The organism is Flavobacterium difficile, assembly GCF_011392115.1.
Taxonomy (GTDB): Bacteria; Bacteroidota; Bacteroidia; order Flavobacteriales; family Flavobacteriaceae; genus Flavobacterium; species Flavobacterium difficile.
In genome coordinates this window covers 230,686-287,395 of the sequence record NZ_JAAJBT010000003.1, presented here as the reverse complement: position 1 = coordinate 287,395, position 56,710 = coordinate 230,686, and the positions used below count along the sequence as shown (strand labels likewise).

Here is a 56,710-nt window from a genome sequence, read left to right as displayed (position 1 = left end):
CAATACCAAGGATACATACCGTCGATGTCAAATGAAATGGTAACTTTTTGAGGCAATTGCGCGATTATTTCCTCACATTGTTGTTTCCAAGTTTGACCTTCAAAAGCCTTTGCTTTCATGTCAGTATCTGTATGAACAATAACTCTTCCTTTTGCATCTTTAACCACTTCTACTTCTTGTTCACAGAAATCTCTAATTCCCACTTGAACAATTTTTGAAACTTGTGGAATTTGTAACGTATTGTACATAATTGAAGCATGAGAATAAGTAAAGCCTTCATAGGCAATTCGTAAATCCATGTGTGCATCTAAATGTAAAATTCCAAAACTTTCATGTTGTGTGGCTAATGCTTCATAATAACCAAGTGGCGTACTATGATCGCCACCTAAAAGCGCTACTTTTTTCCCTTTATTTTGCCAATATAAAACTTTCTCTTTTACTTCAGTGTGTAACGTTCTACAGGCTTTATTGATTTTATGTAAATCTTCTTGTAAGGATGGAAAAGTTTCTAAATCCTCACCATTTTCTAAAGCTTCAATAATTGGTTGTGCTAAATCTTTATACTTATCTGAATTTTTAGCCCATTGTTCTGGAGCTTCCTCCATATAAATACCTAATTTCCATAATTCTGGAAAATCTTGATGTAACAAATCTACTTGAAATGAGGCATCAAAAACAGCATCTGGACCTTCTGAAGCTCCAGCGCCATAACTCACCGTAACTTCCCAAGGCACAGGAATAATAATGATTTCTGATTCTTCTGCTGTAAAAGGCAATCCAAAAACGGTAGCATCTGCTAAACCAGGTTGTGAAGGATCGAAGTTTTCTATTTTTTGTTGTTTTGTCATAATTTTATTTATTTTACCAAGAATAGTTTAAGACACTAAGTTGTTTGTATTAACTTATTGGAATTTTACTTTTTGGCACATTCTTTAATTCCTTGTTTTAAAATTTGTCCGAAATTATAGATATCTTCAAAAGACGTGTAAAAAGGAACTGGCGCTAAACGAATTACATTTGGCTCACGCCAATCAGTTACTACACCATTTTGCATTAAGTAGGTAAACAATTCTTTTCCTTGTCCGTGTAAATAAACTGAAAGTTGACAACCTCGTTCTGATTGGTTTGATGGGGTAATTACCTCAAATTCTGCTTCTTCAATTTCTTTATCTATTTCATGTAGAATGAATTCTAAATAAGAAGTGATTACATTTCTTTTGGCGATTAACTTTTCCATTCCGACCGCTGCAAACATTTCTACAGTTGCTAAATAAGGCGCTAAAGATAAAATTGGTAAATTACTTACTTGCCAACCGTTTGCACCTTCCACAGCATCAAAATTAGGTTCCATTAAAAAACGGCGTTCTTTGTTATGACCGTACCAACCTGCAAAACGATTTAAGTCTTTATTCGAGTGGTGTTTTTCGTGAACGAAATATCCAGAAGCATTTCCTGGTCCTGAATTCATATATTTATAACTACACCAAGCAGCAAAATCAACTTGCCAATCGTGTAAATTTAATTCGATATTTCCTGCAGCATGAGCTAAATCCCAACCTACGATAGCACCTACTTTATGTCCGGCAGCAGTAATGGTTTTCATATCAAAAACCTGGCCTGTGTAATAATTCACTCCGCCAATAAAAACAAGCGCTAACTCGTCACCTAATTCTTCAATTTTAGCTAGGATGTCTTCTTGTCTTGTAGTTAATTCGCCCTCTCTTCTTTTTATTTCAACAATAGCTTCTTCTGGAGCAAAACCGTGAAATTTGACTTGACTTTGTAGCATGTATTGATCTGAAGGAAAGGCTTTTTCTTCACATAAAATTTTAATTCTTTTTCCTTTTGGTTGATAGAAAGAAACTAATAACAAATGCAAATTAATAGTAAGAGTATTCATTACTCCAACTTCAGAAGGTTTTGCCCCAACAATTTTCGCTAATGGATTACAAAATCTTTCGTGATAATCCCACCAAGGTTTTTCGGAATAAAAATGACCTTCAACAGCCATATTTGCCCAATCGTTCATTACTTCGTTAACATAGTTTTTTGTTACTTTAGGTTGTAATCCTAAAGAATTACCAGTAAAATAGATAACATTTTTATTATTATGTTGTGGAAAATAAAACTCATTTTTATAGTGTGCCAATTCATCTTGAGCATCTAAACTTTTGGCGAAATCTTTGTTATTTAAAAAATCCATTATAGTTATTTTAGTAGCGTAAAAGTAGCAAAAAAATAAGACATAAAAAAACCCAACATTGATGCTGGGCTTAGTTTATAAACAAATTTAAAACAAGTTTAAATTGGAATTATTATTTACTTTTTAAAGAATTAACATTGCGTCTCCGTAAGAGTAAAATTTATATTTTTCTTTGATAGCTATTTCGTATGCTTTTTTCATTAAATCGTGACCACAAAAAGCAGAAACCATCATTAATAAAGTAGATTTTGGAGTATGAAAGTTTGAAACCATAGCATCTGCCAAACTAAAATCGTAAGGCGGATAAATGAATTTATTTGTCCAACCTGAATAAGGATTTAAAGTTCTCATTGAAGAAACCGTACTTTCCATGGCACGCATAGAAGTTGTTCCGATACAACATACTTTCTTTTTCTTAGCTTTTGCACCGTTAATAATGTCGCAAGCTTCTTGAGTAACTACCATTTCTTCAGAATCCATTTTGTGCTTCGACAAATCTTCCACTTCAACTGGATTAAAAGTTCCTAAACCAACGTGTAAAGTTACTTCTGCAAAATCAACACCTTTTATTTCTAAACGTTTCATTAAGTGTTTAGAAAAGTGTAAACCAGCAGTTGGTGCTGCTACTGCACCTTCTTCTTTTGCATAAATAGTTTGGTAACGCTCAGCATCTTCAGGAGTTACTTCACGATTGATATATTTAGGTATTGGTGTTTCTCCTAACTCGATTAATTTTTCTCTAAACTCTTCGTAAGACCCATCATATAAAAAACGTAAAGTTCTACCACGAGAAGTTGTATTATCAATTACTTCCGCTACTAACGAATCGTCATCACCGAAGTATAGTTTATTACCAATTCTGATTTTACGAGCTGGATCTACTAAAACATCCCATAAACGCTGTTCTGCATTTAATTCTCTTAATAAGAAAACTTCAATTCTTGCGCCTGTTTTTTCTTTATTACCATATAATCGAGCTGGAAAAACTTTAGTATTATTTAATACCATTACATCTCCATCGTCGAAATAATCGATAATATCTTTAAACATTTTATGTTCTATTTCACCTGTTTTTCTGTGTACCACCATCAAACGAGATTCGTCTCTGTTTTCTGAAGGAAATTCTGCTAATAATTCTTCTGGCAAGTTAAACTGGAAGTGAGATAATTTCATATATATATTTTAAGATTAAAGAATTAAGTATAAAAAAAAGATTTACCTAAATCGAGTGCAAATATACGATTGTGAGATAGGCGTTGTCAAGAAAAAACGCATTTATTTTTGACAATGCCATAAAGACACTAATTCGCAAAGATTTTTTTTACAATTTAATTAAGAGATTTCAACAAAAAGAGAGATTTCGATAATTTTGAGATAAAAAAAAGTCAACCTCGTTCTGATTAAAATTCTGAGGAGTATTTTACTTTCTGAAATCACTAGAAATAAAAAATCCCGATAAATCGGGATTTTAAAATTTATTTTCTGTCTTCAAATTTTACAAAGTCTCTTAATGGGTGACCTGTATAAATTTGTCTTGGACGACCGATTGGTTCTTTATTTACACGCATTTCTTTCCATTGAGCAATCCAACCCGGTAAACGACCGATTGCGAACAATACAGTAAACATATCTGTTGGTATTCCTAAAGCACGGTAAATAATACCAGAATAGAAATCTACGTTTGGATATAATTTTCTTTCTACAAAATAAGGATCCACTAGAGCTGATTCTTCTAATTTCTTAGCAATAGCTAATATTGGATCGTTTACACCTAATTCTGCTAAAACTTCATCTGCTGCTTTTTTGATGATTTTTGCTCTAGGATCGAAATTTTTGTAAACTCTATGTCCGAATCCCATTAAACGGAATTCATCATTTTTATCTTTTGCTTTTGCTAAATATTTATCGGCATCCCCACCATCTTTTTGGATCGCTTCTAACATTTCTAAAACCGCTTGATTGGCACCACCGTGTAATGGTCCCCAAAGTGCAGAAACTCCAGCAGAAATTGACGCGAATAAACCAGCATGAGAAGAACCTACCATACGTACAGTAGAAGTAGAACAGTTTTGTTCATGATCTGCGTGTAAGATAAATAATTTATCTAAAGCTGCTACTACTGTTGGATTTATAGCATATGGTCCAGTAGGCAATTTAAACATTAACTGCATAAAATTATCTACATAACCAATAGTGTTATCATAGTAATTTAATGGGAATCCCATACTTTTTCTGTATGTCCAAGTAGCTAAAACTAAGAATTTACCCATAGTTTTACAGATGGCTTCATACATTTCTTTTTCGTTTTCTACATTGACCACTTTTGGATTAAAAGCTGTAAGTGCACTTGTTAACGCAGATAAAACGCCCATTGGGTGAGCTGTTTTAGGAAAACCATCAATGATGTTTTTCATCTCTTCGTTTACAAGGGTATATTTACGAATATTAGTTTCGAAATCTGCTAATTGTTCTTTTGTTGGTAATTCTCCGAAAATTACTAAATAAGAAACTTCTAAAAAGTCTGCTTTATCTGCTAAATCTTCGATAGAGTACCCGCGGTATCTTAAGATTCCTTCTTCACCATCAAGGAAAGTGATATCACTCTTACAAACTCCTGAATTTTTGTATCCTGGATCGTAAGTTATCGCTCCTGTTAAATCTCTTAATTTACTAATATCAATGGCAGTTTCGTTTTCACTTCCGACCATAACCGGTAGTTCGAATTTAGTGCCATCAATTTCTATAATTGCATTTTTCGACATGATAATATGTATATTTTATATGTATAATTATGTTTGTTGCGAATTTAATAATTAATTCTTGAATTTTAAAATTAATGCATAGATAAATTGCACAATAGGTATATATAAAATCTATACTTTTAAACAAATTCAAAAGTTACAAAAAAACAAAAAACCAACAAGCATAGCTTATTGGTTTATAAAACTTTATTTATAGCAAACTTATTTCACTTTAAAGGCATTTGCACCTGGAAAGTAAGCTACTTCATTTAATTCTTCTTCAATACGTAATAATTGGTTGTATTTTGCCATACGATCTGAACGAGAAGCCGAACCGGTTTTAATTTGCCCACAGTTTAATGCTACAGCTAAATCGGCAATTGTATTGTCTTCTGTTTCTCCAGAACGATGACTCATAACCGAAGTATAACCAGCATTATGTGCCATATTCACAGCTGCAATTGTTTCAGATAATGTTCCGATTTGGTTTACTTTAATTAAAATTGAATTGGCAATTCCTTCGCTAATTCCACGAGACAATCTCTCTACGTTAGTTACGAATAAATCGTCACCTACTAATTGTACTTTATTTCCGATTTTTTCTGTTAAATATTTCCAACCTTTCCAATCGTCTTCATACATACCATCTTCAATAGATATAATTGGATATTTAGTAGCTAATTCTACTAAATAATCAGCTTGCTCTTCTGAAGTTCTAACTTTACCGCCTGCGCCTTCAAATTTAGTATAATCGTATTTTCCATCTACATAAAATTCTGATGCTGCACAATCTAAAGCAATCATAATTTCATCGCCAAAAGAATAACCCGCATTAGTTACGGCAAGTTTAATCGTATCTAAAGCGTCTTCTGTTCCGCCTGCTAAATTTGGAGCAAAACCACCTTCATCGCCAACAGCTGTAGATAAATTACGATCGTGTAATACTTTTTTTAGGTTGTGAAAAATTTCAGTTCCCATTTGCATAGCGTGTGTAAAAGAAGTTGCTTTTACAGGCATAATCATAAATTCTTGAAAAGCAATTGGCGCATCCGAATGTGAACCACCATTAATAATATTCATCATCGGAACTGGTAATGTGTTGGCAGAAACACCACCAACATAACGATACAAAGGCATTCCTAATTCGTTAGCAGCTGCTTTTGCTACCGCTAATGAAACTCCTAAAATTGCATTTGCACCTAAATTAGATTTATTTGGCGTACCATCTAATTCAATCATCATTTTATCGATGGCGTTTTGTTCGAAAACAGACATTCCTACTAACTCAGAAGCTATGGTAGAATTTACATTTTCAACAGCTTTTAAAACTCCTTTTCCCATAAAAGCTTTGCCACCATCACGTAATTCAACAGCTTCATGTTCTCCAGTTGAAGCTCCAGATGGAACGGCTGCTCTACCTAAAATTCCATTTTCGGTAACCACATCAACTTCTATAGTTGGATTTCCTCTTGAATCTAATATTTGTCTTGCGTGAACTTTAATTATTATGCTCATATTTCTATTTTTTTAATTGCTTTATTACTATTTTAACAAAGTTAATTATATTTTATTTTGAAATTCGTAATTAAATTAAAACTTATAAACGATAACGTTTTAGTTTTTTGAAGTTTTAATATTTTCGATAAACTCATCGAATAAATAACTTGAATCATGTGGTCCAGGACTCGCTTCTGGATGGTATTGTACGGAAAAACAATTTTTAGATTTCATTCTCATTCCAGCTACCGTTCCGTCATTTAAATGCACATGAGTCAATTCGAAGTCAGGATGGTTTTCTAATTCTTCTTTATTCACAGCAAATCCATGGTTTTGAGAAGTAATTTCACCTTTACCAGTTACTATATTTTTCACTGGATGATTAATGCCTCTGTGTCCGTTAAACATTTTATATGTTGAAATTCCGTTAGCTAAAGCAATTACTTGGTGACCTAAACAAATTCCAAATAATGGTTTATTTTCAGCTAAAATATTTCTTGCTACTTCTTGAGCAGATGCCAATGGGTCTGGATCACCAGGTCCGTTAGACAAGAAATACCCATCAGGACTAAAAGCTTTCATCTCATCAAAAGTAGTATTGAAAGGAAATACTTTAATATAACAATCACGTTTTGCCAAGTTTCTTAAAATATTAGTTTTGATACCTAAATCTAGTGCTGCAATTTTATAAGTTGCCTTCTCATTTCCAAAGAAATATGATTCTTTGGTAGAAACTACTGAAGCTAAATCTAAACCTTCCATATTAGGAGCCTGATTTAACATTACTTTTAATTCTTCAATAGAAGTTCCATCGGTTGAAATTATCGCGTTCATAGCGCCATTGTCTCTAATATAACTTACTAAAGCACGTGTATCCACATCTGAAATCACAATTAATTTTTGTTTTTCAAAATAGTCATATAAACTTTCAGAAGCATCTGGACGAGAATAATTCATGCTGAAATTTTTACATACTAATCCAGATATTTTCACATTATCAGATTCTACTTCATTGACATTGACACCATAATTCCCAATATGTGCGTTGGTAGTTACCATAATTTGGCCATAATAGGAAGGATCCGTAAAAATTTCTTGATAACCTGTTGTTCCGGTATTGAATGCAATTTCGCCAAAAGTTGTTCCTGAAATTCCAATTGATTTTCCGTGGAAAATAGTTCCATCTTTTAATAGAAGAATAGCTTGTTGTTTGTCGTTGTATTTCATTAGTTGTAGTTGTTTATTTTGCAAAATTACATTTTAGTGCTAACAAAAAAAAAGGATAAACAAAAATTTGTTTATCCTTTTTTATATTTAAATCAATAGATTCATAATTATTCAGAAGCTTCTGTTGTATCAGTTGTTTCAGCAGCTGGAGCTTCTCCAGTTGTTTCTTCAGCTTTTTTAGATTTACCTCTACGAGTAGATGCTTTTTTAACTTCTTTTTTTGCAGTTGAATAAATTTCATTGAAATCTACTAGTTCAATCATAGCCATATCTGCATTATCCCCTAAACGGTTTCCTAACTTAATGATACGAGTATAACCTCCTGGACGATCTCCAACTTTATCAGCAACTGCTCTGAACAATTCAGTTACAGCATACTTGTTTCTTAAATAAGAAAAACAAATACGTCTGTTGTGAGTTGTATCTTCTTTAGATTTTGTTACAAGCGGCTCAATAAATTGTTTTAAAGCTTTAGCTTTAGCTACAGTTGTATTAATACGTTTGTGTTCAATAAGTGAACATGCCATGTTAGCAAGCATTGCTTTTCTATGACCTGTTTGTCTACTTAAATGATTGAATTTTTTTCCGTGTCTCATGACATTTTATTTTAGACTTCATCTTGCATCAATCCACTATGGAGAGCAAAATATGAAGCAATTACTCTTTATCTAACTTGTATTTTGCTAAATCCATTCCGAAGGTAAGGTTTTTATTAGCCACTAACTCATCTAATTCAGTTAATGATTTTTTACCGAAGTTACGGAACTTCATTAAATCGTTTTTATTGAAAGAAACTAGGTCTCCTAATGTATCAACTTCAGCCGCTTTTAGGCAATTTAACGCTCTTACTGATAAGTCCATGTCAACTAATTTAGTTTTCAATAGTTGTCTCATGTGTAATGATTCCTCATCATAAGACTCAGTTTGAGCAATTTCATCCGCCTCAAGTGTGATTCTTTCGTCAGAAAACAACATAAAATGGTGAATCAACGTTTTAGCAGCTTCTGTCAAAGCATCTTTTGGATTAATTGAACCGTCAGTTTTAATTTCGAAAACTAGTTTTTCGTAATCAGTTTTTTGTTCAACACGGAAGTTTTCAATAGAATACTTCACATTTTTTACAGGAGTATAAATAGAGTCTGTAAAAATAGTTCCAATAGGAGCATTTGGTTTTTTATTTTCTTCAGCAGGAACATAACCTCTACCTTTTTCAATAGAAAGTTCCATGTTGATAGTTGTTTTGCTATCTAAGTTACAAATTACTAAATCTGGGTTTAAAACTTGAAAACCAGAAATGAATTTTTGGAAATCACCAGCTGTAATTTGATCTTTACCAGAAAGTGAGATAGAAACTGATTCATTATCAATATCTTCAATTTGACGTTTGAAACGTACTTGCTTAAGATTTAAAATAATTTCAGTTACATCCTCTACTACACCAGAAATTGTTGAAAATTCATGTTCAACACCTTCAATTCTAACAGATGTAATAGCAAAACCTTCCAAAGCAGAAAGAAGAACTCTTCTTAAAGCGTTTCCAACTGTTAAACCATAACCAGGTTCTAAAGGTCTAAATTCGAATTTACCTTCAAAATCGGTAGAATCGATCATTATAACTTTATCGGGCTTTTGAAAATTAAATATTGCCATATCTTCGACTAATGTCAATTATTATTTGTTATACAACTCTACGATTAGTTGCTCTTTAATATTTTCTGGTATCTGAAGTCTTTGAGGAACAGTTACAAACGTACCTTCTTTAGTATCGTTGTTAAAAGTAATCCATTCATAAACAGAAGAATTATTAGCTAAAGAACGTTCAATAGCTTCAAGGGATTTTGATTTTTCACGAACTGCAACAACATCACCTGATTTTAAGTGATAAGAAGGTACATTAACCAACTCACCATTTACAGTGATATGTCTGTGAGAAACGATTTGACGTGCACCTCTACGAGTAGGAGCAATTCCCATTCTGTAAACTACATTATCTAATCGAGCTTCACAAAGTTGTAACAAGATTTCACCTGTTACACCTGAAGAGGCCGATGCTTTTTCAAATAAATTTCTGAATTGACGCTCTAAAATACCATAAGTATATTTAGCTTTTTGCTTTTCCATTAATTGAACAGCATATTCAGATTTTTTACCTCTTCTTTTTGCCAAACCATGTTGACCAGGAGGATAATTTCTTCTTTCGAAAGCTTTATCTTCTCCGAAAATTGCTTCACCAAACTTACGGGCGATTCTTGTTTTTGGACCAGTATATCTTGCCATTTTACAAATTTTAATTTAAGGTAGGGATTATGAATTAAGGTCTTTCCTTCGATAATCTAAATTCCTACCTTTGTTTTATACTAATAATTATACTCTTCTTCTTTTCGGAGGACGACATCCATTGTGAGGCATAGGAGTAACATCGATAATCTCAGTTACTTCAATTCCACTATTATGGATAGATCTGATAGCAGATTCTCTACCGTTCCCTGGACCTTTTACGTAAACTTTTACTTTTTTTAGTCCAGCTTCAAGAGCTACTTTTCCACAATCTTCAGCAGCCATTTGGGCAGCATACGGAGTGTTCTTTTTAGAACCTCTGAAACCCATTTTACCAGCTGATGACCAAGAAATGACTTCACCTTTTTTGTTTGTTAACGAAATGATGATGTTATTGAAAGTAGCGCTAATATGTGCTTCTCCAGAAGACTCAACGATAACTTTACGTTTTTTTGCAGTTGCCTTAGCCATATTATTTACTATTTAGTTGCTTTTTTCTTGTTAGCAACAGTTTTTCTTTTACCTTTTCTTGTTCTCGAGTTGTTTTTGGTTCTTTGACCTCTTAAAGGTAATCCCGCTCTATGACGGATACCTCTTTGACATCCAATATCCATTAAACGTTTGATGTTTAATGTAATTTCTGAACGTAATTCACCTTCGATTTTAAATGATGAAACCGCTTCACGAATTGCTCCGATTTCGTCATCATTCCAATCAAGTACTTTTTTATCTTGGCTTACTTTGGCTTTTTCTAAAACCTCAATAGCTCTACTTCTACCCATACCAAAAATGTATGTTAAAGCGATAACTCCTCTTTTGTTTTTTGGGATATCAACCCCTGCTATTCTTGCCATAATTATCCTTGTCTTTGTTTAAATCTAGGATTCTTTTTGTTAATAACGTATAATCTACCTTTTCTACGCACGATAATACATTCTGCGCTTCTTTTTTTAACTGATGCTCTTACTTTCATTGTAAATTGCTTTATGCTATATGCCTTATGCTTTAAGCTTTATGCTTACTGCCTATTGCTTATTTAATATCTATAAGTAATTCTAGCTTTAGACAAATCGTAAGGACTCATTTCAAGTTTAACCTTGTCTCCGGGTAACAACTTAATATAATGCATACGCATTTTACCTGAGATATGAGCAATTACAACATGTCCGTTTTCTAATTCAACTCGAAACATTGCATTAGATAATGCTTCTACAATGCTTCCGTCTTGTTCTATTGCTGATTGTTTTGCCATAATTAATTAAGCGACAGCTTTTCTATTTTTACCACTTTTCATTAAACCATCATAATGTTTGTTTAACAAATATGAATTAATTTGTTGAATTGTATCGATTGCAACTCCGACCATAATAATCAACGATGTACCTCCATAAAAATAAGCCCATGCCCCTTGAACATCTAACATACTATGAATAATAGCAGGGAACACTGCGATTAAAGCTAAGAATAATGAACCTGGGAATGTAATTAAAGACATTAACTTATCTAAGAAATCACCTGTTTCAGCACCAGGTTTAATACCCGGAATGAAACCTCCACTTCTCTTTAAGTCATCTGCCATTTTATTTGTTGGTACCGTAATAGCGGTGTAAAAATACGTAAAAATAACAATTAATAAAGCAAAAACTACATTATAAACTAAACCGAATGGATCTTTAAACATATTTGAAATGCTTAAAGCCGTGTCAGACTTAGATAATCCAGCTAGTGCAGCAGGTATAAACATAATTGCTTGCGCAAAAATAATTGGCATAACACCTGCAGAATTTAACTTTAATGGGATAAATTGTCTATTATCATCCATTGAATCCGATTCAAAATCACCAGAAACTGATCTTCTAGCGTATTGAACCTGAACTTTTCTCAATGCCATTACTAATAATATAGTAGCTATAATTACTAATAACCATATAATTACTTCAATAATGATTTTCATTGGTCCACCATTAGTAATTGCTGAAGCAAATTCTTGCATGAATGCTTCAGGCATTCTTGCTAAAATTCCAACCATAATTAACAATGATATACCATTACCAATTCCTTTTTCAGTGATTCTCTCTCCTAACCACATTGCGAAAATAGTTCCCGAAACAATGATTAAAACTGACCCAAATAGAGGGAAGAAAGAAAAGAATTCAGAATTTACAAAAGCTTCAGCTGGTAAGGTTTGTCTTAAATTATAAATATAACCAGGAGCTTGAACTAATGTAATTGCAATAGTTAACCAACGTGTAATCTGGTTAATAGTTTTTCTACCACTTTCGCCATCTTTTTGTAATTTTTGTAAATAAGGAATAGCTATTCCCATTAACTGAACTACAATTGATGCAGAGATATAAGGCATGATTCCTAATGCAAAGATAGAAGCTTCCGAAAAAGCACCACCTGTGAAAACATTAATTAACCAACCTATTCCACCTTCAGTTTGGTTTGATAAACTTTGCAATTTAGTTGAATCAATACCTGGTAAAGTTACTTGTGAACCAAAACGGTACACAAGTAAAATTCCAAGAGTAACTAAAATTTTATTTTTTAGTTCTTCTATTTTCCAAACATTGATAAATGATTCAATAAATTTCTTCATAGTGATGAGAATTAAAGAATTACTACTTCTCCTCCAGCAGCCTCGATAGCAGCTTTTGCAGTAGCAGTAAATTTGTGAGCACTAACTTTTAATTTTGCCTTTAGCTCACCTCTTCCTAAAATCTTTACTAAGCTATTTTTTGTAGCCAAACGAGTATCTACAAAAACTGTAAAATCTACAGCTTCAGTGATTACACCATTTTCTACTAAACCTTGTAATGTATCAAGATTTATACCTTGATATTCTACTCTATTGATGTTTTTGAAACCAAATTTTGGTACTCTTCGTTGAAGAGGCATTTGACCTCCTTCAAAACCAATTTTCTTTGAATAACCAGAACGTGATTTGGCTCCTTTGTGACCTCTTGTCGAAGTACCACCTTTACCAGAACCTTCACCTCTACCTACTCTTTTGTTTTGGTTGTGAACAGAACCTTCTGCTGGTTGTAAGTTACTTAAATTCATAACATGTATATTGTTATTTAGTTTCTTCTACAGAAACTAAGTGTTTAACTTTATTTACCATTCCAAGGACAGCAGGATTTGCATCGTGCTCAACAACTTGACCCATTTTTTTAATACCAAGAGCAATTAATGTTCTTTTTTGGTCTAGTGGACAGTTGATTTTACTTCTAACTTGTTTTACTAAAATTTTCATATCTCCTTGATTTATCCTTTGAATACTTTATCTAAAGACACTCCTCTTTGTTTTGCAACAGTAAGAGCACTTCTCATTTGTAATAAAGCATCGAAAGTTGCTTTAACTACGTTGTGAGGATTTGATGACCCTTGAGATTTAGATAATACGTCGTGTACACCAACTGATTCTAATACCGCACGAACAGCACCACCAGCAATAACTCCAGTACCGTGAGAAGCTGGCATTAAGAATACTCTTGCACCACCAAATTTACCTTTTTGCTCATGAGGAACAGATTGTCCACTTAAAGGAATTTTAACTAAATTTTTCTTAGCATCTTCTACTGCTTTTGCAATTGCTTCAGAAACATCTTTAGATTTTCCTAAACCGTGACCAACTACTCCGTTTTCATCTCCAACTACAACAATAGCTGAAAAACCAAAGGCTCTACCTCCTTTAGTAACTTTAGTAACACGATTAACACTCACCAAACGATCTTTTAATTCAAGACCTGCTGGTTTAACTAATTCTACGTTTTTATAATTTTGATACATACCTTAGAATTTAAGTCCCGCTTCTCTAGCTCCTTCAGCTAACGATTTAACACGTCCATGGTATAAATTTCCACCTCTATCAAATGTGATAGTTGAAATACCAGCTTTAAGCGCTTTTTCAGCGATCAATTTACCAACTGCAGTTGCAGTTTCGATTTTAGTACCTGTAGTAACTCCTTTATCTCTCGATGAAGCAGAAACTAAAGTAACACCGTTTACGTCATCTATGATTTGCGCATAGATTTCTTTATTACTTCTAAAAACAGAAAGTCTAGGTTGAGCAGCAGTTCCGCTTACAGTCTTTCTGATTCTGAACTGTATTCTTTGTCTTCTTTCAGATTTTGTTAATGACATAACTTTATTTTTTAAGCTGATTTACCTGCTTTTCTTCTTACTTCCTCACCAACAAACTTAACACCTTTACCTTTGTACGGTTCAGGTTTACGGAAAGCTCTGATTTTAGCAGCAACTTGTCCTAATAATTGTTTGTCAAATGAAGTTAATTTCACTATCGGATTTTTACCTTTTTCTGAGATTGTTTCAACACTTACTTCAGACACTACTTCTAGTACGATATTGTGTGAAAAACCTAAAGCTAAATCTAATTTTTGCCCTTGGTTTGAAGCTCTATATCCTACTCCAACTAATTCTAATTCTTTTGTGAAACCTTCTGCTACTCCAGTAATCATGTTATTGATTAATGAACGATATAGTCCGTGTTTCGCTCTTTCATTCTTTTGATCTGATGCACGCTCAACGATAACATTGTTATCTTCAATTTTGATTGTTACATCTGAATATTCCTGAGAAAGCTCGCCTAATTTTCCTTTAACTGTAACTACAGCATCTTTCACTTCTACAGTTACTCCTGCTGGAATTGCAATTGGATTTTTACCTATTCTTGACATCTTATATGGTCTTTAAAATTAGTATACGTAACAAATTACCTCACCACCAACATTTAATTGCTTAGCCATTTTACCAGTCATAACTCCTTTAGAAGTAGACACGATAGCAATACCTAAACCATTTAAAATTCTTGGGATGTTTGTAGAACTTGCGTACTTACGTAAACCTGGTTTACTAATTCTTTGGATATCTTTAATTACAGACTCTTTAGTATCTTTATCATACTTCAAAGCGATTTTGATTGTACCTTGAACAGTAGAATCTTCAAATTTGTAACTTAAGATATATCCTTGATCGAATAAAATCTTTGTGATTTCTTTTTTCAAGTTAGAAGCTGGGATTTCAACCACTTTGTGATTTACTCTAGCCGCATTTCTAATTCTTGTAAGAAAATCTGCAATTGGATCTGTATACATATGTATAAATTTGCGATTACGGTTTTCAGGAAGCACTCGCTTCCTGAACCTTTAATCAATTAAAAATTATTTTTGGTTTGCAAAAGTAATAAACTTTTACGAGATTACCAAGAAGCTTTTTTAACTCCTGGTATTAACCCTTGATTTGCCATTTCACGGAATGTTACACGTGAAATACCAAATTGACGCATATACCCTCTTGGTCTACCTGTTAATTTACAACGGTTGTGTAAACGAATTGGAGAAGCATTTTTAGGTAATTTTTGTAATGCTTCATAATCTCCAGCTTTTTTTAAAGCTTTTCTTTTTTCAGCATACTTATCTACAACAGCTTGTCTTTTAACCTCACGGGCTTTCATTGATTCTTTAGCCATAACTTAGTTCTTTTTGAAAGGTAAACCTAATTCAGTTAATAATGATTTTGCTTCTTTATCTGTTTCAGCAGATGTAACAAAAGTAATATCCATCCCTGAAATTTTGTTTACTTTGTCAATATCAATTTCTGGGAAAATGATTTGCTCAAGTACACCTAAGTTATAATTACCTCTTCCATCAAATCCTGTTGATTTGATTCCGCTAAAATCTCTTACACGAGGTAAAGAAGAAGTAATTAGTCTATCTAAAAACTCATACATTCTTTCACCACGTAAAGTTACTTTAGCACCAATCGGCATACCTTTTCTTAGCTTGAATGATGCAACGTCTTTTTTAGAAATTGTAGCAACAGCTTTTTGACCAGTAATTTTAGTTAACTCTTCAACAGCATAATCTACTAATTTTTTGTCAGACACAGCAGCACCAACACCACGGCTAATAACAATTTTTTCCAACTTTGGAACTTGCATTACATTCTTGTAACCAAATTCTTCTTTCAAAGCAGCAATAATTCTGCTTTTATATTCCTCCTTTAGTCTTGGTATGTATCCCATAACTATATAACTTGATTAGATTTTTTTGAGAATCTTACTTTTGTTTCTCCATCCATTCTAAAACCAACTTTAGTAGTCTCTTTTGTTTTAGAGTCAACTAATGCTAAATTAGAAATATGAATAGGAGCTTCTTTCTTCACGATTCCACCTTGTGGGCTTTTTGCACTAGGTTTAGTGTGTTTAGAAACCATGTTTAATCCTTCCACAACAGCTTTGTTTTTATCGCGAATTACACGTAAAACTCTACCTTCTTGTCCTTTATGATCACCAGCATTAACTCTTACTAGGTCTCCTGATTTAATTTTAATTTTCATCATTTCTTTGAGAATTAAAGCACCTCAGGTGCTAATGATACAATTTTCATGAATTGTTTTTCACGAAGTTCTCTAGCTACTGGACCAAAAACACGAGTACCTCTCATTTCACCACCTGCATTTAATAACACACATGCGTTGTCATCAAATCTAATGTATGAACCATCGGCTCTTCTCACTTCTTTTTTGGTACGTATTACAACTGCAGTTGAAACAGATCCTTTTTTAACATTACTGTTAGGAGCTGCATCTTTAATTGAAACTACAATTTTATCACCTACAGATGCGTAACGACGTTTCGTTCCACCTAGAACACGGATAGTTAAAACTTCTTTTGCTCCCGTGTTATCTGCTACTTTTAATCTTGATTCTTGTTGTACCATAATTACTTAGCTCTTTCAATGATTTCAACTAATCTCCAACACTTAGTTTTACTTAAAGGACGCGTTTCGCTAATTCTTACCGTATCACCAACATTACAGTTGTTTGTTTCGTCGTGTGCAACATATTTCTTAGTTTTTAACACGAACTTACCATACATAGGGTGTTTTACTCTTTTAGTTTCAGAAACAACGATAGATTTCTCCATTTTGTTACTAGTAACAACACCAACTCTTTCTTTTCTTAAATTTCTTTTTTCCATCTTTCAGCAGAATACAATTATTGTAACTCTCTTTTAGTAATTTCAGTTGCAATTCTTGCTACTGATCTTCTTAATGTTCTCAATTGAAGCGGATTCTCGATTGGAGAAATAGCATGAGCCATTTTAAGGTCGTTATACGTTTTCTTCACCTGAACAAGTCTTGCTTGTAAGTCAGCTGTAGATAGATTATTTATTTCAGATTGTTTCATAATTAATTTTTATTATGCTTCGAAATCTCTAGCAACGATAAACTTAGTTTTTACAGGAAGTTTTTGTGCTGCAAGACGTAAAGCCTCTTTAGCTACTGAAATAGGCACTCCACCAACTTCAAACATAATTTTTCCTGGTTTTACAACAGCAGCCCAATATTCTACTGCTCCTTTTCCTTTACCCATACGTACCTCAAGTGGTTTCTTTGTAATAGGCTTGTCTGGAAAAATTTTAATCCATAATTGACCCTCTCTTTTCATGAAACGTGTTGCAGCAATACGAGATGCTTCAATTTGACGTGATGTGATAAAAGCCGAATCTAAAGATTTAATTCCAAACATACCGTTTGATAGGATGTGACCTCTCTGAGAGTTACCTTTCATTCTACCCTTTTGTACCTTACGATATTTTGTTCTTTTAGGTTGTAACATTTTGTCTTTTATTTAAAAAATTACTTTCTTTTGCGTGGAGCTGGTTTACCGCCTTTTCCTTTTGAATCAAAACCACCTCTTTCAGAAGATTTTGGACCTTTTTTGTCCATACCTACTAAAGGAGATAAATCTCTTTTACCATAAACTTCACCCTTCATTATCCATACTTTGATTCCCATTCTACCATAAGTAGTGTGAGCTTCAGATAATGCATAATCAATGTCTGCTCTGAAAGTTGATAATGGAATTCTTCCTTCTTTGAAGCCTTCTGAACGCGCCATCTCTGCACCATTTAAACGACCAGAAATAAGAACCTTAATTCCTTCTGCGTTCATTCTCATAGCAGCTGCGATAGCCATTTTGATTGCTCTTCTGTAAGAAATACGACTTTCGATTTGACGAGCAATAGAATTACCTACTAAGTAAGCATCTAATTCAGGTCTTTTGATTTCGAAAATGTTAATTTGAATTTCCTTATCTGTAATTTTCTTAAGTTCTTCTTTTAACTTGTCTACCTCTTGTCCACCTTTCCCGATAATGATACCAGGTCTAGCAGTAGTGATAGTAACGGTTACAAGCTTTAAAGTTCTCTCGATAATTATTTTTGATACACTAGCTTTCGTTAAACGCGCATGGATATACTTTCTGATTTTGTAATCTTCGGCGATTTTGTCACCGTAATCATTTCCACCATACCAGTTTGAGTCCCATCCTCTGATGATACCAAGTCTGTTTCCAATTGGATTTGTCTTTTGTCCCATACTGTTAATTAATTACTTTGTGTGTTATTGATAGCTCCTAAAACCACTGTTACGTGATTAGAACGTTTTCTAATTCTGTGTGCTCTACCTTGAGGTGCAGGACGTAATCTTTTTAACATCATACCACCGTCAACTCTAATCTCTTTAACAAATAAGCCAGCATCTTCCATACTAGATCCTTCATTTTTAGCTGACCAGTTTGCAATGGCAGATAAAACTAATTTCTCTAATTTTTTTGAAGCTTCTTTTGGACTGAATCTTAATATATTAAGAGCATTTTCTACCTTCTGACCTCTTACTTGATCCGCAACTAAGCGCATTTTTCTTGGTGATGAAGGGCAGTTATTTAATTTAGCAAACGCAATCTGCTTGTTAGCTTCTTTTCTAGCGTCAGCTGCTTCTCTTTTACGAACTCCCATGACTTCTTATTTTTTACCTTTATTTTTCGCACCTGCGTGACCTCTAAAAGATCTTGTAGGTGAGAATTCTCCTAATTTATGACCAACCATATTCTCAGTTACATAAACTGGAACAAATTGACGGCCATTGTGAACAGCGATAGTTTGTCCTACAAAATCTGGAATAATCATAGATGCTCTAGACCAAGTCTTCACAACATTTTTATTACCACCTTCTATATTCTCTTGTACTTTCTTTTCTAATTTAAAGTGTACAAATGGTCCTTTTTTTAATGAACGTGCCATATCTTATTATTTCTTTCTACGTTCTACAATATACTTGTTACTCGGGTTAACCTTAGAACGAGTTCTATAACCTTTAGCCGGTAAACCTTTTCTTGAACGTGGATGACCTCCTGAAGAGCGTCCTTCTCCACCTCCCATTGGGTGATCAACTGGGTTCATAGCTACTGGTCTTGTTCTAGGTCTTCTTCCTAACCATCTAGTTCTACCTGCTTTTCCAGATACAACTAATTGGTGGTCAGAGTTAGATACTGCTCCAATTGTTGCAGAGCAAGTTAACAAGATTAATCTTGTTTCACCTGAAGGCATTTTAATTGTAGCATATTTTCCATCTCTAGCCATTAACTGAGCAAATGTACCTGCCGAACGAGCGATAACCGCACCTTGACCAGGTCTTAATTCGATACAAGAAATAACTGTTCCTAATGGAATTTTACTTAAAGGTAAAGCATTACCAATTTCTGGAGAAGCATCTTCACCTGAAACTACAGTTTGCCCAACTTGTAAACCATTCTGTGCAATAACATAAGTTTTTGCTCCATCTGCATAGTATAATAATGAGATAAATGCTGAACGGTTTGGATCGTACTCGATTGTTTTTACATTAGCAGGAACTCCAGCTTTTGTTCTTTTAAAATCAATAATACGGTACTTTTGTTTATGACCACCACCTGTATAACGCATGGTCATTTTTCCTTGACTATTTCTACCTCCAGAGTTTTTTTTCGGTGCGATCAATGAACGCTCCGGCTTATCAGTCGTAATAGTGTCAAAGCTATTTACAACTCTAAAACGCTGACCTGGGGTAATAGGTTTTAATTTTCTAACTGACATTGTTGTATATTAGATATTAGTATAAAAATCTATCGATTCTCCTTCTTTAACTTGAACAACTGCTTTTTTGTAAGCATTTGTTTTTCCACTGATTAATCCGCTTTTAGTGTATTTTACACTTCTATCAGCTCTATAGTTCATTGTTCTTACAGCAACAACAGTAATTCCAAAAGCAGCTTCAACAGCTTTTTTGATTTGTACTTTATTGGCAGTTTTTTCAACTACAAAACCAAAACGGTTAAAAACTTCACCATCTTTAGTTAACTTTTCAGTTACAATTGGCTTAATAATAACACTCATGATCTGAATTATTTACTTAAATTAGCTTCTATAGTTTCAATTGAACCTTCTAAAAGAACTAAACTTTTTGCATTTAAAATAGCATAAGTACTTAATTCAGAACTAGTTACAACTGAAGTTGTTTTTAAATTACGTGACGACAAATATACATTTTTATTTGTATCACCTAATATAAATAGAGATTTTTTGTTTTCTAACCCTAAAGAATTCAATACGTTAATGAATTTTTTAGTGCTTGGTGTGTCAAATGTAAAATCTTCAACAACAACAATATTTGATTCTTGAGCCTTTAAAGAGAAAGCTGATTTACGAGCCAATCTTTTTAAGTTTTTATTCAATTTGAACGAATAACTTCTAGGTCTTGGACCAAAAACAGTACCACCACCTTTAAATAAAGGAGATTTTTTTGATCCTGCACGAGCAGTACCTGTACCTTTTTGTTTTTTAATTTTACGTGTACTACCTGCAACTTCTGCTCTTTCTTTAGCTTTATGCGTTCCTTGTCTTTGGTTAGCCAAGTATTGCTTTACATCTAAATAAACAGCATGTTTATTAGGCTCAATAGCGAAAACTGTATCGTCAAGATTTACTTTACGACCTGTTTCTTTTCCGTTGATATCTAAAACTTTTACTTCCATTACTTCTGAATGATTACATAAGAGTTTTTGCACCCTGGTACACACCCTTTAATTACTAAAAGATTTTTATCCGCAACAACTTTCAATACTTTTAAGTTTTGAACTGTTACATTATCTCCACCCATTCTTCCTGCCATTCTCATTCCTTTGAATACTCTTGAAGGATAAGATGATGCTCCAACAGATCCTGGCGCTCTTAAACGGTTATGTTGACCGTGAGTGGCTTGACCAACTCCACCGAAACCATGACGTTTTACAACACCTTGAAATCCTTTACCTTTTGAAGTTCCAACAACATCCACAAATTCACCTTCAGTGAATAAGTTTACGTCAATTGAATCTCCTAACTTAAACTCCTCCTCAAAACCGTGGAATTCAACAACTTTCTTCTTAGCAACAGTACCAGCTTTCTTGAAGTGACCTTCTTCAGCTTTTACCGTATGCTTTTCAGTTTTGTCATCGAAACCTAATTGAAGGGCTTCATACCCGTCAACTGCAATGGTTCTGACTTGGGTAACAACGCATGGTCCAGCTTCAATAACAGTACATGGAATGTTTTTTCCATTCTCGTCAAAGATGCTAGTCATACCGATTTTTCTTCCGATTAACCCAGACATAAATACATATTAATTAATTAAACATTGATTTTCAGCACACTTGCTGAATTTTTTCAAGGGTGCAAATATATAAATATTTTATTGTTCTCAAAAATAAATGTTAACTTATTTTCAAAAACAACAAAAAACACATATTTTTCCTTGAGGATATAAAAAAACCGAGTAGTATTTCAACTCGGTTTTTATTTATGATGAAATAAAGTTACACTTTAATTTCTACTTCAACACCACTTGGTAATTCTAACTTCATTAACGCATCAATCGTTTTTGAAGAAGAACTATAAATATCTAGAAGTCTTTTGTATGACATTAATTCAAACTGCTCTCTAGATTTTTTGTTTACGTGTGGAGAACGTAATACTGTAAAAATTCTTTTGTGAGTAGGTAATGGAATTGGACCAGTTACAACAGCACCTGTACTTTTTACAGTTTTTACAATCTTTTCAGCAGATTTATCTACTAACATATGATCGTAAGATTTCAATTTTATTCTGATTTTTTGACTCATTTTCTTAAGAATTAAGCGTTACCTTTTGCTTTTTTAATTACCGCTTCTGATATGTTAGAAGGTGTTTCAGCATAGTGCGAGAACTCCATAGTTGAAGTTGCTCTTCCTGAAGACAATGTTCTTAATGTAGTTACATAACCGAACATTTCTGATAATGGCACATCTGCTTTGATAGTTTTAGCACCATTTCTATCACCCATGTCATTTACCTGACCTCTACGACGGTTAATATCCCCAACGATATCTCCCATGTTTTCTTCTGGCGTAATAACTTCCATTTTCATGATAGGCTCTAAAACGATAGCACCAGCAGCTTTCGCTACTTCTCTATAACCCATTCTTGCAGCTAATTCAAAAGAAAGAGCATCAGAATCCACAGGGTGGAAAGATCCATCCAATAAAGTCACTTTTAAACTATCAACTTGATAACCAGCTAAAGGACCTGTTTTCATAGCTTCACGGAAACCTTTTTCAACAGATGGAATATATTCTTTAGGAACGTTACCACCTTTTACTTCATTAATAAATTGTAATCCTACAGGAACTTTACCATCCACTTCATCAGCAGGCTCTAATCTAAATACGATATCACCAAATTTACCACGACCTCCAGATTGTTTTTTGTAAGTTTCTCTGTGTGTAGCAGATTTTGTAAAAGCTTCTTTGTACTCAACTTGAGGCTCACCTTGGTTCACTTCAACTTTGAATTCACGTTTCATTCTATCTACAAGAATATCTAAGTGTAACTCACCCATTCCTGAAATAATAGTTTGTCCTGAAGCCTCATCAGTTCTTACTGTAAATGTAGGATCTTCTTCAGCTAACTTAGCTAAAGCCATACCCATTTTATCAACGTCTGCTTTTGTTTTTGGCTCAATAGCGATACCAATAACTGGCGCAGGGAATTTCATTGACTCAAGAATAATTGGGTGTTTTTCATCACACAATGTATCTCCAGTTTTGATATCTTTAAAACCAACTGCCGCTCCAATATCTCCAGCCTCAATATATTCGATTGGATTTTGTTTGTTTGCGTGCATTTGATAAATACGAGAAATTCTTTCTTTACTACCAGAACGTGTATTTAAAACATACGAACCTGCGTCTAAACGACCAGAATAAGCACGGAAGAAAGCTAAACGACCTACGAATGGATCAGTAGCAATTTTGAATGCTAAAGCAGCGAATGGCTCTTTAACATCTGGCTTACGTAATATTTTAGTTTGATCTTCTTCTAATAATTCAGCATCATCAGGATGAATACCCTGGATACCTTCTTTATCCAATGGAGATGGCAAATATTTACATACTGCATCTAACATGAATTGAACTCCTTTGTTTTTGAAAGACGAACCTGCAATCATAGGAATAATAGCCATATCCATAGTAGCAGCTCTCAACGCATTGTTGATTTCTTCTTCTGTAATAGAATCTGGATCTTCCATATACTTATCAAGTAAGTTATCATCATAATCAGCTACAGCCTCAATAAGGATATCTCTGTATTCCTTAACTTCAGCAACCATATCAGCTGGAATTTCAACGATATCAAAAGTAGCACCTTGAGTAGCATCATGCCATACAATAGCTTGATTTTTTACTAAATCAACAACACCTTTAAAATCATTTTCTTCTCCAATTGGTAAAGTAATAGCAACTGCATTAGATTTCAACATTTCTCTAACTTGCTGACAAACTGCCAAGAAATTAGAACCTTGACGGTCCATTTTGTTTACAAATCCCATTCTTGGAACTCTATATTGATCCGCTAATCTCCAGTTAGTTTCTGATTGTGGCTCTACACCATCAACTGCACTAAACAAGAAAACTAAACCATCCAATACACGTAAAGATCTATTTACTTCTACAGTAAAGTCAACGTGCCCTGGAGTATCAATAATATTAAAGTGGTAAGCTTGCGAATTTGGCAATAACTTACCTTGCTCAGTTGGGAAATTCCATTCACAAGTTGTAGCAGCTGAAGTAATTGTAATACCTCTTTCTTGCTCTTGTGCCATCCAGTCCATTGTTGCAGCACCATCGTGTACTTCACCAATTTTGTGTGATTTTCCTGTATAGAACAATATACGTTCTGTAGTTGTAGTTTTACCAGCATCAATATGAGCGGCAATACCAATATTTCTCGTGAATTTTAAATCTCTAGCCATTTCTGTACGAATTAAAATCTAAAGTGAGAGAATGCTTTGTTAGCATCTGCCATTTTGTGAGTATCCATTCTTTTCTTAACTGCAGCACCTTCTTCTTTGGCCGCTGCTAAAATCTCAGCCGCTAACTTACCAGCCATCGATTTTTCATTTCTTTTTCTAGTGTAAAGAATTAACCATTTAATTGCCATAGATACTTTTCTATCTGGGCGAATTTGCATTGGAATTTGGAATGTAGCTCCACCCACTCTACGCGAACGAACCTCTACGTGAGGCATAACATTTGTTAATGCATCTTTCCAAATTTCTAACGCTGATTTCTCTGCATCTTGTTTTTTTGTCTCAACTATATCTAAAGCATCATAAAATACTTTAAAAGCAACTGATTTTTTACCATCCCACATTAAGTTGTTTACGAAACGTGTTACCAACTGATCGTTGAATTTTGGATCTGGTAAAAGAGGTCTTTTTTTGGCCTGTCTTTTTCTCATGTCTTTTCTTTAAAAGTGTTTAATAATTACTTTTTAGCTGCATCTTTAGGGCGCTTAGTACCGTATTTAGATCTACGCTGTGTTCTGTCTTTAACACCTGCTGTGTCTAAAGCACCACGCACAATGTGGTATCTAACTCCTGGTAAATCTTTTACCCTTCCACCTCTAACTAATACTATCGAGTGCTCTTGTAAATTATGTCCCTCTCCAGGAATGTATGCATTTACTTCGTTTCCGTTTGTTAAACGAACCCTAGCAACCTTTCTCATCGCTGAGTTTGGTTTTTTTGGAGTCGTAGTGTAAACACGAGTACACACACCTCTTCTTTGAGGACATGAATCTAAAGCCGCCGATTTACTCTTCTTAGTTATTTTGGTTCTTCCTGTTCTAACTAACTGCTGAATTGTTGGCATAATTAAATTTTAATTAAACTTGTTTATTGTTACCTTATTTTAAGGGATGCAAAGGTAGAAAATATTTTTTATTATCCAAACCCTATTATATTTATTTTTTATTTTATAACTTTTTGATAACCAAAATATTGAAAATTTGTTTCACAAAAGATTACTTTCACTTCAAACAACAAAATAAAATCTTAAAAAATTACGTTATATTTACCCTATGAAATACCTTATATTCTTATTTTTATTTTCAACTTGTATATATGGTCAGCAGTTTTATTTAAAAATTGAAGGAAGCACTTCAACTGAAAATAAAATTATTGATAGTATTGGCTATATCAAAACGCATAAAGAAATTAAGAATTTATTAGAATTTCAAAATAATTTCAATAAAAGCTTACTAAAGATTGGCTATTTAGAAAACGAATTGAAAGAAACTAAAAAAAACAACGATAGTAGTTTTACCTTTATATATAAACTTGGAAATTTAACTCGAAATATTGAGATTAAAACCGACAGTATTCCTAACGAAATCAAAGAATTATTAAATCTAAAAACATCAGAAATTATTCTACTTTCAAACATAGAAAACTATGTAAATGAAAAACTGAACATTCTAGAAAAGAAAGGCTTTGCTCAAGCAAAAATAAAATTAGAGCATTTCAACACATTTAACAAACAACTTCAAGCCGAAATTATCATAGAATTAAATAAAGTTAGAAAAATTAACAACTTAGTTTTTCAAGGCTACAATCAATTTCCTAGCGGGATTAAAAAAGTTTTTTTAAGAAAATACCAATCAAAGCCTTTCAATAAAAGTACAATTAAAAAAATTCATTCAGATTTTAACGCTTTACCTTTTGTAAATCAAACCAAATATCCAGAAGTGTTACTTACAATTGATTCAACGAAAGTATATCTATATTTAGAAAAAAGAAAGAACAATAGCTTTGATGGTTATTTAGGCTTTGGAAACAATGAAGAAACACAAAAGTTACAATTTAACGGCTATTTAGATTTGAATTTATATAATAATTTGAATTCTGGCGAACGCTTCAATTTGTACTGGAAGAATGACGGAAACAAACAAAGTACTTTTAACGTTAACTTAGATTTGGCCTATATTTTCAAGAGCCCATTAGCCTTAAAAACGAATTTAAAAATTTTTAAACAAGATACCATTTTTCAAAACAGCAGTTTTGATTTCGATTTGGGTTACATGATAAACTACAACACCAAAGCATTTATTGGTTATAAAGACAATATTTCAGAAGCCATACAAAAAATCGCAAGTTCTGATTTAAAAGATTTGAAATCAACTTTCATAACTACTACTTTTGAACATAAAAAAATAGAATTTGACGACTCGATGTTTCCAGATAAATTCTCCATTTTTACAAAATTCGGAATTGGAAACAGAACAACAAGCACTTTAAAAACGAATCAATTTTTCGCACAATTCCAAATCCAACACTTACTCGAACTCAACAAAAAAAACTACATTCATCTGAAAAACGATACTTATTTCCTTCAAAGTAACGACTATTTTACCAATGAATTGTATCGTTTTGGTGGGATTCAATCGATTAGAGGTTTTAACGAAAATAGTTTACAAGGAAATATTTTCAGTGGAATTTTTGCAGAATATCGCTACATAGCATCTTCAAACCTATATTTTTATAGCGTTACAGATTTTGGTTATTATCAAGATAAAGCGAATAATAACAAAGGTCAACTTTATAGTTTAGGCATAGGAATTGGACTTTTCACAAATGGAGGCTTATTTAATTTAGTCTATGCAAACGGAAACTCTGGCAACCAAGACATAAAACTTGGCAACTCCATTCTTCAAATTAGTTTTAAAACCAATTTTTAATTATCTTTATAAAAATCAGAGAAATAGAAAATTTTTATTAAAAAAATAAACACTTTACTTGCAAGTCAATAATATTATGTCTTTTTTTGTGAAAATTATTTATAAAAAAACAAATGAAAAAAAAACTAAACCAACTAACTTTACTCCTTTTCTTGCTGATTAGTCAGTTTGTACTAGCTCAAGAAAAAAACATTTCCGGAAAAGTCACAGATCCAGCTGGACAACCACTTATCGGTGCAAGTATTGTCGTAAAAGAAAACGGTTCTGGCACACAAACAGACATTGACGGAAAATTCACCATTAAAGCAGATCCTACTCAAACACTAGTAATTAGCTATTTGGGCTCAAAAACTAAAGAGATTTCTGCAGGTTCTTCTAATTTAAATATTAAACTTGAAGACGATTCACAAACCATCGAAGGCGTGGTTATTACAGCACTTGGAATTAAAAGAAAACCCGATGAGATTACAAGTTCAACGCAATTGATTAAATCCTCTGAGTTAAACCAAGCTAAAGCATCTAATGCTGCCGTTGGATTGATTGGTAAAGTATCTGGACTTCAAATTAACACAGTTAATAACGGAGTAAATCCAGACACTAGAATCCAATTAAGAGGATTTAGGTCTATTACTGGAAATAACGAAGCGCTTATTGTAATTAACGGTGTGGTTTCTACAGCGGGCGCTTTCACAGAGTTAAACCCAGAAATCATTGAAAGTGTAAACGTAATGAAAGGCTCAAGTGGAGCTGCTTTGTACGGCTCGAGAGGTTCAAACGGGGTAATTATTGTAACTACTAAAAAGGGATCTAAAAACAATGAAAAATTTAAAGTAACCTTAAATTCTACATATACATTCGATGAGTTAGCATTTATACCTAAAGTACAAACAAGATTCGGACAAGGGTATCAAGGGGCGCAAGATTTTACTGAAAACACGAACTGGGGACCAGAATTAGACGGAAGTTTACAGCCAACGGGTTTAGGACAAAATTTATACACTTATGAAGCTAGAAAAAATAACATCAAAGATTTTTTTAATGTAGGGTCAACAGCATTGAATTCTATTGCTATATCTGCTGGTGATGAAAACGGTTATATGAATTTTTCCGTGGGAAATCAAATTACTGAAGGAATTGTACCTGGTGATATTTTCAAAAAAAATAACTTTAATTTAAGTGCAGGAAAAACCGCTGGAAAATTATCTGTGAATGGAAATATGAGATATACTTCTTCAAATACAGATGTAGCTGGAGGTGTTGAAAGTTCTGTTTACAATTCACTTTTACAAGTACCCGTAAATGTTCCTGTTAGCGAATTCAGTCAAGGTGATAACGCAGCGCATTGGACATACTGGGAATTAAGTCCATATTGGAGACTAAAAAACGAAAGACGAAACACAAAAACTCAAACATTTGAAGGTGTTGGAGAATTAAATTATAAATTTAACAAAAACATTAGCGCTATTTACAGAGGTAGTTTTAGAAGTACTTCATCAAATGGAAATAGATTTTTTAATGGATATACTCATCCTGTTGTATACTGGGATTCTCCATTGAATTATCCATCTATTTATTTTGTGAGTAATGATAATAGCAGAAGATTATATTCTGACTTAATGGTTAATTTTGATTACAATTTAACTGACGACATCACATTAAAAGCGAACATTGGAAACAATATCACAAACCTAGAAACAAATTTTATTTCTGCACAAGGACAAAATTTAGTAGTTCCAGGTTTATACAATATCTCTAACATTACAGGTAATGCTGATATAGATGATATTAAAACAAAAGAAAGAGGATATGCTTATTTTGCCAATTTAGACTTAGGTTACAAAGAGTATTTATTTTTAAATGTAACTGGAAGAAAAGAATGGACATCGGTTTTATCTGCTAAAAATAGATCTTTTCCTTATGGAAGTGTTGGTATGTCATTTATTCCTACAAAAGCTTTTGAAAATTTAGGTAGTTCATTTTTAGATTACATGAAAATTTCTGCAAGTATCGTAAGTGTTGGTAATGCCGTTGTTTCACCTTATGATATTAACGACCGTTTCCAACCTGCAACAGGAGCAGGATTCCCTTATGCAGATATCAATTCATTTGCTCAAAGCTTAGCTATAACTGATGGCAATCTTGTAAATGAAAAGAATTTATCTAAAGAAGTTAACTTAAATGTAGAATTTTTAAAACGAAGAATTACATTTGATGCCAGTTACTACTCTTCAGATAACACCGATCAGATTATAGAAATTTCACCATCTACTTCATCTGGAGCAAATACAGCTACAATTAATGTGGGTGAAACAAGGTCAACTGGATTAGAATTAGATTTAGGAATCACTCCAATTAAAACTAAAAACTTCAGTTGGGATTTTAAATTTAACTACAGTGCACCAAAAACAACTGTTACAAAAATTTCAGAAAACTCTAAAGAAGTTCCTGTAGGTCAGTTCGTTGGAACAGTAGGTATAAAAGCTATTGAAGGCCAACAGTTCCCAACAATTGTTGGAGTTGGTTACCAAAGAGATGAAAACGGAAATGTTGTTATTGATGCTGCTACAGGTGATCCTTTAAAACAAGCAAACAAAAACTTAGGAAAAACAACTCCAGATTATATTTTAGGTTTATCTACCAATGTAAAATATAAAAATTTAAAACTTTCAGCAGTTTTTGATTACAGAACAGGACACGTTTTTTACTCAGGAACAAAAGATGATTTAATTCAGAATGGATCTGATATTGTTACAGCAGAAAACGGAAGAGATCCTTTTATTTTTCCAAATTCTGTAATAGAAACTTCGCCTGGTGTATTTTCACCTAACACTAGTGTAACAACCTCAGGAGATCAGAATTATTTCACAGGAATTTATAGAGAAATTGATGAGAATTTTGTGTTAGATGCTACAGCTTTTAAATGCAGAGAAATTGCATTGTCTTATGATTTTAACAAAAAAGCTTTAAGTAAAACTTTTATCGACGCACTATCTATTGGCTTCAATGTTAGAAACGCGTTTATGGTATTACCAAAACAAAACAGAAACTACAGTGACCCTGAATTTTCATTTACAACAGGTAACAATGTAGGTTTAAGTACATCAGCTCAAGGACCATCAACTAGAACATATGGTTTTAACGTAAACATTTCATTCTAATAACTATGAAAAAAATAAAAAACTCAATATACAGAAATGCAATAATGGCTTTTGCTACTGTTGTTACTCTTGCTTCATGTGACAGCTATTTAGATGTAAATGAAGACCCAAACAATCCTTCGTCAGAAAACATAAAACCTGAAAATGTTTTAGCAGCAAGTCAAGTATACACATATTCTACGTTTTCAACGAATATGAACCAACTTGGTAATTTAATGATGAACAATTGGACTAGAGATGTTGGTGCTTCGAACTCAAGTTATTATTTCAACGAACACACCTATAATGTAACGTCAGATTTTTATTCAGGTATTTTTGAAAACCTAATGTTAAGAACATCTAACTTTACTTTCATCATTAATTCTGAAGAACCAAATTACGAATATTACAAAGCAATCTCTAAAATATTGAAAGCAAAATATTTTCAGTATTTAGTAGATTTATATGGCGACATTCCTTATACTGAAGCACATAAAAGAGGACAAAACTTAACACCTGCTTATGATGATGACATGGCAATTTATCGCAATTTAGTAGTGCAATTAGAACAAGCGGTTTCACTTATAGACAACGCACCTTCTTCAGCCATAAACCCAGGAGCTAACGACGTAATCTTACAAGGTAACATGGCGATGTGGAAAAAATTAGCCAACACGTTAAAATTAAAGATCCTAATTCGTGAATCACAAAAAGCTTCATCTGCTGCTTATGTACAATCCGAAATGCAGGAATTAGTTGCTGCGAATGCTCAATTTTTAGGTCCAAATGATAATATCAGAATTAACCCAGGATTTAACAACAATAAACCAAATGCATTTGCTTCATTATTTTTAGATTCAACAGGTGCATTTTTAAACAATTGGTCTTCTACAGCTGCAACTAAATACACCATCACTTACCTTACCAACACTAATGATGGAAGAAGAAACAGAATCTATTCTGCTGCTTCTAATGGAACTTACGCAGGTCATCAGCAAGGAGATGTTTTAAATGCATCCACAAATTATCCAGTTTCTCATGTAGGAACGGGCTTATTAACAAGTAATGCACAAGATGGAATCATTTTTACAGCGGCCGAAAGTTTGTTCTTACAAGCAGAAGCAGTTCAAAGAAATTTATTACCTGGAGTTGCAAAAAACTTGTACGAAAGTGGAATAACAGAATCCTATAAATTTTTTGGATTATCTGCTGCAGATGCAACTGCTTATTACAACCAAGCCATTTCATTAGTAAATTGGAATGCATCAACAGGAAATGAAATTGAAGCTATTATCAATCAAAAATGGATAGCTTTAAACGGAATAAACGGTATTGAAACCTGGATAGAAAATACAAGAACAGGTTTCCCAGCTCATGTCCCGTTATCAACAGTAGCTCCTGGAACATCTAGACCTGTTCGTCTTTTATATCCAAGTTCAGAAATTTCTGGTAACACCGCAAATGTTCCAGCGCAAAATGAATCTCAAGCTTTTACAAGTAGAGTATTTTGGAATCTATAATTAATATGAAAAATATGAATAATTTTAAAAAAATAACACTAGCGCTTTTTTCAATAGTACTTTTGTTTTCATGTGTAAAAGATGATGTGGAAGATTTTAAATCCGGAGCACACATTGTAGGGTTTAAAAAAAGTGAATCATCTTACATTTATACAAGTGCAGATGTAAACCCTGTACAGGTTACTGAACCAATAGATTTAATTGGCGGAAGCAATGGAACTCCTTCTAATAGCAATATTACTGTTCAATTTTCAGTAGATGCTTCAAGTACTGCTTTACAAGGTACAGATTACACAATTGACATTACAGGCAATCAAATTACTATACCTGCAGGATCAGATTTTGTATTATTACCTATAACTATTAACCCAACAGTTTTACCTGGAAATACTCCAAAAACTATAGTAATTAATTTAACACAAGTTTCTAGTAATAATGCGGTAATTTCTGATGCTAACAAACAAATTACAATCACAATTGCAAAATGTGAATCTGCTTTAGCGGGAGATTACACTCTAGAGGTTACAAGAATCGACAATGGTGCTGTGTATAGTTTTACAACAGAAACTATAACTTCAACTGGAACTGTAGGTGAATATGTGACTTCTTCAACTTCAGAATTTGGAGATTTAGCATTAGGCGGTCTAGATGACTTAACTACATCTGGTGCTCCAAGAAATGGATTTATTTTTAATGACGTTTGCCAAACAATTATAATACCTCAACAATTCTTAGGAGATTATTATCCAAATTTAGTAAAAGGAAGCCAAGACGACCAAAACGAAGTTACTCTAGACCCTTTAACCGGAAACGTTGTTGAGATTACAATGACTTACACAGTTGTTCGTGCAGCTGGTCTAAGAAAATACAGAGCCGTTTACACAAAACTTTAATTAAAAAAACATGAAAATAACAGTAAATAAAATTATATACTTAGTAGCACTAACGCTATCGAGTTTAATATACGTTTCTTGTAATGATGATGAAGATGATTTAGGTAAAAAAAACAAACCCACTTTATCAGCAGTTAGCAAATCATACTCAGTTATTGAAGGACAACCAATAGATCTTCAATTTACACTAGACAAAGCGATTAACGACCCAATTGAATACAAATTAATAATTGCTCCAAATGGAACTGCTGATGATCAATTGGACTACTACATACAAAACGGCTGTTTAAGTAACGATCCAAGTTGTGTTGCGATTGAAGAAAATGGTGGTCCAGTAGGTTATGTATTCGAAGTTCCACCTTACACGACAAACTTCACTTTTACCATTGAAACTATTGCTGATTTTATTCCGGAAGGCACAGAAAACTTTAAAGTCTATGTAGTATCAAGAAGAAATTTGAAAGGATTAGTAGCTGAAGGAACAGAAATGAATATAACAATAAACAATTTAACTTCTACCAACCTATCTACTACCCTAGATTGGACGGGAACTTATTTAGGTATTGATGGACAACCACACGATTTTTGTGATATTGATTTAGATTTAGAACTGTATGATGCAGGTGGAAACGTAGTAGAATCGAGTTACACAAGCTGTCCTGAAAACATTGAAACTTCTGCTTTAGCTAATGGAAATTATGATATTTTTGCCAGCTTTTGGACATTGGGAGCTGCTACTCCTGCACCAAATCAAGATATCCCTTTTACTGTTACAGTAGCAAAACAAGGTGTTTTTTCTAGAGAAATTGCTTTTAGTGGCGTCTTGAATACAGATATGGTTTCTGCTGAAAACGGTAATCCAAATGCATATGTATATGTGGGAACAATAAATAGAAATGGAACTACTTACACGTTAACTGATTCAAATGGCGTACAGCTAGAACAAGGTAAAACCTCAAGTTCTTCAAAAAAAATTAAAAAAATCAAGAAAAAGAAATAACATAAAACAAATTAAAGAGCACTTCTTCAAAAGGTGCTCTTTTTTTTTTACCTTTGACACATGAAAAACGACAATCAAATTTTTGGAATTAGAGCCATAATTGAAGCCATTCATTCTGGCGCAGTTATAGACAAAGTATTTATTCAGAAAGAAGCGCAAGGCGACTTAATGAAAGATTTAATGAAAGCTATAAAAGCAAACAATGTTAATTTTAGCTATGTTCCAGTCGAAAAACTGAACCGTTTTACATCTTTAAATCATCAAGGTGCAGTAGCAACTATTTCACCAATTGCTTTTCACGATTTAGATGCTTTAATTGAACAAACTTTAGAAAGTGGCAAAACACCTTTGTTTTTAGTTTTAGATCAATTGTCTGATGCTCGAAATTTTGGCGCTATCATTAGAACAGCAGAATGTGTTGGCGTGAATGGAATTATTGTTCAAAAACAAGGTTCGGCTCCCGTAAATGGCGATACCGTTAAAACAAGTGCCGGTGCGGTATTCAATATCCCAATTTGTAAAGTAGATCATATTAAAGACGCTGTATTTCATTTACAAAGTTGCGATATCAAAACTGTTGCAGCAACAGAAAAAACAGAACAAACCATTTACGATATTGATTTTAAAGTTCCTGTAGCGATTATCATGGGTAACGAAGAACGCGGCGTAAATCCATCCGTTTTAAAAGTAGTGGATGAAAAAGCAAAATTACCTATGTATGGAACTATCGAATCTTTAAATGTTTCGGTAGCTTGTGGTGCTTTTTTATATGAAGTAGTGAGACAAAGATTACTTTAATTTTAGAAAAAAACACTTATATGACTTATATGATTGAAACTCTCAATTATATAAGTCTTTTTATTTGAACTTTAAAAACTCGTAAATCACTCTAACCGAAGATTTAAAATACGAATCTACTTCTGTTTCTTCAATGATTTCAGGTTCAGGTTTTGGCGGATTGATGAAATTTCCATTCTCATCAAATTGTTTAAAAAAAGGTTTGTCGGAAGGATCAAAATCAGGATGCTCCCAATCGTAAAAAATTGGTTTTTCAAATTGTGGTGTTTTTATGAAAATACCCATTGTCATCCCTGTTACAAAACCTGCAAAATGGCCTTCCCAAGAAACACCGCCATTTAAAGTTTCTGGATTTGGAAACATGTACCAAATGATTCCTCCATACAACAACACAATCGTTAATGACAACGCAACCAAACGATAATACTTCGTTAAAAAACCTTTAAAAAGAAGGAAACTCACCAAACAATATACCAATCCACTAGCCCCAATATGGTACGAATTCCTACCTATTAGCCACGTCCCTATTCCACCGAATAAAATTCCAAAACACAAAACCTGCCAGAACTGTTGACGGTAAAAATACTTTAAAGCCATGACCAAAAAGAAAATCGGAATGGAATTATTAAGTAAATGTTTAAAATCTCCATGAATAAAAATATGCCAAACCACACCTCGTAATCCTTTAAAGGTTTTAGGCAATATTCCGAACTGATACATTTCAGGATAATAATGCAAATTCACATAAAAGCTAATCCACATTAGCATTACAAAAAGTATCGGCAAAACAAATACGGATGCAGAAAAATAAAAATTTTTATCTATAGACGATTTTATCATATTGCAAAAAAGTCAAAAATGAAGCCAAAGTAAAAGATATGAAATTTTGGCATATCATATTAAATTAAAAAAGATTGTGATAACAGAATTCATTGTTTAAATTTGCTTTATGACAATACCATTAGCAGAAAGAATTCGCCCGAAAAACTTATCGGAATACATCAGTCAATCGCATTTGGTTGGCGATAACGGCTCATTGACTCAACAAATAGCCAAAGGAATAATTCCAAGTTTAATTTTATGGGGACCACCAGGTACAGGTAAAACAACCTTAGCTCAAATTATGGCACAAGAAAGCAAAAGGCCGTTTTATGAGTTAAGTGCGATTAATTCCGGTGTGAAAGACATTAGAGAAGTCATAGAAAAAGCCAAACAAAGTGGCGGATTATTTACTGCAAAAAACCCAATTTTATTTATAGATGAAATTCATCGTTTTAGTAAATCGCAACAAGATTCGTTGTTAGCGGCTGTAGAAAAAGGTTGGGTAACACTAATTGGCGCTACAACAGAAAATCCGAGTTTTGAAGTGATTCCAGCACTTTTGTCAAGATGTCAGGTTTATGTGTTGAACGCTTTTTCTAAAGAAGATTTAGAAAACATTTTACATCGAGCAATTGTAACAGATGAATATCTGAAAAGTAAAAAAATCAATTTAAAAGAAACAGAAGCTCTCCTTCGACTTTCTGGTGGCGACGGAAGAAAACTACTAAATGTTTTCGAATTAGTCATCAATGCTACTGAAAGTAATGCGATAGAAATTACCAATGAAAAAGTCATGCAGTTGGTACAGAAAAATACGGTTTTATATGACAAAACGGGTGAACAACATTACGATATTGTTTCCGCTTTTATAAAATCTATTCGTGGAAGTGACCCTAATGGTGCCGTTTATTGGTTAGCTAGAATGATTGAAGGTGGCGAAGATGTAAAATTTATCGCAAGAAGAATGCTAATTTTATCAAGTGAAGATATTGGAAATGCCAATCCAACTGCTTTTATCATGGCAAACAATGTGTTTCAAGCGGTGAGTACAATTGGATATCCGGAAAGTAGAATTATTTTGAGTCAATGTGCCATTTACTTAGCAACTTCAGCAAAAAGTAATGCAAGTTATATGGCAATTGGGAAAGCACAACAAGTGGTAAAACAAACTGGCGATTTGTCTATTCCGATGCATTTAAGAAATGCTCCAACTAAATTAATGAAAGAGTTAGGTTACGGAGAAGAATACAAATATGCTCACGATTTTGCTAACAATTTTGCAGAACAAGAGTTTTTACCAACAGAAATTTCTGAAACTACTTTTTTTGAACCCGGTGAAAATGCTAGAGAAAAAGAAATTCGACAGTTTTTAAAAAACCGATGGAAAAACAAATACGGATATTAGTTAAAGTTAGAAGTTACAAGTTAGAAGTTACAAGTTAGAACAAAATTACTTTTTCATACTTCTAACGTTATATAACATAAAAAATAAGATGTTTTTGAGATTAATCTTCCTCATTTAACTGAACTGCTTTACTATAATTTCTCCATTTCTCAATGCAAGAAGTAATTTCCACAGGAATTTCACTCGTAAATCTTAAAAATTCTCCTGAAGTTGGATGTTCAAAACCTAAAGTTCTAGCGTGAAGGGCTTGCCTTGGTAAAGTCTTAAAGCAATTATCAATAAATTGCTTGTATTTGGTAAAAGTAGTTCCTTTTAAAATTTTATCACCACCGTAACGTTCATCATTAAATAATGTGTGGCCGATGTATTTCATGTGCACACGTATTTGATGCGTTCTTCCCGTTTCTAATTGGCAAGAAACCACAGTGACATAACCAAAACGTTCAACAACTTTAAAATGTGTAATAGCCGGTTTGCCTTGTTCACCATCAGGAAAAACATGCATTTGCATTCTATTTATGGGATGACGATCAATATTTCCTTCGATTGTACCTTCATCATCTTCAATATTTCCCCACACAATTGCGAAGTATTCGCGTTCAGATGTTTTTGCAGCAAATTGTTTGGTCAAATGCAACATCGCTTCCTCAGTTTTAGCTACAACTAAAAGTCCAGATGTATCTTTATCAATTCGATGCACCAAACCAGGTCTTTCACTACTATTCATTGGCAAATTATCAAAATGATAGGCCAAAGCATTTACTAATGTTCCTGAATAATTTCCATGACCAGGATGTACAACCATTCCAGCAGGTTTATTTACTACAATAACTTGTTCATCTTCGTAAACAATATCTATGGGAATATTTTCACCTTTTAATAAATGTTCATAAGGCGGATGTTCTAACATGACACGTATTACATCGTCTGGTTTTACCTTATAATTTGATTTTACAGAAGTACCATTTACGAAAATATTTCCTGAATCTGCAGCTTTTTGAATTTTACTTCTTGTGGTATTCTCGATGGAATTCATCAAAAACTTATCAATTCGAACAGGTTGTTGACCTTTGGCTATTTCGAACCGATGGTGTTCATATAAATCACCGTCAGCTGTATCGTTTTCATCTATAAATTCTTGCATTATTCTATCGTATCAAGTTCTTCATTAGGGATAGAATCCAAATCTTCATCCTTAAACACATCTTTTCCATCACCTAAAACAAAATCGATTTTAGAATTTTTCATTAGTTTATCACCTGCTTTAACAGGTTTACCATTACAAGAAACTTCTAAAACTACATCTTTTGCTAAATCGGGTACATATTTCAGTTCGCCTTCAACAAGTCCAAGTGCTCTTAAAGCATTTGTAGCCTGACGAAATGTTTTATTTTTTAAATCTGGAAAAGTAACCATTGCATAGCCTCCAGCATTTAATTTTACATAAATTTTCCTTCCATCTTTCACTTTAGAACCAGCAATTGGATCTTGTTCTACAATAGAATAAGGAGGAAATTCTGGACGAAAGTCGACAGTGTCTAATAAAAAAACTTCTAATCCTTCTTCATCTAATTTTTCTTCTGCTACTTCTAATTTCATTTTAGATAAATTAGCAACAGTAATTTCTTCGCCATGGTTAGTACTGAAGTCTAAAAACTTCACAAAAGCTACTAAAAACACCACAACTATCACTAATGCAAAAAATAAATTTTTGAAAAATGTAAAACTCATTAAAAACTTTCTTAAACTCATTGAAATATATTTTGGCAAATATAAGAAAAGTAAAACATTTTATGATAATTTTGTATAAAACCGAAACAAATATTTTTTATGAACGTAGCAGTTGTAATGGGCGGATATTCAGACGAATCCGTAATTTCTTTAAGAAGCGGACAACTTATTTTAAACAACTTAAACAAAGATAAATACCAAGTTTTTGAAGTTCACATCTTAAACGAAGGTTGGTATGTGAAAATAGACGATAGAAAATTACCCATAAATAGAGCCGATTTTTCATTTGAAAACAATGGAACAACTATAAAATTTGATGTTGCGGTTAATACCATTCACGGAACTCCAGGTGAAGATGGCCACATGCAATCGTACTGGGAATTAATAGATTTACCTTACACAGGTTGTAGTTTTTACCAAAGTGCCTTAACTTTTAGCAAACGAGATACACTATCCGTTTTAGGGAAATTTGATATTCCAAAAGCAAAATCTATTTATTTATCCAAAGGGCAAGAAATTGATGGTGAAAAAATTGCAGCTACTTTAGGTTTTCCATTTTTCGTAAAACCAAACCAATCCGGAAGTAGTTTAGGCGTTTCTATGGTGAAAAATTTAACAGAATTAAATAAAGCTTTAGAATTTGCTTTTGCAGAAGATAAAGACATATTAATAGAATCGCAGTTAAAAGGAATTGAAATTTCTGTTGGTGTGATGAAATTAAACGGAATTACAAAAGTTTTAGGAACCACAGAAATTATTTCAGAAAATGATTTCTTCGATTACGAAGCCAAATATTTAGGAAAATCGAATGAGATTACTCCGGCTCGATTATCACATGAAGTAGAAAAGAAAGTTTTTGAAGTAACCGCCAAAATATATGAAGCATTAGGCATGCAAGGATTTTCTCGTATCGATTTTATTGTAATGAACGATATTCCGCACTTTATAGAGATTAATACGAATCCGGGATTAAGTCCACAAAGTATTTTTCCACAACAAGCGGCTTTTGCTAATTTGAATTTCTCAGACTTGTTAGACAATGAGATTAAATTAGCATTGGAAAGAAAACCCATTTGGAAAAAATAAATTTCAGAAAACAGTAAAAATAAAACATATAAAATTCCAAAGGAATCCAATATTTTAGAATATTTATTATGAGAAAAGCCATATTCCCTGGTTCGTTTGATCCTATTACAAACGGACATTTCGATATTATTAAACGCGGGATTTCATTATTCGATGAAGTAATTGTTGCGATTGGCGTAAATGCTGAAAAAAAATACATGTTTACTTTAGAAGACAGAAAACGCTTTATCGAAGATACTTTTAAAGACGAACCAAAAGTTCGAGTAATAACTTATACAGGGTTAACAATCGATTTGTGCAAAAAAGAAAAAGCACAATTTATTTTGCGTGGCTTGCGTAATCCAGCCGATTTCGAATTTGAAAAAGCTATTGCGCACACCAACAGAAGATTATCTAAAATAGAAACTGTATTTTTATTAACAGCTGCTAACACCTCTTATATTTCATCAAGTATAGTTCGTGATGTATTAAGAAATGGTGGCGATGCAAGTCCGTTCGTGCCAGACTCTGTAGTTTGTAAAATATAAATACCACTTTTGGGATTTACACAAAAACTTCTTCTAGCTATTTGGTACAAAATAAAAAGGTGATTAAAAACACTAAAATTGAAAAGATTACACAGTAAATTTTCTAAATATCTAGCAAAATATGGTATTTGGAATCTTTAATTTTTAAAACAAAAATTCTTCTACAACCAATGTATCATTCATATAGTATTCGAAAATTCCTTTGTTTGGTAATTTCGTAAAAACTCCTTTAACACCAAATTTATCTGCAATAAAAACAGTTGGATTTGTAGTTTTATAAATTTGTAATTTGGCTTTTAAAGAAGCGTCCATTAAAACATATCCGTTAGTAACTTCTACAAGTTGGTATTTTTGCGAAGTAGATACCGTTTCATCTTTAGCAATTGTTACAACATCTTGTTTTTTAATACTAGGCTTGAATTTTTTCAACTCTGGACTCAACAACCGAATGGTTTCTATAAAACCAGCTTGAATATCTTTGTCTTTGCTTTTAACCTCATCCGTTTCAAAAAGTATCATGTTCTGACAATCTTTAATTTGAAGTTTTATTTTGGTCATAAACATGTTGCTTTTATCTAACAAAACACCTGTTAAAACATCGCATCTGTTGTTAGCTACTTCGGCTGGAAGAGGTTCATCATCAAAATAAACCTCATAATTATTAGAAACCAAAACAGCTTTTAACATATTATTGATGTTATACGTATTTGGCTTTTTTTGAAATTCATATTTATTAGAAATAAGAATAACTGGCTTTTGAGAAAATGCTTGAATAGATAACAAACAAATAAAAAGTAGGGTAAATTTTTTCATTATAATATATTTTTTAATTGTATTAATTTTTGAATTTGAATAATTTGATCATTTGGAACTTTTTCGTTTGATGGATTGAAATAAACCGCCGTTATACCGAAGTTAATTGCCCCTAAAACATCTGCTTCTATACTATCTCCAACCATTATACTTTCAGCTTTTGAGGCATTTGCAACCGTTAAAGCATGCTGAAAAATAGTTTCATGTGGCTTTTTATTTCCCGCTGCTTCAGAATCAGTGATAGTTACAAAATACTTATCTAAATTGCTTTTTTGCAACTTCACTTCTTGAACAGATGAAAATCCGTTAGTAATAATGTGCAAAGTATATTTTTCTTTTAAATACTCTAACAAATCAATTGTTCCATCAATTAAATGATTATTGGATGTCAAATAAGCAATAAATAAATCTGAAATTGTATGGATTTCATCTAAGGTAATAGTTAACCCAATAGCCTCAAATGCATCTTTTACTCGATTAATTCGTAAGGTTTCTTGATCAATTTCGTTTCTTTCATACAACTTCCAATAAGCCACATTTATAGGATTATAAATGTCCATGAATTTTTTAGAATCAATGTTAAAATTTAATTCTTCAAATATTTTTTCAAAAGCTAAGGCAGAATTTTTCTCAAAATCCCAAAGCGTATGATCTAAATCAAAAAAAACATGTTTAATTTCCTTCAAAACTTAATTCCCTTTTACAATTTCGGCGTTATCGCAATTATAAATCCAATCTTCTACATCATTTTCATTTGGACGAAACGTTCCTTTAATGGTTAAATAAGTATCTGTTTTCAATTTTGGAGTCGCGCCTTTAAATTTAATTCCCATAATGGTTTCTGGTCCTGACTTTCCACAGAAAAAACAAGAAGCGAATACATTTTTGCTTAATGCATAATTTTTATTATCAATCGGCACAATAAAACCACTCATTACAATAGTTTTCTTTGCTAATTTTTTCAATTTTGTATTTATGATTGGAAAATCAACTTCGCCATAAGAAGCGTGTTTTTTCTTCATGTATTTAATTTCTCCTAACATTTTCCAAGTTAAAGTGTCAGCTGCCACATATTTCTTAGATACTTTTAGAGAAGTTACTTCACTTTGATTTTGAAAACTAAATAAGAAAACGCCTATAAATAAGGCCATAATAATTTTTACTGAATTACGCATTTGCTAATGTTTTTGAAATATTTAATGTATAGGCTTTTATGGCCGGAATACCTGCCGCAATTAATCCGACTAACAATGTTAAACCGAATAAAAGCCCTTCTTTTTCCCAAATGATTTCCATGGGATTAAATCCTAATTTAAAATCTGATTCTGAAGCTTTTGACAACAAAACTATTCCTACTCTACCCAAAATGGTGCCAAACAGATAACCTACTACACAAAGCAATATACTTTCATATAAAACCACTAAAAGTAATTGATGTCTTTTGGCTCCGTTCACACGCATTAAGGCAAATTCTGCTTTTCTCTCTTTTAAAGTATTGAACAAAGCAATGAAAATAGAAATTCCTGAAATTAACATGATTCCGAAAGCTAAATATTTTAATGCATTCAATCCTACTCCAAACATATCGAACAATCTGTTCATTTGATAGGTTGGAAGCGCCGCTTGCATTTTAGTATTTTGAGCGATTAAATTGGGCCAAACAAAAATTCCCATTTTATTTTTAAATTCAATTAAAACAGAAGTGATTTCCATGTTTGGTTCCTCTATAGTCATATCCGATTCATGTTCCTCATGAACGTGACCTTCTTCTCCGTGAGCTGGATTTTCAGTTACTTCTTCTTCCTCATGATGCACATGACCAGGTTCTCCATGCGCTGGATTTTCTGTCATTTCTTCTTCCTCATGATGCACATGACCTGGTTCTCCATGCGGAGGATTTTCGGCTACTTCATGATGTTCTGCTTCATGGCCTTCTTCATGATGCATTTGCCAAACGGTTGGTATGTTAGATAAAATTAAATTATCTATTACTTTTCCTGTTTTGGAAGCAATACCTACAATTACATATTCGCCGTGTTCGTGCACTTCTCCTTCAGCAGCACTTCCGTGAGTACCTTTAAAAGTATCACCTAATTTTAAATTTAATTTTTCAGCAACATCCGCTCCAACAACTACTTCAAAATTGTGCTCAAATACTTTTCCTTCAGCAATTTTTGCTTGGTATTTATCAATGTAATCTGGCGTTGTACCAACAATTTTAAATCCAACATAATTATCACCATAAGCTAAAGGAATGGCTTTTTTTACATACGGATGTTTCATCCAAACCTTTACCGAATCGTAACTAATATTTCCTGTTGGATCATCTACTTGATATACAGAAGACAACACCAATTGCAATGGACTTCCTTGTGCACCTAAAACCAAATCGACACCATCTAAATTGCTTTGGTATTTTTCTTCGAATTGTTTTTCAACTAATATCAAAACGGTTATTATAGCCACTGAAGCCGTTAATAACAAAATACTTAAAATCGTATTGAGAGGTTTAAACCAAATATTTTTCCATGCTAACTTTCCGATCATACCATTGTAATTTGATTGGTGAATTTTTCTTTAATGCGACTGTCATGTGTAACAATAATTAAAGCCGTTTTGTATTCTTTAGATAAAGTTTCTAAAAGTTCAATGACATTATCAGCATTTTTATCGTCTAAACTTGAAGTTGGTTCATCTGCCAATAACACTTTAGGCTCATTCATCAAAGCTCTAGCAATAGAAACACGCTGTTGCTGTCCAACACTTAATTGACTCGGGAGTTTGTGTGCTTGTTCTGCAATGTCTAATTTTTGTAGTAATTCTTTGGCTCTAGCTTTATGCTTTTTTCCAGTAGCTAACCAACTAGCCATTTCTAAATTTTCCAAAACAGAAAGCGACGCAATAAAATGCGATTTCTGAAAAACTACTCCGATATTTTTACCTCTAAATTTATCGGATTTGCTACCTTTTAAATGTGTGATATCTTTATTATCAATTACAATTTCTCCAGAATTTGGTTGTAATAATCCAGCTAAAATGTGTAAATAAGTAGTTTTTCCCTTTCCAGAATTTCCGGTAACCAAAATCGTATTTCCGGCCTGACAAAACAAATCAGGAAAAATAAAAGATTGCTCTTGGTTGTAAGAAAACGTAATGTTTTTGGTACTTATCATTAGTGTTTTATTTTGCTACGCAATATAAGAAGAAAGTAACAGAAGAAGAAAATATTAACTTTTTTTTCGCTTCTGCGGAGGAAAATTTATAACTAATTAACTAAACACTCCGCAAAAGATTGAAAAAAAGGAAATTTTCTATTTACATCAACATGTGAGTATCAAAAAAAAATATTTTTCATTATTATCAGATTGTATCATAATCTTATGAGTCAAAAGAAATTTAGTGTCTTTGATTTTTAAAATTCAAAACATGCCCCACGATCATTCCCATTCCACCAAAATATAGGAGAGAAGTATGTTGATGAAATAATAGCGTAAAAAACACACTACAAAAAATAATTACCATTGAAACCGTCAAAATAATTTTTATATACCATTTTGTATTTGTTTTTAGTATTTTTACCACTACAAATAACCCAAGTAATGCAAAAAACAAATCGATATAGTGATTATGACTAATGCCTATTGGAATAAATGGTAAAAGTGGAAACAACAAGCAATGCACCAAACAAATTGAGGCGCTTGAAATTCCTAAATAATCCAATGTTGCTATTGTTTGTTTTTTCATATCTTTACCATTAAACGCAATTGTGTTGCAAATATAGTAATTTATATTTAAGCGCAACAATGTTGTTGTTAAAATATTAAAAAATGGAAAAAAAAATAAAAAGAGAAAGAACCTCAACCACGAAAACTGAAATTTTAAATGTCTTAATCTCACGAAAATCGGCACTAAGCCATAAAGATTTTCAAGACTTTTTTGAGAATACAATTGATCGAGTAACCATTTACAGAGCACTCGACCGATTGGTTTTAGAGGGAAAATTGCACAAAATTGCTAATTTCGACGGAGTGATTCAATATGCTTTATGTTCAGAGTGCGACCATAAAACATCTGTTTTAGAAGAAGAAAACAAACACCACAATCACAACCACGAACATGTTCATTTTAATTGTTTAGTTTGTAAAGAAACTACTTGTATAGAAAATGTAATTCCGAAAATTGAAATTTCGAATGAGTACCAAGTTAAAGAAACTCAAATATTACTAAACGGTATTTGTAAAAAGTGTAATGTTTAATTATTCTTCATAATATTCTACAAACAAACCTTTTTCTTCATTATAATAAATGGCCAAAGACCCATCAATAAAATCGAAGTGAATAAAATTTTCGTTTCTATTTTCATAATCAACTACAGTATCTACAGATAATAATGGCGTGATGATTTTGTCTTTCCAAATGGTAGCTTGACTTACATCAACTCTTTTTAAAGAAAGTACGTCTTGAAATTTTTCAGCTAATGCTTTTTGTTCTGCTTCAAAATTATAGGATGTAGATATAAAATAACCCGTATCGTCTTCGTTAATTTTAAAAAAATAAGTTGTAGTTTTATCAAAAAGAATTTCGATAGTATCTACAAAAACAAATTTTTCTTCAGGATTTACCAAATTGATCCAAAAATGATAATAGATTGAAGTGATGTTTTGATGTTTTTTTATTTCTGATACTAAATCTAAATCTTGTTTTGTAAATTGATATAATTCGTTCATTGTCTGTTATTCTAGTTTATTTTGCAAAAATAGGTTTTCTATTCTTAATTAATTGCTAAATAGGCATACAGATTTTTTCCTACAGTAATTAAAGTGGTTAATTTCACTGTTTTTTAAAAACTTGTAAAATTGATTAGTGCTTGAAACATTACTTTATTATCTGATAAAACATTTAAATCTTTAAAATGAGTAGTAATTAAAAAATTCCTTCGTCTTTAAAACTAAAAAAGCCAAACTCTGTTACAATTACATGATCTAAAACCAATATATCTAAAGTATCTCCAGCGATTTTAATTTTTTTGGTTAATGAAATATCAGCCACACTAGCTTGGAGTTTTCCAGAAGGATGATTGTGACATAAAATGATAGAAGTTGCATAGTGTTCACAAGCTACTTTAAAAACCATTCTAGTATCTACAACTGTTCCGGTAATGCCACCCTTACTAATTTGTGTTTTGTGTATTACTTTGTTAGAATTATTTAAAAACAATACCCAAAATTCTTCATGTGGTAATTCACCAATAATAGGCTGCATGATTTGAAAGACATTTTTACTTGAGGAAATTTGAGACAACTCCGTGGCATCTTCAATTCTTCTTCGTCTACCAAGTTCTAAAGCAGCAATAATTGAAATGGCCTTAGCTTCTCCAATTCCTTTAAATTGCATCAATTGACTCATAGACAACTTACTAAGTTGATTAAGATTTTGATTTGTTGTGGCTAAAATTCGCTGACATAATTGTACGGCACTTTCATTTCTAGAACCGGAACCAATTAAAATTGCTAATAATTCGGAATCAGATAAGGCACTTTTACCTTTTAGTTGAAGTTTTTCTCTCGGGCGATCGTCTTCAGCCCACAGATTAATTGGCGTATACATAAAAATTATTTTGGCAGTTAAAAAGCTAAAATAATAGTATTAATTTAATTCTCCAAATTTTGTAACTTTTTTAAAACACTCACTACTAATAAGTAAACTAAAAAATTCTATTATGAAAACACTAAAAACCTTAATTGCATCTGCAGCAATTTTATTCACAAGTTTAACTTCTACTGCACAAACTGCCGACGAAATTATTACTAAATATTTCGAAAATATCGGTGGAAAAGAAAAACTATCAAAAGTAAATAGTTTTAAAATGAGTATGGTTACAAACTACAACGGTATGGAAATTCCAGTTGAAGTTTTTAACGACAAAACTGGAAAAATGTATGTAAAAATTAACTTTCAAGGAAAAGAAATTACACAAATTGCATTTGACGGTAAAACAGGATGGAGTACCAACTTCATGACTATGAAAGCAGAAAAATTAGATTCTGAAACTACTGAAAACATGTTAAGTCAAATTAAAGATTTTCCAGATCCATTTTTAAACTATAAAGAAAAAGGTTTTAAAGTGGAATTTCTTGGTAAAGAAACAAAAGAAGGTACAGAATGCTTTAAAATCAAATTAACAAAAGATCCAATTACTGTTGCCGGTAAAAAAGAAGAAAATGTAACTTTCTATTATTTTGACACAGAAAACTATGTGCCAATTATGACAGAAGCTGAAATTAAAGAAGGTCCTTCAAAAGGTCAGATATCTACCAGCACAATGGGAGATTATCAAGAAGTAGATGGCTTGTTTTTCCCTTTCACAATGAATCAAGGCGGACAAGCTATGACGGTTAAAAAAATCCTTATCAATCCTACTGTTGATGCAAAAGAATTTGAAATGAAAACGGAATAACATGAAAAAGTCAGTATTACTTTCCCTATTAACTCTAAGTGCCTTAACTACAAATGCACAAGAAATTACCTTAAAAGGAAAAGAGCTTTTCGGAGATTTAGCTGCACGTCAAATCGGACCAGCTATAATGAGTGGCCGTGTAACCGACTTAGCCATGCATCCAAAAAATAATCAAATCATATTTTTAGGAGCAGCTGGTGGTGGAATTTGGAAAAGTTCTGACGGTGGTGCTTCCTTCGTTCCTGTATTCGATAAACACATACAATCCATTGGTACTATAGCCTTTGATCCGAATAACCCAGATAACGTAATTTGGGCTGGAACTGGAGAAACTTGGACAAGAAACAGTGTTTCTGTAGGAGATGGAATTTATAAATCTACTGATGGCGGATTAAACTGGACCAATATGGGTTTACCAAAATCAGACCGAATTTCCTCTATTATTGTAGATCCTAGAGACTCAAATAATATTTGGGTTGGTGTTTTAGGTGCACTTTGGGGCGACAGCGAAGAAAGAGGAATCTATAATTCAAAAGATGGTGGAAAAACTTGGAACAAAATACATTATATCGATAACAAAACAGGTTGTTCAGATTTAGTAATCGACCCAACTAATCCGAATATCATGTATGCGAGTTTTTGGGAATTTAGAAGAACGGCTTGGTCTTTCAATTCTGGTGGTAACTCTTCTGCCCTATTTAAAACTACAGATGGTGGAAAAACTTGGAATAAAATTCACAACGGTTTTCCTTCAGGACAATTAGGAAGAATTGCAATTGCAGTCGCTCCATCCAATCCAAATATTTTATTTTCTGTAATTGAATGTGAAAAAGAAAATGAAAAAGGATTATATAAATCTGAAGACGCTGGAAAAACTTGGAAACATTTAAATAACGATTTCGCTTTAGTAGTTCGACCTTTTTACTTTTCTAGAATTACTATCGATCCAAAAAATCCAGATATCATCTATAAAGGTGGATTAAACGGTTCTATTTCTCGTGATGGTGGAAAAACATTCAGAAACTTAGGTGCAATGCATTCTGACATTCACGATATCATTGTAGATCCAATAGATACCAATCGTATTTATGTAGGAACCGATGGCGGTATGTACAGAAGCTGGAACAATGGTAGTACTTTAGATATAGTGAAAAATTTACCTATTTCTCAATATTATCATATTACGCTTGACACGGAAGAACCGTATAATATTTATGGTGGTTTACAAGACAATGGTTCTTGGTACGGACCAAGTAAAAGTGATGGCGGTATTGAAGCAAGAGACTGGAATAGCGTAGGTTATGGCGATGGTTTTAGAGTTTTAAAACATCCAACTAAAAAAATCATTTACAGTGAAATGCAAGGTGCCGAAAACATCTGGCGTTATAATGTGGAAACGAAAGAATTAAAAACCATTCAGCCTTTACAAGAAAAAGGGATGGCCAAATTACGTTTTAACTGGAATACACCAATTGTTACAGGTTTACATAATCCAGATAGAATTTACGCTGGAAGTCAGTTCGTACACGTATCAGATGATATGGGTGCTAGTTGGAAAATTATTTCTCCAGATTTAACTACGAATGACAAACTAAAAATGAATCAAGAAAATTCGGGTGGTTTGTCTAAAGATAATTCTGGAGCGGAAAACCATTGTACTTTATTTACAATAGCTGAATCACCACTAAGTAAAGATATTATTTGGGCTGGTGCCGATGATGGAAATATTCAAATTACTCAAGATGGCGGAAAATCTTGGAAAAATGTAACTGCTAATATCGCTGGTTTACCAAAAAACACCTGGTGTTATCATATTGAAGCCAGTAATTTTGCAAAAGGAAGTGCGTACGCTGTTTTTGAAGGTCATACTAAAAATGACATGAACACTTATGTATATAAAACTACAGATTTTGGTGCAACTTGGACGTCAATTGTTACTAAAGATATTGATGGTTTTGCACGTTGTATTCAGGAAGATTATGTAAATGAAAACTTATTGTTTTTAGGTACTGAAAAAGGTTTATACATCACTGTTGATGGTGGTAAAAACTGGTCGAAATTTGAAAACAATATGCCAGCAGTAGCTGTAATGCATTTAGACTTACACAAAAAAACTAACGATTTAGTACTAGCTACTCATGGTAGAGGTGTTATCATTTTAGACGACATCAGTATCTTAAGACAAGTTACGAATGAAGTGATTGCGTCTGATGTACATTTCTTCAAAACGAAACCTTTTGTAAAGGTAGAAAATTCTTCATTTGGAAGTACTGCTTCTGAGTTAGAATTTGTGGGTCCAAACCCTAGTACATCTGCTCAAATTGTATATTACTTGAAGAAAAGAAATACATTTGGTAAAATGGATATGGAAATTCAGGATATGAATGGAAATAAAATTGTGAGTTTACCCGTAAGCAATCAAAAAGGAATTAACATTGTAACATGGGATTTCAATGAAAAAGGTCCGAAAGTGGCCATTGGAAAAACATTAGATTACAGCGGATTTACAACTCCACTTGTTCCTGCTGGCAAATATAAAGCTGTTTTAACAAAAGGAAAAGACAAATATACTCAGGAATTTGAAGTCATAAACGATCCTAAAAGTCCCATTTCAACTGCTTCTAGAGCTGAGCAAAGAACTACAACTAAAATGCTTTTTGATAAAGTTCAAAACTTAGCATTTATGGTTTATGAAATAGATGAAATGATACAACTAAATGAAAAAATTGTTTCAAAGGACAAAAGTTATGCAAAAACTGCTAATAAAATAAATGCAGAATTAAATAAGTTAAAAAACACTATGGTAATTACCACAGGTGATAACTATGTAGGTTCTGCAGAAAAACAATTAAGAGAAAAATTAGGTGCCATTTATGCCTCAATTGCAGGCCAATACGACGCGCCTTCACCTTCTCAAAAAGCGAACATCGAATCGGTATTGGAATTGTTTAATAAAGCAGAAGCTGAATTTAAAAAATTAGAAAAAACACATTTGTCTAAAATTTTAGAAAAAGCTAAAAAAACAAATCCAGAATATAAATTGAAAACATTTGATGAATTTATAGCAGGATAAAATTTTAAAAACAGCAAAAGGCCAATTCAAGAATTGGCCTTTTTTTATACTAAAAATTTAAAAATAGCGTTACTATTAAAACCTTTTGTTTTATGAACTACATTTTTATTTTAGCTTTTTTATTGAGTTTCACTTCTTGTAAAAAAGAAGAGACGCTTTCGGATAACAAGCGTTTAATTTCCGAAAAACAAGAAATGTCTCAAATTGAAAATCCGAATGCATTTGCAGAAAAATTATCAAATGCAGCCCTTTCCATTATTGACAAAAATGTGGTTTACACACCTGATTATGTAAAACTAAAATATCCAAACGGTGACGTTCCTGCTAAAACTGGAGTTTGTACTGATGTAATTATTCGTGCTTATAGAAAGTTGAATATCGATTTACAAAAAGAAGTGCATGAAGATATGGTGGCTAATTTTACAAAATATCCCAACTTAAAAAAATGGGGATTAAAAACCACAGATAAAAATATTGATCATCGTAGAGTGCCAAACTTAGAAGTTTTCTTTGCCAGAAAAGGAAAAACACTACCTGTTTCACAAAACGCCAACGATTATAAAACTGGAGATATTGTCACTTGGATGATTAATGACAAATTACCACACATCGGAATAGTAACTCATTTAAAATCGGATCCCGACGCTTCGGGAGAAAAAAGAAATTTAATTGTACACAATGTAGGTGGCGGACAAGTGTTAGAAGATTGCTTGTTTAGTTATTCACTTGTTGGGCACTATCAATATGGCAATTAGACAATTTTCAATGTGCCAATGTACCAAACTCAACTTAATAAGTAGAAAATTTTATTTTTTTAGAAGTATAAAAAACAAAATATAACCCATTAAAAAATAAAAACCTACCAATAGAATCAAAGAAAGAAACGCGACAAACCTTTCTCCTTTATACTCATTTTTATCAGTTAATTTTAACCAATAGCTTTTAATAGCCTTAATTGGATTAGTAATTTGATCTAATAAAATAAAGAAATCTAAAAAGTCCATAAAATTGAATTTAATTTTAAAACCCTCCAAGAATTTTAAAGTCTTGAAGGGTTTTGTATATGGGCACATTGACTAATCGGCTAATTGATCAATTGACTCACTTCGTCAAAATTTAATCCGCCATAATTTCCTGAACTCATTAAAAGCAAAGCAGAATTAGTAAAATCTTGAGCAAATAAATAGTCTTTAAATTCTGCTGGATTCGTATATATAATTAAATCTTTTCTGTTAAAAGATTGCGCAATTTGTTCGTAAGAAACTTCATCTAATTGTTTTATTTTCACCGCATCTGGCGAATAAAAAACAACCGCAACATCAGCGGCATCTAAAGCGCCTTCATATTCTTTTAAAAATTCGGCATTTAAACTACTATAGGTATGCAATTCTAAACAAGCTATTAATTTTCTGTCTGAATATTGCGACTTCACCGCTTTTGTTGTGGCCGAAACTTTACTTGGCGAATGTGCAAAATCTTTATAAGCTACTTTATTACTGCTTTCTGCAATTTTTTCTAAACGTTTACTGGCACCTTTAAAACTGGCAATGGCTTCATAAAAATCGACTTCATCCACACCCATACATTGGCAAATCCATTTCGCACCGGCTAAATTATTTAAATTATGTGCGCCAAACACTTCAATTGGCATTGGACCTTCTGGTGTGTCTAATAAAGTGGTACCGTTTTCAACCGAATAACTTGGTGTTTGATACGCCATTTTACGAATCGGATTCGTAGTTTCTTCAGCCACTTGTTTTACTGTAGGATCTTCTTCATTATATACTAAAATTCCACCATTGGTAATTTGCGAAGTGAAAATACTGAATTGTGCTACATAATTTTCAAAGGTTGGAAATACATTGATATGATCCCAAGCAATTCCAGAAAGCAACGCAATATTTGGTTGATACAAATGAAACTTTGGTCGTCTGTCCATTGGAGAAGACAAATATTCATCACCTTCCAACACAATAAAATCGTTTGTTTCGGTTAAATGCACCATAGTATCAAAACCTTCTAATTGTGCACCAACCATATAATCTACTTCAATATTATGATAATGCATAACATGTAAAATCATAGAAGTAATGGTTGTTTTTCCGTGTGAACCTCCAATTACCACTCGCGTTTTATTCTTAGATTGTTCGTATAAAAATTCTGGATACGAATAAATTTTCAAACCTAATTCTTGTGCTTTCAACAGCTCTGGATTATCGGCTTTGGCGTGCATTCCTAAAATAATTGCTTCAATATCTGAAGTGATTTTTTCAGGAAACCAACCCATTTCGACTGGTAATAATCCTTTTTTTTCTAATCGAGATTTAGAAGGCTCAAAAATAGCGTCATCGCTTCCTGTTACTTGATATCCTTTATTATGAAGGGCTAATGCTAAATTATGCATGGCTGCTCCGCCAATAGCTATGAAATGTGTTCTCATATTTTTAGTAGATGAGTTTAGAAGTTGATGAGTTTAAAAGTTGATCGCAATACCTTTTAAACTTTTAAACACATAATCTTTTAAACTACTTTTTTAAGTTTAGTGCTTTCGCTTTGTCTTTTAATTTGTTCATGTACAAATCGTAAAGTTTGGCATAAGTGGTAGCAGACTTCCCTATTTGGTGTGCTTTTAGCAAATTCACTTCTGCGGCTTTGTAACGTTTGTAATATACATCAATGTAGCCTTTTGCTAAGTAACCGTCTACTTTTGAAATGGCTAAAAGTTCATCGGCATATTTAATGGCTTTTTTCTCACTTCCACCTACAATTCCTGGTAATTCGATATAAAGCATCACTAAAGCCCAACGCGTTTCCACATGATTTTTATCTAATGAAGCTGCTTTTAAAAAAGCTGTTTCGATGTCGTCAATCATTCCTACAGCTTTAAATTTATTTATGGATTTGGCTTTCATTCCCATGGCGCCACCATATTTAAACCAGTAATTCGCACTATTTGGATTTTGATTTTTAAGTTTTCTATAATACTCAATGGCAACATCCCATTTTTTTGTACTTCCAGCAATGTCACCCAAATACTCAATAGTTTTTTGATGATTCGGTACCGATTTTAAATAACTCTCAAATAATCCTCTGGCTTCTTCAAATTTTTTTTCTTTAAATAACTTTTCGGCTTTTTCAAACAAAGTCTGAGAAAACAAGCATTGGGTAAAAAGAAGTAAAAAGAAAATTATTTTTTTCATGAGTTGAAATTATTTCCAAAAATAAGAAAAAGGAAACTTTTGCGTTATAAATTTTAAGTATTTTTAAAAAAAAATAAAATCGTTCCAACCTTTTTGTCAAAAAAGGCATGTATGCCCCAGAATTTTCAGCACATTCTAAAAGTGGCACTATAAAAACTAGTAAATAATAAACAAAACCCTTCAAAATCAAAGTTGTTTTGAAGGGTTTTTTAATTATTTGACTTCATTAAAAGTGGCTTTATAAATAGTTTTTCCACTAGGATGAAAATCGATTCGGCGGTTACTTTGCTCCTGGAATTCGAAAGTATCGTCTATCGTAAATTTAACTTCTGTAAAAGTATAACCGGTTTCACTTGTAAAAGTTACTGCATATAAACCATCTTTTCTTAGTTTCATTACCAAATCGGTATCCCAACTTAGTGGTTTATTATTTCCTCGAACGCCAACTTTGCTAATATTTTTTTGTCCTTTTACATCTAAAAGCAAAGTGACGGTTTGTTTTTTGGTTTGTTGTACGCAACTTGATAATAATAACACCAATACAAACACCATAATTTTAATACCTACTTTCATATTATTTTCTTTTATTACTTATTAAATAATCTACACTAAAACGACCACCGCCTAAAGCCAAATAAAAAATACTGACCCATAAAAAACCCATTGCCGGTAACATCATCCACATGCCTTGTTGCCACTGTTGTAAAAATATAGCTCCTAACATCGTACACAAAATTAAAAATGAAGTGAAACGAGTTTGTAAACCTAGCAATAAAAACACGCCTCCAACTGCTTCACTAAATGCAGCCATCCAAGCAAAAAACACTGGAAACATAGCGAAAATTCCGCCATAATCTGCCACATCATTTGGAAACCAAAATGCTACTTCAAAAAATCCTAAATTTGCATCTACGGGCGACCAAGGTAAACCAAATTTATCTGCTCCAAAATTGGCTGTTAGTAAATAACCACAAACTATTCGTGGAATAAGTAATAGTACATCCAAACCCCAATGAGGTAAAATTACAGGCTGGGTAATCTCTTTAAATACTTTCATAAAATTTTATTTATTGATTAATCTGGCATTTCCAGATGAAAATGAAGAACTATCAAATTGGGCAGTTCCAAAATTAAACACGCTACAATTTCCTTTTGCTATTGCAGAAATTAAGTTGGTCACATTCAAATACACATTTCCGTTTCCATTACTTGAAACATTTGCCGTATTTACTAGTAAATTTTGTGCTTTTACGTTTCCATTTCCACTGTTTTTCACCACTAGTTTTTGAACCACACCATTTAACTCTGTAGTGCCATTATCTAAATTTATAACTTGTAATTCTGATTCGTTAATAGCATTAATTTTTAAATTGCTGTTCGAATTGTGCTCAACTTTTATCAAATTAGGCATAGTGATCACTATTTTTAAGTTCGAATCCTCAATATATTTTTTATTATTGACGTTGTTTTTGAAACAGATTTTAAGTTCTTTGGTATTGGTTTTTTGCTCCAGTTCTAACATATCGAAAAGATTTTCCGAAATGGAAAGCGTAACTTGATAAGTCGTTCCGATTTGAACAATAATTTCACCATCTAAATCTTCTAATTTCAACTGATTGAAATTTGTAAATTCGTAGTTTTTAGTTAAAATTTCTCCTGAACCTTTTAATTGAGCTTGTGCAAAATAAGACACTAATGTCATGAAAATTGCTAAAATAGATTTTGTCATTTTGTTTTGATTTTTAGATTAACAAGGCAAAGTTGCGGTTTAAAGCATCGCCAAACGCTTCAAATTATAATTTGATACACATCAAAAACGTCTCAAATTAAAAAACCCTTGTAAAACAATTTCTCACAAGGGTTATTTATGTTAATTTGAAACGAATCAAATTGTATGAATATAGTCTTTTGGAGATAAACCCGTATGTTTTTTGAAAGCTCTATTGAAAGTCGCTTTAGAATTAAATCCGCAATCAAAGGCGATACCTAACAAAGTCGAAGTAATATGTTCTTTATTTTGAAAAGCAATTTTTACTTTTTCGATTCTATGAAAGTTGATGTAGTCGTTAAAATTCATGGAAAAACCCTGATTTATAGCTTTAGAAATTACCGCTGAATTAGACTGTAATTTTTTAGCCACATCTGTTAAAGTTAATTCTGGATTCTGATACAACTGTTCCATCAAGATTAAATCTTGAATTTTTTGTTTCCATTCCAATATTTCAGCTGAAATTTCAATAATTTGTTCTTCTTGTTCAAGATCAATACTTTCAATTGTATCATGTTGAGGAGTTTCCAAAAGCAAAATAGGTTTTGCACTAAAAACAGACATTTCAAAAGGAACGATTCCAATTACATGATTAGAATAACCAGAAATTGCGATGTAATACATACAAACAGCAAACAACAGATAAAACCACCAACTGCCAACATAGGAATTCAATTCCGGGAAAAAATAACTTAAAACATCAAAAACTACTGGTAAAATTAACATGATTAAAAAGGTGATTAAAAAATGTTTCATCCATTTAAACAACACACTTTCTGCAAAACTAACTACCTGAAGCATTAATTTTTTATACTTGTTGTAATATTTCAAACTTAAAATAAAGTAAATTATCATAAATAGTAAACCTGTTTTTTGATACCAATAATCAAAATCTTTATCCATTCCATTGGCATAAAAATAGGCTTCCTTTGCTATAAAAACGTCATACATAAAAAGACACACTATGTAAATTAGATACAAACAACCTGGTATAAAATGCCAACTATTTTTTCTTGTAAGTTGAAAAGCAGGATTTAGCAAACTTTGTGTGTAAAAGAAAATGGTTGGTCCTATTAAAAACAAATGTTGAAAAGGCACATAAAATAAAATATCTCTGTACGGCTGATTATCGTACCAACCTGCAAAACCTAACATCCAAGGTGCTATATATAAACTACACAAAAAGAGAAAAAAACTAAGCCAAAAATTCGATTTGTTTTCAGTAAAAATGCCTTTTTTGAGTAACAAAAAACCATACACTAATCCGTGAATAAAGAACAATAAGAGCAAAGAAGAATAGAAATTAAAATCGAATCGCATCTGTTTTTTTTTATAAATATACTATTTTTCTATTAATTCAATACAGTTAAAAAAAGTGAACTATTGTACTAAATTACTAATAGCTGCATCTATTTTTTCTAAATCAGAGGCATTGGCTTCTAAATGTTTTCCTTTAATTTTCAGAAATGATTTTTTTGTAGTTGTTGCATTTTTAAAAATTCGCTCGCCATTAATTATAAGAATAACAGCATCGTCTTCACTGTGAATAATTAGTAATGGTTTTTTAATTTGAGCCACAAACTGCTCAGAAGCATA

At 32.5% G+C, this 56,710-nt stretch carries 69 protein-coding genes (2 of these 69 running past the window's edge); 13 read left to right on the top strand and 56 right to left on the bottom strand.

The genetic code is table 11. The annotated features are described in order from the left end of the window. From G4D72_RS07475 to rpsL, 38 genes are all read right to left on the bottom strand, one after another. Window positions 1-848: the 5' portion of an agmatinase family protein gene (locus tag G4D72_RS07475; RefSeq protein WP_207784881.1), read on the bottom strand. Its footprint begins 232 nt before the window's first position; 848 of the gene's 1,080 nt are visible here — the first part of the coding sequence; it begins with the start codon at window positions 846-848; the stop codon falls past the left edge of the window. A gap of 65 nt (window positions 849-913) precedes the next feature. Further along, the gene (kynU, locus tag G4D72_RS07470) at window positions 914-2,203 is read right to left on the bottom strand and encodes a kynureninase (protein WP_166077023.1); all 1,290 of its coding nucleotides are present in this window, start codon (window positions 2,201-2,203) and stop codon (window positions 914-916) included. A 123-nt stretch (window positions 2,204-2,326) separates the two neighbouring features. Beyond that, a complete protein-coding gene (gene queA / locus G4D72_RS07465; protein ID WP_166077022.1) occupies window positions 2,327-3,376 on the bottom strand; it encodes a tRNA preQ1(34) S-adenosylmethionine ribosyltransferase-isomerase QueA in 1,050 nt (349 codons plus the stop codon). A gap of 302 nt (window positions 3,377-3,678) precedes the next feature. After that, a complete protein-coding gene (locus G4D72_RS07460; protein ID WP_166077021.1) occupies window positions 3,679-4,965 on the bottom strand; it encodes a citrate synthase in 1,287 nt (428 codons plus the stop codon). A gap of 201 nt (window positions 4,966-5,166) precedes the next feature. Then, on the bottom strand, window positions 5,167-6,459 hold the full coding sequence (gene eno, locus G4D72_RS07455; RefSeq protein ID WP_166077020.1) for a phosphopyruvate hydratase: 1,293 nt from the start codon (window positions 6,457-6,459) through the stop codon (window positions 5,167-5,169). A 99-nt stretch (window positions 6,460-6,558) separates the two neighbouring features. Continuing rightward, on the bottom strand, window positions 6,559-7,668 hold the full coding sequence (gene carA / locus G4D72_RS07450) for a glutamine-hydrolyzing carbamoyl-phosphate synthase small subunit (RefSeq protein ID WP_166077019.1): 1,110 nt from the start codon (window positions 7,666-7,668) through the stop codon (window positions 6,559-6,561). A 107-nt stretch (window positions 7,669-7,775) separates the two neighbouring features. Continuing rightward, window positions 7,776-8,264, bottom strand: a complete 489-nt coding sequence (gene rplQ / locus G4D72_RS07445; protein WP_166077018.1) for a 50S ribosomal protein L17 — start codon at window positions 8,262-8,264, stop codon at window positions 7,776-7,778. Between the two features lie 61 nt (window positions 8,265-8,325). Beyond that, entirely contained in the window at window positions 8,326-9,318 is a 993-nt protein-coding gene (locus G4D72_RS07440) for a DNA-directed RNA polymerase subunit alpha (protein ID WP_091314275.1), read from the bottom strand. Between the two features lie 21 nt (window positions 9,319-9,339). Further along, window positions 9,340-9,945: a 30S ribosomal protein S4 gene (gene rpsD / locus G4D72_RS07435; RefSeq protein ID WP_166077017.1), complete on the bottom strand. Its 606-nt coding sequence runs from the start codon at window positions 9,943-9,945 to the stop codon at window positions 9,340-9,342. 87 nt (window positions 9,946-10,032) lie between these two features. Continuing rightward, on the bottom strand, window positions 10,033-10,416 hold the full coding sequence (gene rpsK, locus G4D72_RS07430; protein ID WP_091314282.1) for a 30S ribosomal protein S11: 384 nt from the start codon (window positions 10,414-10,416) through the stop codon (window positions 10,033-10,035). 8 nt (window positions 10,417-10,424) lie between these two features. Continuing rightward, entirely contained in the window at window positions 10,425-10,799 is a 375-nt protein-coding gene (gene rpsM, locus G4D72_RS07425; protein ID WP_091314289.1) for a 30S ribosomal protein S13, read from the bottom strand. Window positions 10,800-10,801: 2 nt separating this feature from the next. Further along, window positions 10,802-10,918, bottom strand: a complete 117-nt coding sequence (gene ykgO, locus G4D72_RS07420) for a type B 50S ribosomal protein L36 (protein ID WP_002987490.1) — start codon at window positions 10,916-10,918, stop codon at window positions 10,802-10,804. 63 nt (window positions 10,919-10,981) lie between these two features. Beyond that, window positions 10,982-11,197, bottom strand: a complete 216-nt coding sequence (gene infA, locus G4D72_RS07415) for a translation initiation factor IF-1 (RefSeq protein ID WP_091314296.1) — start codon at window positions 11,195-11,197, stop codon at window positions 10,982-10,984. Window positions 11,198-11,203: 6 nt separating this feature from the next. Then, complete coding sequence (gene secY / locus G4D72_RS07410; RefSeq protein WP_166077016.1) at window positions 11,204-12,547, bottom strand: preprotein translocase subunit SecY; 1,344 nt, start codon at window positions 12,545-12,547, stop codon at window positions 11,204-11,206. 11 nt (window positions 12,548-12,558) lie between these two features. Beyond that, window positions 12,559-13,011 carry a 50S ribosomal protein L15 gene (rplO, locus tag G4D72_RS07405; protein WP_091314302.1) on the bottom strand — a complete coding sequence of 151 codons (453 nt, stop codon included), beginning with the start codon at window positions 13,009-13,011 and terminating at the stop codon, window positions 12,559-12,561. 13 nt (window positions 13,012-13,024) lie between these two features. Next, window positions 13,025-13,204: a 50S ribosomal protein L30 gene (gene rpmD / locus G4D72_RS07400; protein ID WP_166077015.1), complete on the bottom strand. Its 180-nt coding sequence runs from the start codon at window positions 13,202-13,204 to the stop codon at window positions 13,025-13,027. Between the two features lie 11 nt (window positions 13,205-13,215). Further along, window positions 13,216-13,740, bottom strand: a complete 525-nt coding sequence (gene rpsE / locus G4D72_RS07395) for a 30S ribosomal protein S5 (protein WP_091314308.1) — start codon at window positions 13,738-13,740, stop codon at window positions 13,216-13,218. A gap of 3 nt (window positions 13,741-13,743) precedes the next feature. Continuing rightward, window positions 13,744-14,094: a 50S ribosomal protein L18 gene (gene rplR / locus G4D72_RS07390; RefSeq protein ID WP_166077014.1), complete on the bottom strand. Its 351-nt coding sequence runs from the start codon at window positions 14,092-14,094 to the stop codon at window positions 13,744-13,746. 11 nt (window positions 14,095-14,105) lie between these two features. Beyond that, window positions 14,106-14,648, bottom strand: a complete 543-nt coding sequence (rplF, locus tag G4D72_RS07385) for a 50S ribosomal protein L6 (protein WP_166077013.1) — start codon at window positions 14,646-14,648, stop codon at window positions 14,106-14,108. A gap of 18 nt (window positions 14,649-14,666) precedes the next feature. Continuing rightward, a complete protein-coding gene (gene rpsH, locus G4D72_RS07380; protein ID WP_166077012.1) occupies window positions 14,667-15,065 on the bottom strand; it encodes a 30S ribosomal protein S8 in 399 nt (132 codons plus the stop codon). 104 nt (window positions 15,066-15,169) lie between these two features. Further along, window positions 15,170-15,439, bottom strand: coding sequence for a 30S ribosomal protein S14 (rpsN, locus tag G4D72_RS07375; RefSeq protein ID WP_166077011.1), 270 nt, complete (start codon window positions 15,437-15,439; stop codon window positions 15,170-15,172). A 3-nt stretch (window positions 15,440-15,442) separates the two neighbouring features. Next, window positions 15,443-15,994 carry a 50S ribosomal protein L5 gene (gene rplE, locus G4D72_RS07370; RefSeq protein WP_166077010.1) on the bottom strand — a complete coding sequence of 184 codons (552 nt, stop codon included), beginning with the start codon at window positions 15,992-15,994 and terminating at the stop codon, window positions 15,443-15,445. 2 nt (window positions 15,995-15,996) lie between these two features. Continuing rightward, the gene (gene rplX, locus G4D72_RS07365) at window positions 15,997-16,311 is read right to left on the bottom strand and encodes a 50S ribosomal protein L24 (protein ID WP_166077009.1); all 315 of its coding nucleotides are present in this window, start codon (window positions 16,309-16,311) and stop codon (window positions 15,997-15,999) included. A gap of 11 nt (window positions 16,312-16,322) precedes the next feature. Then, window positions 16,323-16,691, bottom strand: coding sequence for a 50S ribosomal protein L14 (rplN, locus tag G4D72_RS07360; protein ID WP_091314332.1), 369 nt, complete (start codon window positions 16,689-16,691; stop codon window positions 16,323-16,325). A 2-nt stretch (window positions 16,692-16,693) separates the two neighbouring features. After that, a complete protein-coding gene (gene rpsQ, locus G4D72_RS07355) occupies window positions 16,694-16,951 on the bottom strand; it encodes a 30S ribosomal protein S17 (protein ID WP_166077008.1) in 258 nt (85 codons plus the stop codon). Between the two features lie 17 nt (window positions 16,952-16,968). Next, complete coding sequence (gene rpmC / locus G4D72_RS07350) at window positions 16,969-17,160, bottom strand: 50S ribosomal protein L29 (protein ID WP_166077007.1); 192 nt, start codon at window positions 17,158-17,160, stop codon at window positions 16,969-16,971. 12 nt (window positions 17,161-17,172) lie between these two features. After that, window positions 17,173-17,592: a 50S ribosomal protein L16 gene (gene rplP / locus G4D72_RS07345; protein ID WP_166077006.1), complete on the bottom strand. Its 420-nt coding sequence runs from the start codon at window positions 17,590-17,592 to the stop codon at window positions 17,173-17,175. Window positions 17,593-17,612: 20 nt separating this feature from the next. Next, window positions 17,613-18,353 carry a 30S ribosomal protein S3 gene (gene rpsC, locus G4D72_RS07340; protein ID WP_166077005.1) on the bottom strand — a complete coding sequence of 247 codons (741 nt, stop codon included), beginning with the start codon at window positions 18,351-18,353 and terminating at the stop codon, window positions 17,613-17,615. An 8-nt stretch (window positions 18,354-18,361) separates the two neighbouring features. Next, window positions 18,362-18,772 carry a 50S ribosomal protein L22 gene (gene rplV / locus G4D72_RS07335; protein ID WP_166077003.1) on the bottom strand — a complete coding sequence of 137 codons (411 nt, stop codon included), beginning with the start codon at window positions 18,770-18,772 and terminating at the stop codon, window positions 18,362-18,364. 6 nt (window positions 18,773-18,778) lie between these two features. After that, the gene (rpsS, locus tag G4D72_RS07330) at window positions 18,779-19,057 is read right to left on the bottom strand and encodes a 30S ribosomal protein S19 (protein WP_091314356.1); all 279 of its coding nucleotides are present in this window, start codon (window positions 19,055-19,057) and stop codon (window positions 18,779-18,781) included. A 6-nt stretch (window positions 19,058-19,063) separates the two neighbouring features. Further along, entirely contained in the window at window positions 19,064-19,888 is an 825-nt protein-coding gene (gene rplB, locus G4D72_RS07325) for a 50S ribosomal protein L2 (RefSeq protein WP_091314358.1), read from the bottom strand. Between the two features lie 9 nt (window positions 19,889-19,897). After that, a complete protein-coding gene (gene rplW / locus G4D72_RS07320) occupies window positions 19,898-20,188 on the bottom strand; it encodes a 50S ribosomal protein L23 (protein ID WP_166077002.1) in 291 nt (96 codons plus the stop codon). A gap of 8 nt (window positions 20,189-20,196) precedes the next feature. Then, window positions 20,197-20,826, bottom strand: a complete 630-nt coding sequence (gene rplD, locus G4D72_RS07315) for a 50S ribosomal protein L4 (RefSeq protein WP_166077001.1) — start codon at window positions 20,824-20,826, stop codon at window positions 20,197-20,199. Next, on the bottom strand, window positions 20,826-21,443 hold the full coding sequence (rplC, locus tag G4D72_RS07310; RefSeq protein WP_166077000.1) for a 50S ribosomal protein L3: 618 nt from the start codon (window positions 21,441-21,443) through the stop codon (window positions 20,826-20,828). The genes rplD and rplC overlap by 1 nt, the downstream gene beginning before the upstream one ends. A 202-nt stretch (window positions 21,444-21,645) precedes the next feature. Next, complete coding sequence (gene rpsJ, locus G4D72_RS07305; protein ID WP_091314374.1) at window positions 21,646-21,951, bottom strand: 30S ribosomal protein S10; 306 nt, start codon at window positions 21,949-21,951, stop codon at window positions 21,646-21,648. An 11-nt stretch (window positions 21,952-21,962) separates the two neighbouring features. After that, entirely contained in the window at window positions 21,963-24,119 is a 2,157-nt protein-coding gene (fusA, locus tag G4D72_RS07300) for an elongation factor G (protein ID WP_166076999.1), read from the bottom strand. An 11-nt stretch (window positions 24,120-24,130) separates the two neighbouring features. Then, window positions 24,131-24,607 (bottom strand): 30S ribosomal protein S7, encoded by a 477-nt coding sequence (rpsG, locus tag G4D72_RS07295; protein WP_166076998.1) that lies wholly within the window; start codon window positions 24,605-24,607, stop codon window positions 24,131-24,133. Between the two features lie 26 nt (window positions 24,608-24,633). Next, a complete protein-coding gene (rpsL, locus tag G4D72_RS07290; protein ID WP_166076997.1) occupies window positions 24,634-25,020 on the bottom strand; it encodes a 30S ribosomal protein S12 in 387 nt (128 codons plus the stop codon). Window positions 25,021-25,228: 208 nt separating this feature from the next. On the opposite strand from rpsL, the gene G4D72_RS07285 reads away from it, so the two are divergent. The 6 genes from G4D72_RS07285 (at window position 25,229) to rlmB (ending at window position 34,232) form a co-directional block, all read left to right on the top strand. After that, complete coding sequence (locus tag G4D72_RS07285) at window positions 25,229-26,884, top strand: BamA/TamA family outer membrane protein (RefSeq protein WP_166076996.1); 1,656 nt, start codon at window positions 25,229-25,231, stop codon at window positions 26,882-26,884. A gap of 113 nt (window positions 26,885-26,997) precedes the next feature. Further along, window positions 26,998-30,042, top strand: coding sequence for a SusC/RagA family TonB-linked outer membrane protein (locus G4D72_RS07280; RefSeq protein WP_166076995.1), 3,045 nt, complete (start codon window positions 26,998-27,000; stop codon window positions 30,040-30,042). 5 nt (window positions 30,043-30,047) lie between these two features. Next, window positions 30,048-31,541 (top strand): SusD/RagB family nutrient-binding outer membrane lipoprotein, encoded by a 1,494-nt coding sequence (locus tag G4D72_RS07275; RefSeq protein ID WP_166076994.1) that lies wholly within the window; start codon window positions 30,048-30,050, stop codon window positions 31,539-31,541. Window positions 31,542-31,555: 14 nt separating this feature from the next. Then, window positions 31,556-32,434, top strand: a complete 879-nt coding sequence (locus G4D72_RS07270; RefSeq protein ID WP_166076993.1) for a hypothetical protein — start codon at window positions 31,556-31,558, stop codon at window positions 32,432-32,434. A 10-nt stretch (window positions 32,435-32,444) separates the two neighbouring features. Further along, window positions 32,445-33,434: a hypothetical protein gene (locus G4D72_RS07265; RefSeq protein WP_166076992.1), complete on the top strand. Its 990-nt coding sequence runs from the start codon at window positions 32,445-32,447 to the stop codon at window positions 33,432-33,434. 60 nt (window positions 33,435-33,494) lie between these two features. After that, complete coding sequence (gene rlmB, locus G4D72_RS07260; RefSeq protein ID WP_166076990.1) at window positions 33,495-34,232, top strand: 23S rRNA (guanosine(2251)-2'-O)-methyltransferase RlmB; 738 nt, start codon at window positions 33,495-33,497, stop codon at window positions 34,230-34,232. 60 nt (window positions 34,233-34,292) lie between these two features. Here the strand turns inward: rlmB and G4D72_RS07255 are convergent, their stop codons facing one another. Further along, window positions 34,293-35,072 (bottom strand): rhomboid family intramembrane serine protease, encoded by a 780-nt coding sequence (locus tag G4D72_RS07255; protein ID WP_166076989.1) that lies wholly within the window; start codon window positions 35,070-35,072, stop codon window positions 34,293-34,295. 109 nt (window positions 35,073-35,181) lie between these two features. Between G4D72_RS07255 and G4D72_RS07250 the strand changes: the two genes are divergently transcribed. Further along, window positions 35,182-36,459: a replication-associated recombination protein A gene (locus G4D72_RS07250; RefSeq protein WP_166076988.1), complete on the top strand. Its 1,278-nt coding sequence runs from the start codon at window positions 35,182-35,184 to the stop codon at window positions 36,457-36,459. A gap of 100 nt (window positions 36,460-36,559) precedes the next feature. On the opposite strand, the gene G4D72_RS07245 is transcribed toward G4D72_RS07250, so the two are convergent. Then, a complete protein-coding gene (locus G4D72_RS07245; RefSeq protein ID WP_166076987.1) occupies window positions 36,560-37,603 on the bottom strand; it encodes an RluA family pseudouridine synthase in 1,044 nt (347 codons plus the stop codon). Then, window positions 37,603-38,211 (bottom strand): PASTA domain-containing protein, encoded by a 609-nt coding sequence (locus G4D72_RS07240; RefSeq protein WP_166076986.1) that lies wholly within the window; start codon window positions 38,209-38,211, stop codon window positions 37,603-37,605. Before G4D72_RS07240 ends, G4D72_RS07245 begins: the two co-directional genes overlap by 1 nt. 78 nt (window positions 38,212-38,289) lie before the next feature. Here G4D72_RS07240 and G4D72_RS07235 point away from each other — a divergent pair, with 78 nt between their 5' ends. Next, window positions 38,290-39,276, top strand: coding sequence for a D-alanine--D-alanine ligase (locus G4D72_RS07235; protein ID WP_207784880.1), 987 nt, complete (start codon window positions 38,290-38,292; stop codon window positions 39,274-39,276). Between the two features lie 68 nt (window positions 39,277-39,344). After that, complete coding sequence (gene coaD, locus G4D72_RS07230; RefSeq protein WP_166076985.1) at window positions 39,345-39,803, top strand: pantetheine-phosphate adenylyltransferase; 459 nt, start codon at window positions 39,345-39,347, stop codon at window positions 39,801-39,803. Window positions 39,804-39,947: 144 nt separating this feature from the next. On the opposite strand, the gene G4D72_RS07225 is transcribed toward coaD, so the two are convergent. From G4D72_RS07225 to G4D72_RS07200, 6 genes are all read right to left on the bottom strand, one after another. Further along, the gene (locus G4D72_RS07225) at window positions 39,948-40,616 is read right to left on the bottom strand and encodes a hypothetical protein (protein WP_166076983.1); all 669 of its coding nucleotides are present in this window, start codon (window positions 40,614-40,616) and stop codon (window positions 39,948-39,950) included. After that, the gene (locus G4D72_RS07220; protein ID WP_166076982.1) at window positions 40,616-41,302 is read right to left on the bottom strand and encodes a YjjG family noncanonical pyrimidine nucleotidase; all 687 of its coding nucleotides are present in this window, start codon (window positions 41,300-41,302) and stop codon (window positions 40,616-40,618) included. Before G4D72_RS07220 ends, G4D72_RS07225 begins: the two co-directional genes overlap by 1 nt. A 3-nt stretch (window positions 41,303-41,305) precedes the next feature. Then, complete coding sequence (locus tag G4D72_RS07215) at window positions 41,306-41,791, bottom strand: hypothetical protein (RefSeq protein ID WP_166076981.1); 486 nt, start codon at window positions 41,789-41,791, stop codon at window positions 41,306-41,308. Next, window positions 41,784-43,163 (bottom strand): ABC transporter permease, encoded by a 1,380-nt coding sequence (locus G4D72_RS07210; protein WP_166076980.1) that lies wholly within the window; start codon window positions 43,161-43,163, stop codon window positions 41,784-41,786. Before G4D72_RS07210 ends, G4D72_RS07215 begins: the two co-directional genes overlap by 8 nt. Beyond that, on the bottom strand, window positions 43,160-43,789 hold the full coding sequence (locus tag G4D72_RS07205) for an ABC transporter ATP-binding protein (RefSeq protein WP_166076979.1): 630 nt from the start codon (window positions 43,787-43,789) through the stop codon (window positions 43,160-43,162). Before G4D72_RS07205 ends, G4D72_RS07210 begins: the two co-directional genes overlap by 4 nt. A gap of 223 nt (window positions 43,790-44,012) precedes the next feature. Next, window positions 44,013-44,360 carry a MerC domain-containing protein gene (locus G4D72_RS07200; RefSeq protein ID WP_166076978.1) on the bottom strand — a complete coding sequence of 116 codons (348 nt, stop codon included), beginning with the start codon at window positions 44,358-44,360 and terminating at the stop codon, window positions 44,013-44,015. Between the two features lie 83 nt (window positions 44,361-44,443). On the opposite strand from G4D72_RS07200, the gene G4D72_RS07195 reads away from it, so the two are divergent. Continuing rightward, entirely contained in the window at window positions 44,444-44,872 is a 429-nt protein-coding gene (locus G4D72_RS07195; RefSeq protein WP_166076977.1) for a Fur family transcriptional regulator, read from the top strand. Here the strand turns inward: G4D72_RS07195 and G4D72_RS07190 are convergent, their stop codons facing one another. Continuing rightward, complete coding sequence (locus tag G4D72_RS07190) at window positions 44,873-45,343, bottom strand: hypothetical protein (protein ID WP_166076976.1); 471 nt, start codon at window positions 45,341-45,343, stop codon at window positions 44,873-44,875. It lies immediately after the preceding gene. A 196-nt stretch (window positions 45,344-45,539) separates the two neighbouring features. Next, the gene (radC, locus tag G4D72_RS07185) at window positions 45,540-46,223 is read right to left on the bottom strand and encodes a RadC family protein (protein ID WP_166076975.1); all 684 of its coding nucleotides are present in this window, start codon (window positions 46,221-46,223) and stop codon (window positions 45,540-45,542) included. 112 nt (window positions 46,224-46,335) lie between these two features. On the opposite strand from radC, the gene G4D72_RS07180 reads away from it, so the two are divergent. The 3 genes from G4D72_RS07180 (at window position 46,336) to G4D72_RS07170 (ending at window position 50,901) form a co-directional block, all read left to right on the top strand. Then, the gene (locus tag G4D72_RS07180; protein WP_166076974.1) at window positions 46,336-47,073 is read left to right on the top strand and encodes an outer membrane lipoprotein-sorting protein; all 738 of its coding nucleotides are present in this window, start codon (window positions 46,336-46,338) and stop codon (window positions 47,071-47,073) included. Between the two features lies 1 nt (window position 47,074). Beyond that, window positions 47,075-50,146 carry a WD40/YVTN/BNR-like repeat-containing protein gene (locus G4D72_RS07175; RefSeq protein WP_166076973.1) on the top strand — a complete coding sequence of 1,024 codons (3,072 nt, stop codon included), beginning with the start codon at window positions 47,075-47,077 and terminating at the stop codon, window positions 50,144-50,146. A gap of 92 nt (window positions 50,147-50,238) precedes the next feature. Further along, window positions 50,239-50,901 carry a DUF1287 domain-containing protein gene (locus G4D72_RS07170; RefSeq protein WP_166076972.1) on the top strand — a complete coding sequence of 221 codons (663 nt, stop codon included), beginning with the start codon at window positions 50,239-50,241 and terminating at the stop codon, window positions 50,899-50,901. Between the two features lie 329 nt (window positions 50,902-51,230). Here the strand turns inward: G4D72_RS07170 and G4D72_RS07165 are convergent, their stop codons facing one another. The 7 genes from G4D72_RS07165 to G4D72_RS07135 all read right to left on the bottom strand — a co-directional run. Beyond that, window positions 51,231-52,586, bottom strand: a complete 1,356-nt coding sequence (locus G4D72_RS07165; RefSeq protein ID WP_166076971.1) for a UDP-N-acetylmuramate--L-alanine ligase — start codon at window positions 52,584-52,586, stop codon at window positions 51,231-51,233. Between the two features lie 85 nt (window positions 52,587-52,671). Next, window positions 52,672-53,346: a tetratricopeptide repeat protein gene (locus tag G4D72_RS07160; protein ID WP_166076970.1), complete on the bottom strand. Its 675-nt coding sequence runs from the start codon at window positions 53,344-53,346 to the stop codon at window positions 52,672-52,674. A gap of 213 nt (window positions 53,347-53,559) precedes the next feature. Further along, window positions 53,560-53,919 (bottom strand): hypothetical protein, encoded by a 360-nt coding sequence (locus G4D72_RS07155; protein ID WP_166076969.1) that lies wholly within the window; start codon window positions 53,917-53,919, stop codon window positions 53,560-53,562. Between the two features lies 1 nt (window position 53,920). After that, a complete protein-coding gene (locus tag G4D72_RS07150; RefSeq protein ID WP_166076968.1) occupies window positions 53,921-54,403 on the bottom strand; it encodes a DoxX family protein in 483 nt (160 codons plus the stop codon). Between the two features lie 6 nt (window positions 54,404-54,409). After that, complete coding sequence (locus G4D72_RS07145) at window positions 54,410-55,075, bottom strand: GIN domain-containing protein (protein WP_166076967.1); 666 nt, start codon at window positions 55,073-55,075, stop codon at window positions 54,410-54,412. Window positions 55,076-55,231: 156 nt separating this feature from the next. Beyond that, window positions 55,232-56,434 (bottom strand): helix-turn-helix domain-containing protein, encoded by a 1,203-nt coding sequence (locus tag G4D72_RS07140; protein ID WP_166076966.1) that lies wholly within the window; start codon window positions 56,432-56,434, stop codon window positions 55,232-55,234. Window positions 56,435-56,494: 60 nt separating this feature from the next. Then, window positions 56,495-56,710, bottom strand: the final stretch of a protein-coding gene (locus G4D72_RS07135) for an alpha/beta hydrolase family protein (protein WP_166076965.1). The gene runs 687 nt beyond the window's last position; the window shows 216 of its 903 coding nt (coding positions 688-903); its start codon lies off the right edge, out of view; its stop codon occupies window positions 56,495-56,497.

Coding starts and splice junctions, on each gene's coding strand:
- rplW (WP_166077002.1), bottom strand. CDS start 20,188: ATGAGTGTTATTATTAAGCCAATTGTAACTGAAAAGTTAACTAAAGAT.
- rplO (WP_091314302.1), bottom strand. CDS start 13,011: ATGAATTTAAGTAACTTACAACCAGCAGAAGGTTCTGTTCACAACCAA.
- queA (WP_166077022.1), bottom strand. CDS start 3,376: ATGAAATTATCTCACTTCCAGTTTAACTTGCCAGAAGAATTATTAGCA.
- G4D72_RS07225 (WP_166076983.1), bottom strand. CDS start 40,616: ATGAAAAAATTTACCCTACTTTTTATTTGTTTGTTATCTATTCAAGCA.
- rplB (WP_091314358.1), bottom strand. CDS start 19,888: ATGTCAGTTAGAAAATTAAAACCTATTACCCCAGGTCAGCGTTTTAGA.
- rpsC (WP_166077005.1), bottom strand. CDS start 18,353: ATGGGACAAAAGACAAATCCAATTGGAAACAGACTTGGTATCATCAGA.
- rpsS (WP_091314356.1), bottom strand. CDS start 19,057: ATGGCACGTTCATTAAAAAAAGGACCATTTGTACACTTTAAATTAGAA.
- rpsD (WP_166077017.1), bottom strand. CDS start 9,945: ATGGCAAGATATACTGGTCCAAAAACAAGAATCGCCCGTAAGTTTGGT.
- G4D72_RS07165 (WP_166076971.1), bottom strand. CDS start 52,586: ATGAGAACACATTTCATAGCTATTGGCGGAGCAGCCATGCATAATTTA.
- rpmC (WP_166077007.1), bottom strand. CDS start 17,160: ATGAAACAATCTGAAATAAATAATCTATCTACAGCTGACTTACAAGCA.
- kynU (WP_166077023.1), bottom strand. CDS start 2,203: ATGGATTTTTTAAATAACAAAGATTTCGCCAAAAGTTTAGATGCTCAA.
- rpsE (WP_091314308.1), bottom strand. CDS start 13,740: ATGTATCAAAATTATAAAAACGTAGAATTAGTTAAACCAGCAGGTCTT.
- G4D72_RS07275 (WP_166076994.1), top strand. CDS start 30,048: ATGAAAAAAATAAAAAACTCAATATACAGAAATGCAATAATGGCTTTT.
- G4D72_RS07270 (WP_166076993.1), top strand. CDS start 31,556: ATGAATAATTTTAAAAAAATAACACTAGCGCTTTTTTCAATAGTACTT.
- rpsK (WP_091314282.1), bottom strand. CDS start 10,416: ATGGCTAAGGCAACTGCAAAAAAACGTAAAGTTATCGTTGAGTCTTCT.
- coaD (WP_166076985.1), top strand. CDS start 39,345: ATGAGAAAAGCCATATTCCCTGGTTCGTTTGATCCTATTACAAACGGA.
- G4D72_RS07250 (WP_166076988.1), top strand. CDS start 35,182: ATGACAATACCATTAGCAGAAAGAATTCGCCCGAAAAACTTATCGGAA.
- rpsN (WP_166077011.1), bottom strand. CDS start 15,439: ATGGCTAAAGAATCAATGAAAGCCCGTGAGGTTAAAAGACAAGCTGTT.
- G4D72_RS07240 (WP_166076986.1), bottom strand. CDS start 38,211: ATGAGTTTAAGAAAGTTTTTAATGAGTTTTACATTTTTCAAAAATTTA.
- G4D72_RS07180 (WP_166076974.1), top strand. CDS start 46,336: ATGAAAACACTAAAAACCTTAATTGCATCTGCAGCAATTTTATTCACA.
- rlmB (WP_166076990.1), top strand. CDS start 33,495: ATGAAAAACGACAATCAAATTTTTGGAATTAGAGCCATAATTGAAGCC.
- rplD (WP_166077001.1), bottom strand. CDS start 20,826: ATGGAAGTAAAAGTTTTAGATATCAACGGAAAAGAAACAGGTCGTAAA.
- G4D72_RS07205 (WP_166076979.1), bottom strand. CDS start 43,789: ATGATAAGTACCAAAAACATTACGTTTTCTTACAACCAAGAGCAATCT.
- rpsG (WP_166076998.1), bottom strand. CDS start 24,607: ATGAGAAAAAGACAGGCCAAAAAAAGACCTCTTTTACCAGATCCAAAA.
- G4D72_RS07280 (WP_166076995.1), top strand. CDS start 26,998: ATGAAAAAAAAACTAAACCAACTAACTTTACTCCTTTTCTTGCTGATT.
- rplF (WP_166077013.1), bottom strand. CDS start 14,648: ATGTCAAGAATAGGTAAAAATCCAATTGCAATTCCAGCAGGAGTAACT.
- secY (WP_166077016.1), bottom strand. CDS start 12,547: ATGAAGAAATTTATTGAATCATTTATCAATGTTTGGAAAATAGAAGAA.
- rplV (WP_166077003.1), bottom strand. CDS start 18,772: ATGGGAGTTCGTAAAAGAGAAGCAGCTGACGCTAGAAAAGAAGCTAAC.
- rpsJ (WP_091314374.1), bottom strand. CDS start 21,951: ATGAGTCAAAAAATCAGAATAAAATTGAAATCTTACGATCATATGTTA.
- rplC (WP_166077000.1), bottom strand. CDS start 21,443: ATGTCTGGGTTAATCGGAAGAAAAATCGGTATGACTAGCATCTTTGAC.
- G4D72_RS07245 (WP_166076987.1), bottom strand. CDS start 37,603: ATGCAAGAATTTATAGATGAAAACGATACAGCTGACGGTGATTTATAT.
- rplE (WP_166077010.1), bottom strand. CDS start 15,994: ATGGGATACATACCAAGACTAAAGGAGGAATATAAAAGCAGAATTATT.
- G4D72_RS07145 (WP_166076967.1), bottom strand. CDS start 55,075: ATGACAAAATCTATTTTAGCAATTTTCATGACATTAGTGTCTTATTTT.
- G4D72_RS07190 (WP_166076976.1), bottom strand. CDS start 45,343: ATGAACGAATTATATCAATTTACAAAACAAGATTTAGATTTAGTATCA.
- rplR (WP_166077014.1), bottom strand. CDS start 14,094: ATGTCATTAACAAAATCTGAAAGAAGACAAAGAATACAGTTCAGAATC.
- carA (WP_166077019.1), bottom strand. CDS start 7,668: ATGAAATACAACGACAAACAACAAGCTATTCTTCTATTAAAAGATGGA.
- ykgO (WP_002987490.1), bottom strand. CDS start 10,918: ATGAAAGTAAGAGCATCAGTTAAAAAAAGAAGCGCAGAATGTATTATC.
- rpsQ (WP_166077008.1), bottom strand. CDS start 16,951: ATGGAAAAAAGAAATTTAAGAAAAGAAAGAGTTGGTGTTGTTACTAGT.
- rplP (WP_166077006.1), bottom strand. CDS start 17,592: ATGTTACAACCTAAAAGAACAAAATATCGTAAGGTACAAAAGGGTAGA.
- G4D72_RS07235 (WP_207784880.1), top strand. CDS start 38,290: ATGAACGTAGCAGTTGTAATGGGCGGATATTCAGACGAATCCGTAATT.
- G4D72_RS07215 (WP_166076981.1), bottom strand. CDS start 41,791: ATGCGTAATTCAGTAAAAATTATTATGGCCTTATTTATAGGCGTTTTC.
- G4D72_RS07460 (WP_166077021.1), bottom strand. CDS start 4,965: ATGTCGAAAAATGCAATTATAGAAATTGATGGCACTAAATTCGAACTA.
- G4D72_RS07255 (WP_166076989.1), bottom strand. CDS start 35,072: ATGATAAAATCGTCTATAGATAAAAATTTTTATTTTTCTGCATCCGTA.
- rpmD (WP_166077015.1), bottom strand. CDS start 13,204: ATGAAAATTTTAGTAAAACAAGTTAGAAGTAAAATCAACTGTCCACTA.
- radC (WP_166076975.1), bottom strand. CDS start 46,223: ATGTATACGCCAATTAATCTGTGGGCTGAAGACGATCGCCCGAGAGAA.
- fusA (WP_166076999.1), bottom strand. CDS start 24,119: ATGGCTAGAGATTTAAAATTCACGAGAAATATTGGTATTGCCGCTCAT.
- G4D72_RS07285 (WP_166076996.1), top strand. CDS start 25,229: ATGAAATACCTTATATTCTTATTTTTATTTTCAACTTGTATATATGGT.
- G4D72_RS07440 (WP_091314275.1), bottom strand. CDS start 9,318: ATGGCAATATTTAATTTTCAAAAGCCCGATAAAGTTATAATGATCGAT.
- G4D72_RS07155 (WP_166076969.1), bottom strand. CDS start 53,919: ATGAAAGTAGGTATTAAAATTATGGTGTTTGTATTGGTGTTATTATTA.
- rpsM (WP_091314289.1), bottom strand. CDS start 10,799: ATGGCAAGAATAGCAGGGGTTGATATCCCAAAAAACAAAAGAGGAGTT.
- rpsL (WP_166076997.1), bottom strand. CDS start 25,020: ATGCCAACAATTCAGCAGTTAGTTAGAACAGGAAGAACCAAAATAACT.
- eno (WP_166077020.1), bottom strand. CDS start 6,459: ATGAGCATAATAATTAAAGTTCACGCAAGACAAATATTAGATTCAAGA.
- G4D72_RS07195 (WP_166076977.1), top strand. CDS start 44,444: ATGGAAAAAAAAATAAAAAGAGAAAGAACCTCAACCACGAAAACTGAA.
- rplQ (WP_166077018.1), bottom strand. CDS start 8,264: ATGAGACACGGAAAAAAATTCAATCATTTAAGTAGACAAACAGGTCAT.
- rplN (WP_091314332.1), bottom strand. CDS start 16,691: ATGGTACAACAAGAATCAAGATTAAAAGTAGCAGATAACACGGGAGCA.
- G4D72_RS07175 (WP_166076973.1), top strand. CDS start 47,075: ATGAAAAAGTCAGTATTACTTTCCCTATTAACTCTAAGTGCCTTAACT.
- rpsH (WP_166077012.1), bottom strand. CDS start 15,065: ATGTATACAGATCCAATTGCAGATTTTCTTACAAGAATTAGAAATGCG.
- G4D72_RS07140 (WP_166076966.1), bottom strand. CDS start 56,434: ATGCGATTCGATTTTAATTTCTATTCTTCTTTGCTCTTATTGTTCTTT.
- G4D72_RS07170 (WP_166076972.1), top strand. CDS start 50,239: ATGAACTACATTTTTATTTTAGCTTTTTTATTGAGTTTCACTTCTTGT.
- G4D72_RS07150 (WP_166076968.1), bottom strand. CDS start 54,403: ATGAAAGTATTTAAAGAGATTACCCAGCCTGTAATTTTACCTCATTGG.
- G4D72_RS07200 (WP_166076978.1), bottom strand. CDS start 44,360: ATGAAAAAACAAACAATAGCAACATTGGATTATTTAGGAATTTCAAGC.
- G4D72_RS07210 (WP_166076980.1), bottom strand. CDS start 43,163: ATGATCGGAAAGTTAGCATGGAAAAATATTTGGTTTAAACCTCTCAAT.
- infA (WP_091314296.1), bottom strand. CDS start 11,197: ATGGCAAAACAATCAGCAATAGAACAAGACGGAAGCATTGTAGAAGCA.
- G4D72_RS07160 (WP_166076970.1), bottom strand. CDS start 53,346: ATGAAAAAAATAATTTTCTTTTTACTTCTTTTTACCCAATGCTTGTTT.
- G4D72_RS07265 (WP_166076992.1), top strand. CDS start 32,445: ATGAAAATAACAGTAAATAAAATTATATACTTAGTAGCACTAACGCTA.
- rplX (WP_166077009.1), bottom strand. CDS start 16,311: ATGATGAAAATTAAAATTAAATCAGGAGACCTAGTAAGAGTTAATGCT.